Origin of the sequence: Corynebacterium sp. SA-MJD20WY100 (assembly GCF_039822565.1) — a bacterium.
Taxonomy (GTDB): Bacteria; Actinomycetota; Actinomycetes; order Mycobacteriales; family Mycobacteriaceae; genus Corynebacterium; species Corynebacterium phoceense_A.
Window position 1 is genome coordinate 115,344 of the sequence record NZ_JBCJKS010000005.1, and the last position, 44,352, is coordinate 159,695.

Annotated in this window: 41 protein-coding genes, 2 tRNA genes, 1 other RNA gene and 1 pseudogene (1 of these 45 cut by a window edge); 19 read left to right on the forward strand and 26 right to left on the reverse strand. The window is 64.6% G+C overall.

The annotated features are described in order from the left end of the window. The 5 genes from ABJ196_RS04370 to ABJ196_RS04390 form a co-directional block, all read right to left on the reverse strand. Window positions 1-1,320: the 5' portion of an RNB domain-containing ribonuclease gene (locus tag ABJ196_RS04370; RefSeq protein ID WP_347305390.1), read on the reverse strand. 90 nt of this gene lie to the left of the window's left edge; only the first 1,320 of its 1,410 coding nucleotides appear in the window; it begins with the start codon at window positions 1,318-1,320; its stop codon lies beyond the left edge, outside the window. A gap of 28 nt (window positions 1,321-1,348) precedes the next feature. Further along, an RNA gene (gene rnpB, locus ABJ196_RS04375) (RNase P RNA component class A) lies at window positions 1,349-1,784 on the reverse strand. A gap of 11 nt (window positions 1,785-1,795) precedes the next feature. Next, complete coding sequence (locus ABJ196_RS04380) at window positions 1,796-2,947, reverse strand: bifunctional RNase H/acid phosphatase (RefSeq protein WP_347305391.1); 1,152 nt, start codon at window positions 2,945-2,947, stop codon at window positions 1,796-1,798. 23 nt (window positions 2,948-2,970) lie between these two features. Then, window positions 2,971-3,678, reverse strand: a complete 708-nt coding sequence (locus ABJ196_RS04385; protein ID WP_257046004.1) for a C4-type zinc ribbon domain-containing protein — start codon at window positions 3,676-3,678, stop codon at window positions 2,971-2,973. 3 nt (window positions 3,679-3,681) lie between these two features. After that, window positions 3,682-4,815, reverse strand: coding sequence for a Nif3-like dinuclear metal center hexameric protein (locus tag ABJ196_RS04390; RefSeq protein WP_347305392.1), 1,134 nt, complete (start codon window positions 4,813-4,815; stop codon window positions 3,682-3,684). A 46-nt stretch (window positions 4,816-4,861) separates the two neighbouring features. Between ABJ196_RS04390 and ABJ196_RS04395 the strand changes: the two genes are divergently transcribed. Together ABJ196_RS04395 and ABJ196_RS04400 are read left to right on the forward strand one after the other, a co-directional pair. Next, the gene (locus ABJ196_RS04395) at window positions 4,862-5,362 is read left to right on the forward strand and encodes a low molecular weight protein-tyrosine-phosphatase (RefSeq protein ID WP_347305393.1); all 501 of its coding nucleotides are present in this window, start codon (window positions 4,862-4,864) and stop codon (window positions 5,360-5,362) included. An 11-nt stretch (window positions 5,363-5,373) separates the two neighbouring features. Continuing rightward, complete coding sequence (locus ABJ196_RS04400; RefSeq protein WP_347305394.1) at window positions 5,374-6,369, forward strand: SURF1 family protein; 996 nt, start codon at window positions 5,374-5,376, stop codon at window positions 6,367-6,369. Between the two features lie 138 nt (window positions 6,370-6,507). Here ABJ196_RS04400 and ABJ196_RS04405 read toward each other — a convergent pair. Both ABJ196_RS04405 and ABJ196_RS04410 read right to left on the reverse strand, forming a co-directional pair. Then, a tRNA-Val gene (locus ABJ196_RS04405) sits at window positions 6,508-6,583 on the reverse strand. A 79-nt stretch (window positions 6,584-6,662) separates the two neighbouring features. Next, window positions 6,663-7,073: a DUF3052 domain-containing protein gene (locus ABJ196_RS04410; RefSeq protein ID WP_347305395.1), complete on the reverse strand. Its 411-nt coding sequence runs from the start codon at window positions 7,071-7,073 to the stop codon at window positions 6,663-6,665. 276 nt (window positions 7,074-7,349) lie between these two features. On the opposite strand from ABJ196_RS04410, the gene aceE reads away from it, so the two are divergent. Beyond that, window positions 7,350-10,106: a pyruvate dehydrogenase (acetyl-transferring), homodimeric type gene (gene aceE, locus ABJ196_RS04415; protein WP_347305396.1), complete on the forward strand. Its 2,757-nt coding sequence runs from the start codon at window positions 7,350-7,352 to the stop codon at window positions 10,104-10,106. A 78-nt stretch (window positions 10,107-10,184) separates the two neighbouring features. On the opposite strand, the gene ABJ196_RS04420 is transcribed toward aceE, so the two are convergent. Further along, window positions 10,185-11,153 (reverse strand): alpha/beta hydrolase, encoded by a 969-nt coding sequence (locus tag ABJ196_RS04420; protein ID WP_347305397.1) that lies wholly within the window; start codon window positions 11,151-11,153, stop codon window positions 10,185-10,187. 38 nt (window positions 11,154-11,191) lie between these two features. Here ABJ196_RS04420 and ABJ196_RS04425 point away from each other — a divergent pair, with 38 nt between their 5' ends. After that, complete coding sequence (locus ABJ196_RS04425) at window positions 11,192-11,500, forward strand: acyl carrier protein (RefSeq protein WP_257035082.1); 309 nt, start codon at window positions 11,192-11,194, stop codon at window positions 11,498-11,500. On the opposite strand, the gene ABJ196_RS04430 is transcribed toward ABJ196_RS04425, so the two are convergent. Then, window positions 11,470-11,847: a hypothetical protein gene (locus ABJ196_RS04430; protein ID WP_347305398.1), complete on the reverse strand. Its 378-nt coding sequence runs from the start codon at window positions 11,845-11,847 to the stop codon at window positions 11,470-11,472. The genes ABJ196_RS04425 and ABJ196_RS04430 overlap by 31 nt on opposite strands. Before the next feature lie 303 nt (window positions 11,848-12,150). Here ABJ196_RS04430 and ABJ196_RS04435 point away from each other — a divergent pair, with 303 nt between their 5' ends. Beyond that, window positions 12,151-13,137 (forward strand): prolyl oligopeptidase family serine peptidase, encoded by a 987-nt coding sequence (locus ABJ196_RS04435; RefSeq protein WP_347305399.1) that lies wholly within the window; start codon window positions 12,151-12,153, stop codon window positions 13,135-13,137. Between the two features lie 73 nt (window positions 13,138-13,210). Here the strand turns inward: ABJ196_RS04435 and ABJ196_RS04440 are convergent, their stop codons facing one another. Beyond that, complete coding sequence (locus tag ABJ196_RS04440) at window positions 13,211-14,026, reverse strand: serine hydrolase domain-containing protein (protein ID WP_347305400.1); 816 nt, start codon at window positions 14,024-14,026, stop codon at window positions 13,211-13,213. A 446-nt stretch (window positions 14,027-14,472) separates the two neighbouring features. On the opposite strand from ABJ196_RS04440, the gene ABJ196_RS04445 reads away from it, so the two are divergent. Continuing rightward, a complete protein-coding gene (locus tag ABJ196_RS04445) occupies window positions 14,473-15,420 on the forward strand; it encodes a septum formation initiator (RefSeq protein ID WP_347305401.1) in 948 nt (315 codons plus the stop codon). A gap of 87 nt (window positions 15,421-15,507) precedes the next feature. Here ABJ196_RS04445 and ABJ196_RS04450 read toward each other — a convergent pair whose 3' ends face one another. Further along, window positions 15,508-16,383: an SDR family oxidoreductase gene (locus tag ABJ196_RS04450; protein WP_347305402.1), complete on the reverse strand. Its 876-nt coding sequence runs from the start codon at window positions 16,381-16,383 to the stop codon at window positions 15,508-15,510. A gap of 155 nt (window positions 16,384-16,538) precedes the next feature. Between ABJ196_RS04450 and ABJ196_RS04455 the strand changes: the two are divergent. Beyond that, window positions 16,539-16,718 (forward strand): annotated as a pseudogene (locus ABJ196_RS04455) (nucleoside transporter C-terminal domain-containing protein); the annotation flags it as partial. Window positions 16,719-16,779: 61 nt separating this feature from the next. Here ABJ196_RS04455 and ABJ196_RS04460 read toward each other — a convergent pair. The 3 genes from ABJ196_RS04460 to ABJ196_RS04470 all read right to left on the reverse strand — a co-directional run bounded on the left by ABJ196_RS04460 (window position 16,780) and on the right by ABJ196_RS04470 (window position 20,193). Then, window positions 16,780-17,904 carry a trimeric intracellular cation channel family protein gene (locus ABJ196_RS04460; protein ID WP_347305403.1) on the reverse strand — a complete coding sequence of 375 codons (1,125 nt, stop codon included), beginning with the start codon at window positions 17,902-17,904 and terminating at the stop codon, window positions 16,780-16,782. Between the two features lie 94 nt (window positions 17,905-17,998). Continuing rightward, window positions 17,999-19,660 carry a mechanosensitive ion channel domain-containing protein gene (locus tag ABJ196_RS04465; RefSeq protein WP_347305404.1) on the reverse strand — a complete coding sequence of 554 codons (1,662 nt, stop codon included), beginning with the start codon at window positions 19,658-19,660 and terminating at the stop codon, window positions 17,999-18,001. 459 nt (window positions 19,661-20,119) lie between these two features. After that, window positions 20,120-20,193 (reverse strand) — tRNA-Ile (locus ABJ196_RS04470). A 228-nt stretch (window positions 20,194-20,421) separates the two neighbouring features. Here ABJ196_RS04470 and ABJ196_RS04475 point away from each other — a divergent pair. Then, on the forward strand, window positions 20,422-21,387 hold the full coding sequence (locus ABJ196_RS04475; protein ID WP_347305405.1) for a DUF1906 domain-containing protein: 966 nt from the start codon (window positions 20,422-20,424) through the stop codon (window positions 21,385-21,387). On the opposite strand, the gene ABJ196_RS04480 is transcribed toward ABJ196_RS04475, so the two are convergent. From ABJ196_RS04480 to ABJ196_RS04505, 6 genes are all read right to left on the reverse strand, one after another. Then, entirely contained in the window at window positions 21,384-22,223 is an 840-nt protein-coding gene (locus ABJ196_RS04480) for a hypothetical protein (protein WP_347305428.1), read from the reverse strand. The genes ABJ196_RS04475 and ABJ196_RS04480 overlap by 4 nt on opposite strands. A 162-nt stretch (window positions 22,224-22,385) precedes the next feature. Continuing rightward, window positions 22,386-24,038 (reverse strand): cation acetate symporter, encoded by a 1,653-nt coding sequence (locus ABJ196_RS04485; RefSeq protein ID WP_347305406.1) that lies wholly within the window; start codon window positions 24,036-24,038, stop codon window positions 22,386-22,388. Between the two features lie 3 nt (window positions 24,039-24,041). Continuing rightward, window positions 24,042-24,374, reverse strand: coding sequence for a DUF485 domain-containing protein (locus ABJ196_RS04490; RefSeq protein ID WP_347305429.1), 333 nt, complete (start codon window positions 24,372-24,374; stop codon window positions 24,042-24,044). Window positions 24,375-24,763: 389 nt separating this feature from the next. Continuing rightward, complete coding sequence (locus tag ABJ196_RS04495; RefSeq protein WP_347305407.1) at window positions 24,764-25,627, reverse strand: aldo/keto reductase; 864 nt, start codon at window positions 25,625-25,627, stop codon at window positions 24,764-24,766. 194 nt (window positions 25,628-25,821) lie between these two features. Further along, window positions 25,822-26,181, reverse strand: a complete 360-nt coding sequence (fkpA, locus tag ABJ196_RS04500; RefSeq protein ID WP_066488386.1) for an FKBP-type peptidyl-prolyl cis-trans isomerase FkpA — start codon at window positions 26,179-26,181, stop codon at window positions 25,822-25,824. Between the two features lie 167 nt (window positions 26,182-26,348). Next, entirely contained in the window at window positions 26,349-27,644 is a 1,296-nt protein-coding gene (locus ABJ196_RS04505; protein WP_347305408.1) for a citrate synthase, read from the reverse strand. A gap of 245 nt (window positions 27,645-27,889) precedes the next feature. On the opposite strand from ABJ196_RS04505, the gene serC reads away from it, so the two are divergent. From serC to ABJ196_RS04520, 3 genes are all read left to right on the forward strand, one after another. Further along, window positions 27,890-29,026, forward strand: coding sequence for a phosphoserine transaminase (gene serC / locus ABJ196_RS04510; protein ID WP_347305409.1), 1,137 nt, complete (start codon window positions 27,890-27,892; stop codon window positions 29,024-29,026). 66 nt (window positions 29,027-29,092) lie between these two features. Then, window positions 29,093-30,229: a septation protein SepH gene (sepH, locus tag ABJ196_RS04515; protein ID WP_347305410.1), complete on the forward strand. Its 1,137-nt coding sequence runs from the start codon at window positions 29,093-29,095 to the stop codon at window positions 30,227-30,229. Between the two features lie 46 nt (window positions 30,230-30,275). Beyond that, window positions 30,276-31,142, forward strand: a complete 867-nt coding sequence (locus ABJ196_RS04520; RefSeq protein WP_347305411.1) for a hypothetical protein — start codon at window positions 30,276-30,278, stop codon at window positions 31,140-31,142. A 333-nt stretch (window positions 31,143-31,475) separates the two neighbouring features. Here ABJ196_RS04520 and ABJ196_RS04525 read toward each other — a convergent pair whose 3' ends face one another. The 3 genes from ABJ196_RS04525 to ABJ196_RS04535 all read right to left on the reverse strand — a co-directional run bounded on the left by ABJ196_RS04525 (window position 31,476) and on the right by ABJ196_RS04535 (window position 34,476). Continuing rightward, window positions 31,476-32,285, reverse strand: a complete 810-nt coding sequence (locus ABJ196_RS04525) for an RNA methyltransferase (protein ID WP_347305412.1) — start codon at window positions 32,283-32,285, stop codon at window positions 31,476-31,478. Window positions 32,286-32,319: 34 nt separating this feature from the next. Further along, window positions 32,320-33,723, reverse strand: coding sequence for an NCS2 family permease (locus tag ABJ196_RS04530; protein ID WP_347305413.1), 1,404 nt, complete (start codon window positions 33,721-33,723; stop codon window positions 32,320-32,322). Between the two features lie 93 nt (window positions 33,724-33,816). Next, window positions 33,817-34,476 carry a DUF3027 domain-containing protein gene (locus ABJ196_RS04535; RefSeq protein WP_257035103.1) on the reverse strand — a complete coding sequence of 220 codons (660 nt, stop codon included), beginning with the start codon at window positions 34,474-34,476 and terminating at the stop codon, window positions 33,817-33,819. A 44-nt stretch (window positions 34,477-34,520) separates the two neighbouring features. On the opposite strand from ABJ196_RS04535, the gene ABJ196_RS04540 reads away from it, so the two are divergent. Both ABJ196_RS04540 and ABJ196_RS04545 read left to right on the forward strand, forming a co-directional pair. Further along, window positions 34,521-35,387, forward strand: coding sequence for a glutaminyl-peptide cyclotransferase (locus tag ABJ196_RS04540; protein ID WP_347305414.1), 867 nt, complete (start codon window positions 34,521-34,523; stop codon window positions 35,385-35,387). A 25-nt stretch (window positions 35,388-35,412) separates the two neighbouring features. After that, window positions 35,413-35,985, forward strand: a complete 573-nt coding sequence (locus ABJ196_RS04545; RefSeq protein WP_347305415.1) for a DUF2771 domain-containing protein — start codon at window positions 35,413-35,415, stop codon at window positions 35,983-35,985. A gap of 60 nt (window positions 35,986-36,045) precedes the next feature. Here ABJ196_RS04545 and ABJ196_RS04550 read toward each other — a convergent pair whose 3' ends face one another. Beyond that, window positions 36,046-36,426, reverse strand: a complete 381-nt coding sequence (locus ABJ196_RS04550; RefSeq protein ID WP_066488595.1) for a cold-shock protein — start codon at window positions 36,424-36,426, stop codon at window positions 36,046-36,048. A 406-nt stretch (window positions 36,427-36,832) separates the two neighbouring features. On the opposite strand from ABJ196_RS04550, the gene ABJ196_RS04555 reads away from it, so the two are divergent. Continuing rightward, on the forward strand, window positions 36,833-37,480 hold the full coding sequence (locus ABJ196_RS04555) for a resuscitation-promoting factor Rpf1 domain-containing protein (RefSeq protein WP_347305416.1): 648 nt from the start codon (window positions 36,833-36,835) through the stop codon (window positions 37,478-37,480). A 205-nt stretch (window positions 37,481-37,685) separates the two neighbouring features. Here the strand turns inward: ABJ196_RS04555 and ABJ196_RS04560 are convergent, their stop codons facing one another. Then, the gene (locus tag ABJ196_RS04560; RefSeq protein WP_347305417.1) at window positions 37,686-37,874 is read right to left on the reverse strand and encodes a hypothetical protein; all 189 of its coding nucleotides are present in this window, start codon (window positions 37,872-37,874) and stop codon (window positions 37,686-37,688) included. Between the two features lie 65 nt (window positions 37,875-37,939). Between ABJ196_RS04560 and ABJ196_RS04565 the strand changes: the two genes are divergently transcribed. Genes ABJ196_RS04565 through ABJ196_RS04580 form a run of 4 tightly spaced genes read left to right on the forward strand, consistent with a single transcriptional unit; the run spans window position 37,940 to window position 43,407 of the window. Continuing rightward, window positions 37,940-40,006, forward strand: coding sequence for a helicase-associated domain-containing protein (locus ABJ196_RS04565; RefSeq protein WP_347305418.1), 2,067 nt, complete (start codon window positions 37,940-37,942; stop codon window positions 40,004-40,006). 1 nt (window position 40,007) lies between these two features. Further along, window positions 40,008-41,657 (forward strand): DNA repair helicase XPB, encoded by a 1,650-nt coding sequence (locus ABJ196_RS04570; protein WP_347305430.1) that lies wholly within the window; start codon window positions 40,008-40,010, stop codon window positions 41,655-41,657. Next, window positions 41,654-42,295, forward strand: a complete 642-nt coding sequence (locus ABJ196_RS04575) for a DUF3239 domain-containing protein (protein WP_257054709.1) — start codon at window positions 41,654-41,656, stop codon at window positions 42,293-42,295. The genes ABJ196_RS04570 and ABJ196_RS04575 overlap by 4 nt, the downstream gene beginning before the upstream one ends. Next, a complete protein-coding gene (locus ABJ196_RS04580) occupies window positions 42,295-43,407 on the forward strand; it encodes an aminotransferase class I/II-fold pyridoxal phosphate-dependent enzyme (protein ID WP_347305419.1) in 1,113 nt (370 codons plus the stop codon). Before ABJ196_RS04575 ends, ABJ196_RS04580 begins: the two co-directional genes overlap by 1 nt. Here the strand turns inward: ABJ196_RS04580 and ABJ196_RS04585 are convergent. Continuing rightward, complete coding sequence (locus tag ABJ196_RS04585) at window positions 43,388-43,744, reverse strand: DUF2200 domain-containing protein (protein ID WP_347305420.1); 357 nt, start codon at window positions 43,742-43,744, stop codon at window positions 43,388-43,390. The genes ABJ196_RS04580 and ABJ196_RS04585 overlap by 20 nt on opposite strands. A gap of 48 nt (window positions 43,745-43,792) precedes the next feature. On the opposite strand from ABJ196_RS04585, the gene ABJ196_RS04590 reads away from it, so the two are divergent. Next, window positions 43,793-43,987: a hypothetical protein gene (locus ABJ196_RS04590; RefSeq protein WP_347305421.1), complete on the forward strand. Its 195-nt coding sequence runs from the start codon at window positions 43,793-43,795 to the stop codon at window positions 43,985-43,987. The last annotated feature ends 365 nt before the right edge of the window (window positions 43,988-44,352 follow it).

Here is a 44,352-nt window from a genome sequence, read left to right on the forward strand (position 1 = left end):
ACCGATGACGTCGGCGACGATGGGCGGCGTGGTGACGAACGCGCGGGCCTTGGACTTTTCCGGAGTCGAGTCGAGAATGATCGAATCAAAGTTAGTGCCCACCCACGGGGCGAGGACGGTGGCCTCGGTGAGCTTGAGACAAGCGCGGTCGACTTGGGAGGCGACGGAGGTCGTGCGCTTCATTGTTTCCAGGAGTTCATCTGCGCGGGAGGAGATCCATTCGGGCGCAGGCTCGCCGGCAGACAGGGCGAGGCAGACCTCGGTGGCGAAGCGGTCCGCGAGACGGCGCAGCGGCGCGGTGACGTGGGCGTAGTAGCCGCCGATACCCGCGTGGACCTCAGGCTCCTCGTCAGGGGTGAGCCACTGGTAGCCGGCGCCGCGAAGGAGGTACTGTGCTTCGCGCATCGCAGCCATGCCACGCGGGGTATCGGGATCGACACTGAGCAGAAATTCCGAAATCGACTGGTCCGTGAGGTCGAAACCGAGTGCGGCGACTTCGGAGCGGAAGGAAGCCTCGGACTCAGGCGAAGCAGCCGGCAAGGTGCGCAAGAGCCCGACGCCGTGGGAGGCCATGAGCTGGCCCGCGCACATGCCGGTAAGAAGGGAGATCTCCGAGTTGAAGTCCATAACCTCGTAGCGCGGCTCGGCGACCAATTCGAAAACAGTCTCGCCGGACTCGGTGGCGGTCTCCTCCACGGATTGGGAGGGCACGCGCAGGTTGATAGCGGAGCGGCGCAAGCTCGAAGCCTGGCGCAGGGCGCCGACTTCGGGCAGGAGCGCGATGGAAGAATGCAGGTGGCCCGCCACGAGATCGGCGTGGACGCCCTCGTAGTCAAGGCGGGCGCGGGACTGGACAAGGGCGCGCTCGACGTCGAAAGAAGATACCTCGCCAGCGGAGTCGAGCTGGAAGGTCCAGAGGACGGCGGGGCGGGGTGCACGGGGAAGCAAGCTGGCGGCGTCCTCAGACAAGGCTGCGGGATGCAGGCGTGCGGGTTCGTCCGGCAGGTAGATGGTTTGGCCGCGCTTGAAGCCCTCGACTTCCAGCGGCGAGCCCGGCGCGATGAACGCCATAACATCAGCGATGGCGTAGTGGACGGTGTAGCCGGTGGCGGTGGCCTCGATGTGGACGGCCTGGTCCAAGTCCATGGAGCCCGCCGGGTCGATGGTCACCAGCGGGATGTGGCGCGCGTCGCGACGGATATCGGCGAAGCGGTCGCGCGCGTTGCGGGCTTCCTCCTCGACAGCGGGCGGGAAGGCACGCTCGATGCCGAATTCCTCGGCGACGGGGTGGAAATCAAACGGGGCGGCATACAGCTTCATAGAAAGCCAGCCTAGCCGTTAAAAAGGGCGAATGAGTCGACCTATAAGCCGGATTCTGTACGCCGCCCGTGTGGGTGGCGCGACGAACATCCATCTAGACCAACCGTTGCCAGTTGGTTCAAGCAGCTACCTTCAGGCTTGGGCGAGCAGCCCTCAAACACCTGAGCAGGCCCGCCAGTGGCGAGCCGTGATGCCTTGCTCCCAGTGGGGTTTACCCAGCTACCGCCATCGCTGACGGTACTGGTGCGCTCTTACCGCACCGTTTCACCCTTACCGGTTCCGCACAGCGTTCGTTTCCGAACGGAGTGAGGAAACGGCGGTTTACTTTCTGTTGCACTTGCCCGCGGGTCGCCCCGGGTTGCTGTTAGCAACCACCGTGCTCTGTGGAGTCCAGACTTTCCTCGGCGTCCGCTGGCCGCTGTGAAAGCGGTAGTTCGGCGCGTCGCGTTCGTCCGGTCGGCTCATTCGCGACTTTCTAGTCTAGCCCCAGGTGCGAGACATCGTTAATCGAGCGGACGAGCGAGCCTGAATCCCAGAACTCGACAACGGAGACGGAGGCCAAGTCGAGAAAGATGTGGTTCACGGTCGCGGCGCCGGTGCCAAGGGCCTGGCGCAGGAGATCCTTGATGGGGCCCACGTGGCTTACCACGAGGACGGTCTTTCCAGGGTACTCATCGACGAGGGCGCGGCGGGCTTTGAGCACGCGGCGGTGCAGCGCCTGCTGGGACTCGCCGCCCGGCGGGGCGATGGACGTGTCCTCGAGCCACTCGGAGTGTAGTTCGGGGTCGCGCTGGTGGGCTTCGTCGAAGGTGTGGCCTTCCCAGGCGCCAAAGTCCACCTCGCGCAGGTTGTCGGCGGTGAGCACAGGCAGGTTCACAGCGGAGCCGACAGCCTGCGCGGTGTCGCGGCAGCGTTGCAAAGGGCTCGAGACGATGGCATCTATGCTCCAGCGGGAGGCGGCGCGGGCGGCGGCCTCGGCTTGGGCGCGGCCCGCGGAGGACAGCTCAGCGTCGGTGCGCCCGGCGTACTGGTGGGCCTCGCTCATGGCGGTCGCGCCATGACGCAGGAGGACGAGACGCGTGACGGGGCCGCGCTCGCCGAGCCAGGACAGGTTGGAAGCAGGAACGGGGGTCTCCGAGTCAGAGGCCGGCGCGGGGGCGGGAGACGGAGCCTCGGTCGCGGGGGCATCGGCACGCTGGACAATGCCGACGGGGTGCCCGGCGGCACAGGCGTCCATGGCGTCGTTGGACAAGGCGTCGGCCACCTTGTTCTTCGCACGCGGGACCCAGGTAATGGAGAAGGACTGGAAGCCGGAGATGATTCGGCGGGCCTCGAGCGCGAGCTTTTGCATGTCCGGGTGCTTGATTTTCCAGCGCCCGGACATCTGCTCGACGACGAGCTTGGAGTCCATGTAGGTCTCCACCTCGGTGGCGCCGAGGTCGCGGGCGGCCTCGAGACCACGCAGGAGTCCGTGGTACTCGGCCACGTTATTGGTGGAACCCTTGCCCACGACGTAGGCGATTTCGCGCAGGACGGTGACCCCGTCCGCGGCGTAGACGACGGTGCCGGAGCCGGCAACGCCGGGGTTGCCGCGCGAGCCGCCGTCCGTGTACATGACGACCTTCATTGACCAGCCTTTAAAAAAACTAGTTAGCGAACGAGGAGCGCGCCGCAGTCCGGGCACTCGGGCAGTTCTTCCGGAGCGGCGCCGCGGATGGAGCCCACGGCGGCCGGCGGGAGCTCGATGTAGCAGGAGCCGCAGGCGCGATTCTTGAACTTCGCGGCGCCCACGCCGTTTTCGACGCGGATGCGGTCGTATTCCTCGAGCACGTCCGTGGGCAGCAGGTCGCGCAGCTCAGAGATGCGCACGGTGGGATCCGGCTGGGCCTCGCGGGCATCGCGGGCAGCCTGGGCCTCGCGGCGGGCGGCCTCGAGCTGGCGCTCGGCCTCGGAAATCTGGGCGCCGTGGACGTCCACGTTATTGCGCAGCGCGTGAATCTCGTTGTGGGCTTCCTGCAGCTCGCTCATGAGATCCGCAATGCGGGACTTCGCGGTGTAGCGGTCGTGCTCCAGGTCACGGCGCTTCTCCGGGTCGAGCTCCGCGGTGAGCTGCGCCTTGTCGTCACGCTCGCGGCGACGCAGCTTGCGCTCGTCAGACTGGATGCGCAGAATCTCCGCCTCCATATCGTCCACAGCCATCTGGGCCGAGCCCGCGGCGTTGCGCAGGCGGGTGAGCTTCTGTTCCTGCTTGGCGACTTCCTTCTCCTCAGGCAGCTGTTCATCCACAGCCACGCCCTGGGAGCGCTGGAGGTTCGCCAGCTCGAGCAGTACCTCGTGCAGTTCTACGCGCAGTTTCATAGTTCAGTTCTCCTTGTGTGCGCTGATCGTCCATGGGTCGGTGCGCAACTCGATAATCTCGGCGCTGACGCCGGTTGCCTCCACCACAATATCGCGCGCCTGCCCGGTCCACGGAAATTCGCTCGCCCAATGTGCGGTATCGATCACGGCGATATCGTGTGCGCGCAGCGTCTCATCCACCGGATGGTGGCGCAAATCCGAGGTCACGTACACGTCCGCGCCGAGCTTCGCCGCCGCCTCCAGGAAGCTATCGCCCGAGCCGGAGCTCACCGCGACGGTCTCCACCGTCCGGTCCGGGTCGCCGGCCGCGCGCACGCCCCACGCCGTCTCCGGCAGGGCATTGGCCACCTGCTGCGTCAATTCCCGCAGACTCATAGGCCGCTCAAGCTTGCCGATGCGGCCCAGCCCCAGCGCCGTGTCCAGATCCTTACGGCCGACTGTCTCGACGACCTCGAAGGCCGGCACCTCGTACGGGTGCGTTTCATAGATGGCCTGCTCGATGGCGCCGCGCTTCGAGGAGGGCGCGACGAATTCCACGCGCAGTTCGTCTACGCGCTCAAGCTTTCCGATGTCCCCCTCCGTCGGGTTGGCTCCCTCCACCGGCTTGAATTGGCCCTGGCCCGCAAATTCGAAGGAGCACTCGTGGTAATTGCCGATGGCGCCAGCGCCCGCGGCGAAGACGGCGGCCTTGACGGTCTCGGCGTCCTGAGCCGGGACGTGGAGTCCCCAGTGATCGATGACCTCGGGGTCGACGGGCACGATGGGACGGCCAGGCGTAATGCCCACGAGTTCGGCGAGGCGATCGTTAACACCCGGGCGGGCCTTGTCCGCATTGGTATGCGCAGCGAAAAGGGCGACCCCTCCGGCGAGGAGGGTGTGGACGACCTTGCCCTTAGGGGTATCGGCAGCAACGCTTGTCACGCCGCGCAGCAGCAGAGGATGATGGACGATGAGCATGTCCGCGCCGATCGCCACGGCGCGCTCGGCGACGGCCTGCGTGCAGTCGAGCGCGAAGGCTACTTTCTTCACCTCGGCCTTGGGGTCGCCGCAGATAAGCCCCACCGCATCCCACTTCTCCGCCAGGTACGGCGGGTAGGCCGCATCCAACACCGCGCGAATGTCGCCAACAGTAGTCATAATCTCGCTTTCTCGTTTCGGGCTCTGGCCCACTATCCTAGACGCCATGACCACACCTCATGTCGACTCCAGCGAGCCGGATAAGCGCCTGCACCTCGTCTTTGTTTGCACCGGCAATATCTGCCGCTCCCCCATGGCCGAGGTCATTGTCCGCGACGCCATGGAAAACGACATGCTCGATCTCGCCGCCCGCACCTCCTCGTGCGGCCTCGGCGGCTGGCACGTGGGCCAAGGCGCGGACGAGCGCGCCATCGCCGAACTGCGCCGCGCTGGCCACGACGGCGCCGCCCACCGCGCCGCCCAGCTAGGCGAAGAGCACATGGACGCCGACCTCTTTATCGCCATGGACTCCGGCCACCGCGACGAACTCATCAAGCGCGGCATCGATCCAGAGCGCGTCGTCCTCATGCGCTCCTTCGACCCGAACGCGTCTGGTCCCGACGTCGCGGACCCGTATTACGGGACGGCGGAAGACTTCACGACGACTCGCAAGAACATCGAAGCGGCGGTTCCCGGGCTACTCGATTGGATTCGCGAGAACGCGTAGACTTCCCAACTGTGTTGAAGACGTTTCTCAAGCCCCAGTGGGTTCTGCTCACGCTCTTCGTCGTGGTCTTTTCCTACTTCGCATTCACCACGCTCGCGCCGTGGCAGCTGGGTAAGGACCACGATATTGTCGAGCGCAATCACGAGATCGAGGCCGCCTACGAGTCCGATCCCGTCCCGCTCACTGATGCCGTGACGTCCACCGGCGAAATCGCCGACAAGGAATGGACCCGCGTCACGCTGCAGGGCCACTACCTCGCGGACAAGGAAGTCCTCCTGCGTCTGCGCCCCGTCGAGTCCGGCCCCACGTATCAATCGCTCGTGCCCTTCGAAACGAACGACGGACTCACCATGCTCGTCGACCGCGGCTGGGTCGCCGCCGGCGAGGGCAACGCTGTGCCGACCATCGAGCCGGCCCCCACCGGCGAAGTGACGCTCACCGCGATGCTGCGCACCGCCGAGCGCGTCCACACCTCCGCCCCCATCGAGGACCAGGGCTACACGCAGGTCTACTCCATCAACCCCGGCCAGGTGGGCAAGCTTGAGAACCTCACGCTGGGCACGGACTACGTCCAAATTTCCCACGACGACCAGCCCGGCGTGCTCAACCCCATTCCGGTCCCCCAACTCGACCGCGGCTCGCACCTGTCCTACGGCTTCCAGTGGATCGCCTTCGGCATCATGGCTCCGCTAGGCCTTATCTACTTCGTCTACGCCGAGCTGCGTGAACGCCGCCGCCTGCGCGAAGAAGAAGCCGCCATGGCCGCCGCCGCGACGACCGACGCCGAGGCCGCTGCCTCCGCGCCGGAGCCCTCGCCGGAACCGGCTGAGTCCTCTGAGTCTGCGGAATCTGTTCAAACAGCTGCAGCGTCGGCCGCGCCTGCCGAGACCGCAGCACACGCGACCACCCCCGCTGCGCCCGCGTCGCGCCGTTCCCGCACGCGCTACGGCGACGCGAAGCCGGACTACTACGAGAAGTTCAACAAGCGCGGGCGCGAGCGCTTCTAGCCAGACTCTGGGACGCCCTCGCCACGTCAGTTGATTGAACCTAAGGACGGCTTTCGCGACGGCGGACCGGATTAAGTTCAAGTAAGCGTGCGGCTCATGCACGAAACCCCGTTCTGGGAGCCAGAACGGGGTTTCTTGTGGTGCGGCATGAGGGGCTCGAACCCCCGACCTACTGGGTGTAAACCAGTTGCTCTCCCAGCTGAGCTAACGCCGCGTGAATGCCGGCCGCGCGGAGCGCGTCACAACACTCAAGAAAGTGTATAGGACGCGCGGCGCCGGACAAAATGAGGGGGTTATTTCTTGGTGTAGCCGCGGCCGACGAGGCAGGAGCCTTGCCAGTCGCCGAAGCGCTCCGCCTTAGTCTGGACGAGGCCGGCGAGCTGCGCGGACTCGGCAATCACGCCGGGGGCGACGGTGCCGGACAGGCCAGCACCCGGGGTCAAAAGCCAAATGGTGCCGTGGTCGGCGAGGGGGCGCAGTGCATCGACGAGGCCGTCGACCAAGTCGCCGTCCTCCTCGCGCCACCAGATGACAACGACGTCACACAATTCATCAGTTTCTTCATCGAGGAAATCGTCACCCAAGATATCTTCAATGGCTTCGGAGATGGCAGGGTCGCAGTCTTCGTCCCAACCCAGTTCCAGGGCAACCTGCCCCTCTTCGATGCCTAACTTGCGTGCGTAATCCTCCAATTGAGTGGTCATATCTGGGCACTTTAACGCATTATGAGGGAAAATTCTCGTTGTCCACGCCACTTTCGGTGGTTGCGGTGGGAAGGACACGGTGAGACGAGGGGGCATCGGAAAGCGGGGTCGCAAAGGTAAAGGCCGCAAAGTTAGCAATATTCACAGGACGACCGCGATTAAGCTGCAGGATTTAACACGAGGGATTCTTCACTTACCCCTAGCAAAGCTTCGAGGTCGTTTACGCGTATTCTGGAACGTACTGTTTTAAAGGCCCACCAATTGGAGGAATGCACCATGGCAGAATTGGAATCGCTCGGCAGCGACTCTAACTTCCCGCTCATCCGCGACGGCGTCGCGTCGTACATGCACGACACCGACCCGGAAGAAACTCGTGAGTGGATGGATTCCCTCGACGGTCTGCTGGAGGACAACACCCCGGAACGCGCGCGCTACCTCATGCTGCGCCTGCTGGAGCGTGCGTCTGCGAAGCGCGTGCCCATGCCGTCGCTGACCTCCACCGACTTCGTGAACACCATCCCCACCACCCTCGAGCCCGAGTTCCCGGGTGATGAGGAACTGGAGAAGCGCTACCGCCGTTGGATCCGCTGGAACGCGGCCATCATGGTGCACCGCGCGCAGCGCCCGGGCATTGGCGTGGGCGGCCACATCTCCACCTACGCGGGCGCGGCTCCGCTCTACGAGGTCGGCTTCAACCACTTCTTCAAGGGCAAGGACGATCCCTCCGGCGGCGATCAGGTCTTCTTCCAGGGCCACGCCTCCCCGGGCATGTACGCCCGCGCCTTCATGGAAGGCCGCCTGAGCGAGCACGACTTGGACGGCTTCCGCCAGGAGCACTCCCGCGGGGAGGGCGAGGGGCTGCCCTCCTACCCGCACCCGCGCGGCCTGCCGTGGTTCTGGGAGTTCCCCACGGTGTCCATGGGCCTGGGCCCGGTCAACGCGATTTACCAGGCGCGCTTCAACAAGTACCTGGAGCAGCGCGGCATCAAGGACACCTCGGATCAGCACGTGTGGGCGTTCCTGGGCGACGGCGAGATGGACGAGCCGGAATCCCGCGGCCTCATCCAGATGGCACCGCTCTACGGCCTGGACAACCTCACCTTCGTCATCAACTGCAACCTGCAGCGTCTCGACGGCCCGGTGCGTGGCAACACGCAGATCATCCAGGAGCTCGAGTCCTTCTTTACCGGCGCAGGCTGGGACGTCATCAAGATCATCTGGGGCCGTGAGTGGGACAAGCTCATCGAGGCCGACAAAGACGGCGCGCTTATCAACATCATGAACACCACGCCGGACGGTGACTACCAGACGTTTAAGGCGAACGATGGCGCCTACGTGCGTGAGCACTTCTTCGGCCGCGACGAGCGCACGCTCAAGCTGGTCGAGGACATGTCGGATGAGGAAATCTGGGCGCTGCGCCGCGGCGGCCACGACTACCGCAAGATTTACGCCGCCTACTCCAAGGCGCTGGAGAACCGCGGCACCGGCAAGCCGACCGTCATCCTGGCCCACACGATTAAGGGCTACGGCCTGGGCCACAACTTCGAGGGCCGCAACGCCACCCACCAGATGAAGAAGCTCACGCTGGAGGACCTCAAGCTCTTCCGCGACAAGCAGGGTATCCCGATTTCGGACGAGGTCCTCGAGGCTGATCCGTACAACCCGCCGTACTACCACCCGGGCAACGATGCTCCGGAGATCAAGTACATGCTCGAGCGTCGTAAAGAGCTGGGTGGCTTCCTGCCGGAGCGCCGCGCGGACTTCGAACGCCTGCACGTGCAGGACATCGACAAGCTGCGTTCCGTGCGCAAGGGCTCGGGCAAGCAGAAGGTCGCCACGACCATGGCGCTGGTGCGTACCTTCAAGGAGATTATGCGCGACAAGGAGATTGGCAAGCGCATTGTCCCGATGATGCCGGACGAGGCCCGTACCTTCGGCATGGATTCCTGGTTCCCGACGCTGAAAATCTGGAACCCGAAGGGCCAGAACTACGTGCCGGTCGACCACGACCTCATGCTGTCCTACCGCGAGTCCGAGACGGGCCAGATCCTCGCAGAGGGTCTGACCGAGGCCGGCGCCGCCGCGTCCTTTACCGCCGCAGCGACCTCGTACGCGACGCAGGGCGAGCCGATGATCCCGCTCTACATCTTCTACTCGATGTTCGGCTTCCAGCGCACCGGCGACGCCTTCTGGGCGGCGGCAGACCAGATGGCCCGTGGCTTCCTCATCGGCGCCACGGCTGGCCGCACCACGCTGACGGGCGAGGGTCTGCAGCACATGGACGGCCACTCCCCGGTGCTCGCGTCCACGAACCCGGCCGTTATTTCCTATGACCCGGCATTCGCGTACGAAATCGCGCACCTCGTCCACCGCGGTATTGACCGCATGTACGGTGACAACGACGAGGCCATCATGTACTACCTCACCGTGTACAACGAGCCGGTCCACCAGCCAGCCGAGCCGGAGAACCTCGACGTCGAGGGGCTCCATCGCGGTATCTACCACTACTCCACCCCGGAGAAGGGTTCGATCCCGGCCAACATCCTGGCCTCTGGCGTGGGCGTTCACCAGGCGCTGCGCGCACAGGAGATCCTGGCGGAGGACTACGACGTGAAGGCCTCGCTGTTCTCCGTGACCTCGTGGGTCGAGCTGGCCCGCGACGGCGCTGCCAAGAACAAGGAAGCCCTGCAGCACGGCAAGGCGCCGGAGAAGGCGTTCGCCACGCAGCAGCTCGAGGGCTTCGACGGCCCGTTCGTGGGTGTCTCTGACTTCACCACGGACCTGCAGGAAATGATCCGTCCCTACGTCCCGGGCACCTACATCGCGCTGGGTACCGACGGCTTCGGCTTCTCCGATACGCGTGAGGCGGCCCGCCGCTTCTTCAACTCGGACACCGAGTCCATCGTCGTGGCCGTGCTCTCGGGCCTGGCCCAGGACGGCAAGATCGACCGCTCCGTCGCTGAGAAGGCTGCGAAGGACCTCCACCTGGATGATCCGACGAAGACCTACTCCACGAGCACCGACGAGGAGTAATTCCACGCCGCGTTAAGGAAAGGCCCGTCAGCAGTTCTGGGAACTGCTGACGGGCTTTCGTCATACGCGGTGCGTATGTCAGCGTTGGGCGAGGACCGGCTCGATAAGCTCGGCGAGCGCTTGGGAGACGGCCTCGGGTTCTTCGAGGATGACCATATGGCCGGAGCCGTCGACGACGCGGAGCTCGGCCTCGGGCCAGTGGGAGCAGATGAGCTCGGACTGGGAGCGCGGGGTGACGATATCCATGGAGCCGACGAGGACGATGCCGGGCAGGCCGGCGAGGCGGTCTGCGGCGGCGAGCTCGGAGTGGTCGACGAGGTCGTCGAAGAAACCGACAAAGGAATCGAGCGGGGTGTCGAGCAGCATGTCGACGTGGAATTCGAGGCGTTCCATGCGGGGATAACCGGTCACGCCGGCGGCGAAGAGGGGCGCGATGATGCGCGCGATGCGCTGGCGGGCGCGGTTGACCTTGTGGGGTAAGCGCTGGGCGGCGTCGTAGAGGGCTTCCGCGGCGTGGGTCTGGAGAAGCGCCGCGACGCCAGTCTCTGCGAAGGGACGCATGGACGTGGAGATAAGAAGCACTCCGGCGATGCGCTCGTAGTCCTCAGCAGGGAGGCGGCGAATGAGGTTTTCGACGACCATGCCTCCGAGCGAATGGCCCACGATAATGAGCGGCCCGGTGGGTGCCTGGGCGGTAAGGATGGCAGCGACGTCATCCGCAGCGTCTTCGACGGTGCAGTCCTCGGCCGGGACGCGGTCCGAGCTGCCGTGCCCGCGAAGGTCGAGTAGCACCGCGCGCACGCGCGGATACGACGCGCGCAGGAAGTCAACCTGGTCGTAGAAGCTCTCCGCCGCGAGACCGTAACCGTGGACGAAGAGGACGGTGACGGGGGCATCGGAAGCCTCGGGGCCCGAGGTATACCAGGCGATGCCATCGGAGATGTCGTGGGAGTACGGCTGCGTGAGGCCGGGGTGGCGGTCGTGAGTGTGGCGGCGGCGCCATACCTGGGTGGCGGTGCGCATACGGCGGCGGGATGGGGTGGACATAACACGTCTAGTCTAGTCGCTGACTTACACTGGGACGCATGGCCGATGGACAAGACTTTGCCGCGCAGCTGCGCGCAGCGCTGGGCAGAGAAGAACACGAGGATAAGCCCGCCGCGACGGATACGTATGGGGAGCTCGCGCGGCTCATCACCCAAGTCGCGGGGGTGGAGGAACCGGCGCGTGAAGACCGGTTGGAAGATGTGGGGATTTCTTCGCTCAACTTGATTGAGCTGACGGTGCGCGCGGAAGAGCGCTTCAAGGTCCGCTTCGATGAGGGCACCGCCGCGGCCTTTGAGACCGTGGGCGAGGTCGCCGACTACATCGACACGCGGGCCGAGAAGCAGTAGCGCTGCGCGAGATCGCGCACCGCCGTCTCCAGCGCGTGCAGCTCCGCGCGAGTACCCGTGAGTACCTGGCGGCAGCCAATGCCCGGCGGCACGGCGTCAAAATCACTGCCCGTGCCTGCGGCAAGAGCCGCGAGATCCTGGCCCGGCCAGTCCTTGTACCAGCGGGTACACCACTGAGCCGTGAGGGGATCATCGCCCGGGATCTCCCACGTCGACGCGCTGGGCAGGCACGTGACCATGAGCTCTTCCACGCGCGGGCGCAGTCGAGCAGGCATGCTCTCAATGATGAGCACGCCGGAGGTTATCGGGCGCACTGGCGCCGAGGGTTCGGCGGCAGTGGTTTTCACGCATGTTTCCACAAGCCGAATACCTTTCATTTCCTGTTGCAAGACGAGCATCGTCTTCCCCAACGAACCGACTCGAACAGTTTTGTGAAATGACATCGGATGTAATTACCGTGCGTAACGCAACCCATTTTGTTCCCCTCCAGTCACACGAGCAACCCTAAACCCCTGCTTCAACCCCCATTTACTGAAGTTTCACTTGAGACTTAGAACTTCCCTGTGACCGCGCCCCGCGGATCTTTACAGCGCAACGACATCGTCACAAAAGTTAAGGTTTCGATACCTTCCCCGCTACCCTTAGTCCTCATGTTGAAGACTTTTGCTACTCGCGTGGCTGCCCTCGCCTCCGCCACGGTTCTGTGGACCTCCGTCGGCCTGCCCGTCGCGAACGCCCTCACGAGCTCGGACATGAGCTCCACCTCGAGCAAGGGCTCGAGCAACGGCTCCTCCCTCTCTGACGCGTTCACGCTGTCGTCAAAGTTGGGCCAGGCCCTGTCCATGGGAGCTGGAAATACGACCCATTCCACAAAGAAGGTTTCCGTCTCCGGCCAGGGCACGCGCTCCTACGAGCTCTACGTCCCCTCCGACTATGACTCATCCCGCGACTACCCCGTCGTCTTCGCTTACTCCGGCATGGACTTCGATGGCTCAGACATGCACGGCCACTCCCACTTTGAGCGCGCCACGGGCTCCGATGCCATCGTCGTCTACCCCAACCCGCGCGCGAGCGTCAACGGCGGCCTGGCGTGGGAAGGCCCCAACTACGCCACGACGAGCCGCGGCGAGGACGTCGCCTTCACCAAGGCCATCCTCAATGACGTAGCCAATAGCTACTCCGTCGACCGCAGCCGCGTCTACGCCACCGGCCTGTCCAACGGCGGCGGCATGGCGCTCGCCGCCGCGTGCCAGGCCCCGGAGACCTTCGCCGCCGTTGCCGGCGTCTCCACCGCCGCGTACACGCGTATCTTCGACGGCTGCACAGGCCAGGTGCCCACGCTGCTCATCCACGGCACCGACGACAAGATTGCGCCGTACTACAACGATGGTTCCAACGGCCACGGCGGTTCCTACTACGCCACCCGCGGCGCCTGGGAGCGCATCGGCAAGCGCAACGCCTGCGACACCTCCGGCGCGTCCATGCGCACCGGCTCCGGCAACGGCTACAACTCCTTCAGCTACTCCGGCTGCCTCGCTGAGACCACGCTCTACCGCGTGAACGGCGGCAGCCACACGTGGTTTGCCTCCAACCCCAACGCCACGCGCGAGGTGTGGAACTTCTTCCAGCGCCACTAGCTTCCTGCTAGCCTGTCCGTGCCCCGGTCCTGCCGGGGTATTTTTATGCCTCCAGCTTTTATGACTCCAGCTTTTATGACGGCAGCTCGCTTTGCGACTGCAGCTCGCTCCAGATCGCCGAGTTCGTCTCCGCCCATAGCGGCTTGGCCCAGTCCCCGAAGTCGTGATCGGTGAGCATGACCATAGCTTTCCCCTCCGCCAGCCAGAGGTAGGTTCCGGACATACCAAAGTGCCCCGCAGTCTCCGCGGGCAGCGAGCCCATCCAGTGGTCCTTGTCCCCGTGGAGCTCGAAGCCCAGGCCCCAGGAGCAGTCCTTAAAGGAGCCATAGCCCGGCACGAGACCGCGCAGGCCCGGGAACTGCGGTGTGAGCATCTCCTCGACTGTCGTGGGGTGCAACAGCTGCGGGTCGAGCACCTCGCGGGCGAAGCGGACCATGTCGTCCACCGTCGAGTCGAGACCATGCCCCGCCGAGCCGACCAAAGCCGAATCCTTCATTCCCAGCGGCTCAAAGACGCCCTCGCGCACGTACTCCGGAAACTCCATACCGGTCGCCTCCGCCACGATATCCGCGGCCCATTCATAGCCCGCCGAGGAATAGATGCGCCGCTCCCCCACGGGCTTCTGCGCTTCGCGCGTATCAAACCCCACACCAGACGCGTGCGCCAGCAGATGCCGAAGAGTGGAACCGGAAGGCCCTGCCGGCTGGTCGAGCTCCACCGCCCCCTCCTCGACGGCGAGCATGATGCCGTAGGCCACCACGGGCTTGGTCACCGAGGCAATCGAATACACGCGGGAGGTATCCCCCAACGTCCGAACATCACCGTCTACAAGCAACGCGGCGGAGACATGGTCAGCCGGGAAATCGGCCACAGAATCAAAGGCAGTCATAGGTACCCAGCCTAGCGAACCCGCCCGCGCACCGACGCGAAACAAATGAATAAAAGTACCGCTCGGTCTAGTCTTTTGAACGTGGCCTGTCGCACAATCAATAGCACCACGTTCCTCGCTCTCTCAAGGAGGCCCCGCGATGTCTGCGACCACCGCCCCCAGCTCGACCTACGTCCAGGACCCCACGATGGCTAGCTCCCATTCGGCGTTCGGCTGGGCCTCCACGCTTTTGGCACCGCCATCGGTGCGGGCATTCTCTTCCTCCCTCTGTCCGCCGGCGCCTACGGATTCTGGCCGCTGCTCATCGCCACCGTGCTCATCGGTCCGCTGACGTATCTCTCCCACTACGCCTACGCGCGCATCATCGCTCGCTCCCCGCAACCCGGCGCGGATCTCCTCGCGGCGCTGTCCAGCTACTTCGGCCAAATACCGGCACATGGCTCGCCGTGGCCTACCTCGTCATGCTCTTTCCCGTGCTCCTCGTGTATTCGGTGAGCATCACCACCACCGTCGATAGCTTCATCGTCAACCAGCTCGGCGGCCCGGAGATCCCGCGGTGGATTCTCGCACCGATCCTCATCGGCCTCCTCGTCGCAGCTCTGGCCTTCGGCGAACGCATCATGCTCGCCGCCGCCGAGCTCCTCGTTGTCCCGCTGCTCATCGCGCTCGGCGCCTTCTCGCTCTGCCTCATCCCGCAGTGGGACTTAGGCTCTTTCCTCACGGTCTCCTCCGAGCACTCCTTCTGGGAATCCATGGTGCTCATCCTTCCGGTGCTGGTCTTCTCGTTTACCTTCATCGGCTCGCTGTCCCAGTTCGCCGTCTCTGCCCAGCGCAGCCACGGCGAGTTCGCCGAGGCTCGCCTCTCCCGAGTCATTATGCTCACCACGGTCTTGCTCACCGCTTTCACGATGTTCTTCGTCTGGTCCTGCGCGCTCGCCCTAGGCGCAGACGGCATGGCCCAGGCCGCCGCGGATAACCTGCCGGTGCTCTCCTACTTCGCGAACACCACGGGCACCCCGTTCCTGGCGCTTGTCACCCCGATCGTCGCCGTCTGCGCCATCGCCTCCAGCTTTATCGGCGTAGCCCTGGGCGCGCGCGAAGGCTTGCAGTTCCTCGGCACGCGCTTGAATCCCTCCCAGCGTGAGCTTTCCGATGCCCCCGTCTACCTGTTGATCTTCGCCGTCGCCACCGTCGTGGCCATCGTCGAGCCCTCCGTCATGGACCTCATCACGGTCGCCGGCGGCCTCCTCATCACCATCTTCCAATTCGGCGTGCCCATGCTCGCCGTCTACACCGTCGCACGCCTGGCGCCGCTGCGCCGCAGCCCCGGCAACGCCGTCATCATCGCCTTCGGCGCGGTCGTTCTCGGCTCGACCATCTGGGGTTTCTTCTAAACCCACCTCGTTCTAGGCCCACCAGGACACACGAAAGCCCACGGCACGGTTGCACACCTGCGCCGTGGGCCTTTCTCGCGCCTTAAGCTACGGAGTTGGGAAACCACCCGTCGCGCCGATGGTCTCACCCGAGACGAAGCTCGCCTCCTCCGAGGCCAGGAAGACGTACGCGCCGGCCATCTCCACCGGCTGCCCGGCGCGGCCGAGGAAGAACTTCGTGTCGAATTCCATAACCCCCTCGGTTGTCTGGCCGCCCGCGGGCTGCAGCGGCGTCCACACGGGGCCGGGCGCCACGGCGTTGACGCGAATGCCGCGCGGCGCCAGCTGCGTGGACAGGCCCTTGGACATCGAGTTCATCGCCGCCTTCGTCATGGCGTAATCAACGAGGATGGCCGAGGGCTTATACGCCTGGACGGAGGAGCTAAAGATAATCGAGGCACCCGGCTTAAGGTGCTTGAGCGCCGCCTTCGTAACCTTGAACGAGCCATAGAGATTGACCTTCATGACGTCATCAAAGTCTTCGTCCGAGATATGCTCCAAGTCCTCGTGCCAGATCTGGCGCGACGCATTGTTGACCAGGATGTCGAGTCCGCCCAGCGCCTCGACGGATTTCTCCACGAGCTCAACGCAGTACTGCGGGTCGCGCAGGTCGCCCGGGAACGCGAAAGCCTTCTGGCCCGCGTCTTCAATGGCTTTGAGCACGCGGTCCGCATCCGGCTGCTCCTCAGGAAGGTACGCAATGGCCACATCCGCGCCTTCCTTGGCGTACGCCACGGCCACAGCCGCGCCGATGCCCGAATCGCCACCAGTAATGAGAGCCTTGCGGCCCTTCAAGCGCCCGCGGCCCTCATAGGTCTCAATGCCGATATCGGACTGCGGCTGCAGCTCGATATCCAGGCCCGGGTACTCCTGGTGCTGCTCCGGCGGATTGACCTTGGGGAATTTCGTGCGTGGGTCGGTCATGATTTTCTCCTTCATCGAAGATAGTGAAAGGCGCAGCCGCCCCGTCCGGGGTGCCGCGCCCCCACGCTACGCGTCACGTCGCGTCATTCGCCATGACTGCACGTCCGCCAGCCCTGGCCGGTACCTTTACCTGCATGACCGGTGGTGTCTCCCCCGTCGCCTGCCTGCTCGTCGCGTTCATCGCCATGATTGCGATGCTCTCGGCCATCCTCGGCGGCATCGGCAACATCTTTGGCCAAGACGGCTGGTCCCTCGAAGGCCTCTTCGGCGCTATCTTCGCCCCGTTCGCGTGGCTCATCGGCGTGCCGTGGTCGGACGCCATCGACGTCGGTACCACCATGCGCAACGCCGCCATCGTGGGCGTCGTCGTGGCCCCCGATGTAAAAGACGCAACCTCTAAGTGTCAGCCCCTGGCTGGCGCTTATCGTATTTTTCCACCAGCTTGTCAATGAGCTCGTCCGTGAGCTTGTCATCTGCAAGAATCGCGTCGAGCATGCGCTGATGGTCCGGTTTGTCCTGATAGGAGTCGCCGGCAAAGTCCATGCCGATGTCGTCGGCAAAAGTGCTCAGCACAGTCGCTCCCGTCTCCGCCGCGCTTTCCGAGGCCCCCTTCTCCCCTGCGTCGGCCGCTACCGCCGAGGCGTCGCTCAGCTGCGCGACCTCGGAGTTGAACTCCTCGAGGAACTCGTCGGCCGCCGCCTGGGCTTCGGCGGGGCGCTTGCCCTCGCGGATCTCGCGGGCGATACGCCGCTCGAGGGCGTTTTCCATCTGCTTGTGCCGCCACGAACGCAGGCGGCGCGGCTCGAGGCGGCGGCCCACGGCACGCGACTTATCCTCGGCCTTACGCGCGAGGACGGCAACCTGCGCTGCAGTCTCGTTGACCGGCGCCCACTCTTGGTCCGTGGACACGCGCCAGCCGGTCCAATACCCCAAGAGCGCGAGCGCAAAGCTCGCCACGGGTCCGAGGATCATGCCCCACGCCAGGAAACCGAGCCCATTGCCGGCGAGCACGATGACGGAGCAGACGGCTGCCGGGATGACGATGGGCTGATTGTCGCCAAAGACAGCGGGCTCTCGGCCCATGCACACGTCGCGAATCATGGAGCCGCCGGTCGCTGTGAACACGCCCATCATGATGCACGGAACGACGGGCAGGCCATAGGTGAGAGCCTTCACCGTGCCCGTCCCGGCCCACAGTGCGGAGACGAGGGCGTCGCCGTGGGCTTGTAGGTGTTCCCACGTCTTACCCTTGAAATAGACGAAGCGCGCGATGAGCGCACCGGCGAAAGCGAGGTAAAGGTACTCGGGCTGGCTCATCGCCGCGACGGTGCCGCGGTTGATGAGCACGTCGCGAATCATGCCGCCGCCCAGCGCCGAAAACATCGCAATGAAGAAGAACCCGATGATGTCATAGCCACGTTGGCGCGCAATTGTGCCGCCGATAATGCCCATGAGCAACACGCCGCTCACGTCCGACCAGCGATAGATCGATTCGATGAGCGGGTCAACCTCGGAAACCATGATCGTTATTGTAGCCAGCGCCTTGCCCCACCGCCCGCGTAGCTACGCGGCAGCTGCGCGCCGCGCGAGCAAAGGCTGCGCAGGGACTGCACAGTTACTGCGCGGCCGTGGCCTCCGCGCCACCCGTGAGCGCCGCTGCGCCGGTGGGCTGCTCCGCCGCACCCGTGGGCTCGACGGTCGGCTCCTCAGCAGGCGCAGTCGTGGCGGCCTGCGTCGTCGCCGCGGGCGTCTCCTCGTCCTCTCTATCGCGGCGTGCGGCGCGTTCCCGGCGCGCCGTTGTGGTTGCTAGCTCCGCGGTGGTGCCGTTGTCCTGCGCCGCGGTCGGTCCGTCAGTGGCCGTGGCCTCGGACGCATCTGTGGGCTGTTCGACGGTCCCCTGCGTCGGCTCGACGCTCTCCTCCGGCTGCGTTGCCGCCGTCGTCGCAGGCGCGGTTGTCGCCGCGCTTTCCGTCTCACTGGACTTCGACGTCCAGTAGGACGGCGAGAGCCAGCCAGCGTCCGCGTCCTCCGGGTTCGCCGAGAAGAGCAGCAACAGGCCGGTCACGGCGAGCCCCACAAGAAGGCCCGTCGTTGAGCCGCGCACGCGACCGCCGAGCGTCCACAGCTTGCCCCAGCGCGTCGTGGGATGGTCATCGCGCCAGATGGTGCGCGGTGCCTCGTCGACGGCGTTCATGACCTCGGTCTGTGAGACATCCGGGTGCTGCGCCGCCACATCCGGGTCCGACTCGGACGGCCGGCCCGGTCCTTGATCGCTCGGGTCGTGCGAATCGCGCGCGGCCGCATTAGCCACAGCGTCGCGCACCTCCGCCTTGTCGGTTCCTGCCGCAGCCGGCATGACTTCGGTCGGCGCGCCGGCTCTAGCCGACTCTGCGGGGGCGGGCGGCACGGCGGTGATGGGGGCATCGGCAAGCGGGGCGGCCGAGGACACGTTGTAATGATCCCAGAAGGCCGCGACGAGGGCGGAGCGAATGCCGCGCTCGACGGCCCACTGGCGGGAGGGATTGACAACAACCATGACGCGGTACTTGATCTGCCACGGCTGGCCGGCGACGGTGGGCTCGATAAGGCCAGTGACCGGCAGAATCTCGATCTCGCCCGCGATATCTTCGGCGATGGCTGCGTCCTGCGCCGCATGCGAGGAAATCTCCTCAACCTTGCGGGTGACCTCGGACAGCGTCTCGCCTGCACGCACCGGCACCTGCAAGTCAACGACGGCGCGCGACCAATCCTGTGAGTAGTTCGTCACCACGCCGCCCGAGCCGTTAGGCACCATGACGACCTCGCCCGTCGGCGTGCGGACCTTCGTCGTGCGCAGCGTCAACGCCACGACGGTGCCTTCCACCGCCGCAGACGTGCCGTCGAAACTCACGTAATCGCCCACACCGTACTGCTTCTCGCTCAAGATGAAGAAGCCCGCCAGGAAGTCGCCGATGATCTTCTGCGCACCGAAACCAAGCGCAGCCGAGACGACCGTCGCGGGAATCGCCGCACCCAGCGCAGGCACGCCCACGTTGGTCAGCGCCGCGATGGCAAGCAGGAAATACGCCACCGCCTGCGCGACGTAGACCAACGCGCCCGCCAGGGCGAGACGGGTCTTCGTGGATTCCTCATTGTCATCCAGACGCGAGTCAATAAGCCTGATGACCAGGCGCCCGACACGCGGCACCAAAATCGCCATGAGCAGCAACGCCGTCAACGGCAACGCGTGGTCGACGATAAGTTGCCAGAAGTGGAAGAAGAAATACCGGACGTTCATACTCTCCGATACTAAAACCACCGCCGACACGACGGGCATAGCGGCGGTGGATTGATAGCGTTTTCTACGATTGGGCGCGAGCGTTAGGACGCTGCGGGGAACAAAACATCTTCGCGGTAAAAGTACCGCGCGTGCGTATGCCGCAGGCTTTCCAGGCGCGGTGCGGCGATAGTGGCGATTTCGACACCCGGGTCGTCATTGCGTTCGTCGAGAACCGCGCGCGTCCGCGCCGCCTCGGTCAACGAGGAACACTCTTTCACACTCACAGCACCCGTGCTGCGGCGGTATTCATGAGAAACGCGGGGAAACCCTTCATTACCGTTCCTTCTCCCGCTGGAACTCTTGCACGCATTCTTCCAGTTCCTGGAACAACGCGCTATCAGGACGCGCTTAGGGGGACGCGTTGGAACTGCGCAGGACGCTACCACCAGGTATACGCGCAGTTTGACGGCTAAAAAGTGGGGCCACCGGGGCTCGAACCCGGGACCAACGGATTATGAGTCCGTAGCTCTAACCGACTGAGCTATAGCCCCTTGAAACGCACCGTGTGAGGTGCTGCGAAGTATCTTATCGTGTCCCGCGCCGCGGACTGCAATTGCTCCCCGCGGGGTGCATAAAGCGAGCCCGCCGGATGCTGGGCGCGTCACCCTCGACGGCATCGGAAGCCGGTGGTACGGTACAGATGTTAATTAGAGTGACTGTTGTGACGGCGATCTCGTAAACCAGGGCGTCGCAACAGTCCGACTTCTCTAGGAGCCTCTATGTCGTCCACCTCGCGTTCTTCCGTCCACTTCAGCCGCCGCAGCCTCCTGCGTGCGGGCACGATTGCCCTCGCCGCGGGTGCCGTGGGCACGGCCGCCCCGCAGGCGTTTGCGCTCGGCCCGGTGCTCGGCACCGTTGTCGACTTCTCGGCGGGTGTTCCCTCCTCGGCCGCGCTCAAGGCTGCGGGCCAGATGGGTGCGGTGCGCTACGTCTCCAAGCCGCGCGCAGGCTGGATGGCCGGCAAGCCGGTCACCCGCGCCCAGGCTGCTGCCGACGCCGCCGCCGGCCTCGCCGTTGCTTCCGTCTACCAATACAACGGCTCGGACAATCCGGACTGGGCGGGCGGGGCGGCATCGGCAGCCCAGCACGCGCCGCAGGCCATCGCCATTCACAAGGCGGCGGGCGGTCCCACGGGCCGACCGATTTATATCGCGATCGACAGCAACCCGTCCCGCGCCCAGTACGACGGCCAGATTAAGCCCTACCTCGTGGCGTTTTCCACCGCGCTCAAAGCGGCGGGCTACCAGGTGGGCGTGTACGGCAACTACGACGTTATCGATTGGTGCGTACGCGACGGGATTGGCAGCTACTTCTGGATGCACGACTGGGGCTCGGGCGGCCGCATCCACCCGCGCACGACCATCCACCAGCTGCCACAGAACCGCCAGCGCACCATCGGCGGCGTGGTCTGCGATATCAATGACGTTTACGCGAAGGACTGGGGACAGTGGACGCCGGGGCGCGTCGCAGCGCCGGCACCGGCCGCGCCCGCAGCCCCCGCTCACAACAACAACCCGCTCAACGCCGTGGGCCAGATGTCCTCGCAGGTCCAGAACGCCGTGCCGGGACTCAACCTGCCGCAGGTCTCCCCTCAGGGCGTAAGCTTCAACGGCTCGTCCGTCGACTCCCAGCAGATTCAGGCTGGCATCGACTTGGCGCAGACCGTCATCAAGGCAATGCGTTAGGACTTCTGCTCTTCAATAAATTTCGTCGTCGCCTCGTTCAGGGCCTTGACGGTGACCTCTTTCTTCACGAACTTCGTGAGGTCTTCCGCCGAGCCCGACACCGAGGCGGCGACGATGAAGTTTTTCCCGAAGCTCACAGAGGAGTGCAGCGTCTTATCGTCAGACCAGCCCCACTTCGAGCCGAGCACATTGCTAAGCTTCGCCGTGCCGTAGTCCTGGCGGTAGCCATCTTCCGCCGTGGTCGTGGCCTGCGCCATCGCGACGAGGATGGGATGCGTGGGTGATTCCTCGCGCAGCGCCTTGATGAAGTTGACCACGTCATAGACGGACGTCACCGACTTGCCCCACTCGCTTCCCGCGCGCGTGGATTCGAGCTCATAGTCTTCCGCCACCGTGTCGATGGACTCCGGGTAGCGCTTAAAGAGATCCGACGCGGAGACGTCCGATGAATCCGCAATCATGTCGAGCGCTTCGTACTGGTCTTCCAGCGTGCCGTGGTCAAGCACGTACTTGGCGAGATAGAGCTTGATAAGGCTCAGCGCCGGCATGGCGTTGCGTTCCCCGTCGGTGCCCATGCGCATGCCGTCCATGCGGTAATAGGACAACTCACGGGCCTTGGCGTTGGCGACAAACTTCACTTCGCCGTCGAGGTCCGCGGCAATATTCTTCTTCGACGGCGGGGCTTCCACCGTGAGCGTTGCCACGGGGCGCGTCGCCGACAGCCGCGCGGCGGTCGTCTCCCCCGTTTCCTGCGCCGCGTCCGCAGGCTTTTCATGCGGCGGCGTACACGCCACCAGCGTCCCCGCCAGCGCCGCGGCGAGGGCCAGACTCATCATCCGATTCACTCACCACATATTACTAATGCCACCGCCTTCTTCAGAAAGAAGGCGGTGGCATTGAGCGTATGCGACGGGGCGGGCTACCCCTGCGGGTGTGAGCGTTGAGAAGCTCACCGTTGTGTGTTCGACCTTTAGTGGTCAACCTTTAGCGGTCACCCCTTAGTGGTCAACCGGAGCCTCAACCCCCACGCCGGTGAGGGAACGAACTTCCATTTCGGCGGAAAGCTCTTCGAAGTTGTCCGGCTTGGTCATAAGCGAGACAGCCCAGCCGACGAAGAATGCGAGCGGGATGGTGACGATACCCGGCGAGGACAGCGGGAACAGTGCCCAGTCCGCGTTGGGGAACATCGAGGTCTCGGTGCCGGAGACTGCCGGGGAGAAGAAGATGAGGACCAGGCAGGAGATGACACCGGTGTACATGGAGGCCACAGCACCCGCGGTGTTGAAGCGCCTCCAGTACAGGGAGTACAGGATGGTGGGCAGGTTAGCCGAGGCCGCGATGGCGAAGGCCAGGGAGACCAGGAAGGCGACGTTCTGGGTCATGGCCAGGATGCCGAGGATGATGGCGACGACACCGAGGACAACGACGGTCATCTGGGAGACGCGGACCTGCTCAGCCTCCGTGGACTGACCGTTACGGATAACGGAGTGGTAGACGTCGTGGGCGATGGACGCCGAGGCGGTAATCGCCAGGCCAGCGACGACCGCGAGGACGGTTGCGAAGGCAACGGCGGAGATGACCGCCATGAACACGGAGCCACCCAGTTCGAGGGCCAGCAGCGGGGCGGCGGAGTTCGCGCCACCCGGCGCGGCGAGGATGCGGTCCGGACCAACCAGAGCGGCGGCGCCGAAGCCCAGGATGAGCGTCATGAGGTAGAAAGCACCGATGATGACGATGGCCCAGGTCACGGAGCGGCGAGCTTCCTTCGCAGTCGGAACCGTGTAGAAGCGCATGAGGACGTGCGGGAGTCCACCGACACCGAGGACGAGGGCGATACCGAGGGAGATGAAGTCAATCTTCGTAGTGAGGGACGCGCCGTACTTCAGGCCCGGCTCCATAATCTGGGAGGCCTCGTAGCCCTTCTGCGCCAGGTACTCAGAGCCAGCGTGCGCCTGCACCGCGCCATCGAAGAGGGCACCGAAGCCACCCTTGATGGAGATGAAGACCATGGCGCACATCGCAACAACACCGGTCACAAGCAGGACTGCTTTAATCATCTGAACGTAGGTCGTGCCCTTCATGCCGCCGACGAGGACGTAGACAATCATGAGGACGCCCACGATACCAACGACGACGGCCTGCCAGAAGAAGTCGTGGATGTTGAGCAGGACCGAGACCAGGGAGCCGGCGCCGGCCATCTGCGCGATGAGGTAGAACAGCGAGACGAAGAGCGTCGCAATAGCGGCGGCCACGCGGACCGGCTTCTGCTTGAGACGGAAGCTCAGCACATCAGCCATGGTGAAACGCCCCACGTTACGCAGCGGCTCGGCCACGAGCATGAGCGCCACGAGCCATGCGACGAAGAAGCCCACGGAGTACAGGAAGCCGTCGTAACCGGTGAGCGCGACGGCGCCGACGATACCAAGGAAGGACGCGGCGGACAGGTAGTCACCGGAGATAGCGAGGCCGTTTTGGCGGCCAGAGAAGGAGCCGCCACCGGTGTAGAAGTCAGAGGCTTCCTTCGTCGACTTGCCGGCACGCAGGACCACGTACATGGTCACCACAAGGAAGACGACGAAGACGGAAATATTGAGAATCGGGTTGCCCGCGGTGGCATCGGCGCTCGCGGCGGCGAGGTGGAATGTAGTCATTGTCTATCCCTCCAGTTCTTCACGAATCTTGGCCGCACGCGGCTCGATGTTCTTATTGGCGTACTTCACGTAGACCCACGTAATGATGAACGTGGTCACGAACTGTGCAATACCGAAGGCCAGGCCAACGTTCCAGCCGCCCGGCAGCTCGGTACCCATAAAGCCCGGCGCGAAGACCGCGGCCAGCACGTAGACGATGTACCACGAGAAGAACGCGACGGTCATGGGGAACGTAAAGTTGCGGTAGGCCCCGCGCAGCTTGCCAAATTCGGCACTCTCGCGCATGGCGATGAATTCCTCCGCAGTCGGCTCACGGCGTTGCGCCGGGGCCGTCATGTTGGAGTCAACAGAGGGTGCAGACATTGCATGTGCTCCTTCCAAAAGGGCAAGGGATAGGTCAAAAAGTTAAGCCCGACTCCGCCACACCGGCTCGCGCCACCTGAGGCAGAGGTCACATTTTTGCTTGATGTGTAAGTTACAGAGCATTCTGTGCAACGTTGTAGCTGTCGCTAAAAATTCACCCTTTGCAAGAATTAACTACCCCCACACCCGCCCTCAACATGGATATTTACAGCTTGCAAAATTACCCCCAACTTGCATACAAGCGCCTTTTGCCAACTTTGCAAACCCCAATGTGGCACACGTCTCACTAGGAAAACCACACACAAAAGGCCGCTGCCCCACCGGGGGCAGCGGCCTCAACGTTCGCGGCCGGCGGGTGCGGACTAGCCTTCCGCGCCCGGGAAGTCGCGCGGATCATTAAACATGCGCCCGAATCCCTCACGTCCGTCGAGGGAGTTCATGACGTCCATCTCCGCGCGCGTGAGCGTAAGCTCTGCCGCCGCGAAGTTCTCCGCCAGGCGCTCCTTGCGCGCGGACTTGGGGATAACCGAGATACCCAGCTGTAGCAGGTACGCGAGCACCACCTGGCCCGTGGTCACCTCATGCTTCGCGGCAATCGCCTTGATATCCGGATTAGTGAGCACCACACCGCGCGCAAGCGGCGACCACGCCTCGGTGACAATGCCGTGTTCGTCGTGGTACGCGCGCAGCTCCGGCTGCGTGAAGCCCGGGTGCAGCTCCACCTGGTTGAGCACCGGCACAATGCCGGATTCCTTGATAAGCGTATCGAGCGTCTCCTCGTAGAAGTTGGCCACGCCGATGGATGCAATCTGACCCATGCCCTGCAGGCGCGCAATCGCGTCGAACGTCTCCACGTACTTACCACCCTGCGGCCACGGCCAGTGGATGAGATAAAGGTCGATGTAGTCCAGCCCCAGCTTGTCCAGGGACTCATGGAAAGCCTGCGGCGCGAGATCCGCGCCGTGGTGATCGTGCCATACCTTCGTCGTCACAAAGATCTCATCGCGGGTGACGTCGCCGGCATCCATGGCCTGCTTCAGGGCCTTGCCCACGGCCTCCTCGTTCTTGTACAAGGTCGCGGTGTCGAACTTGCGGTAACCAATCTCGATGGCCTCGCGGATGGTGCGCACGCACTCGTCGTCGCGCAGCTTGTAGGTGCCCAAGCCCAGCTGGGGCATCTCACGGTCGTCATTAAAAGTAACGTTCTCTACAGTCATGTCCCCCATTGTGCCCTACCGCGGCCTGCCGCCGCCGGGTTTCTCATACTAGGCGGGGATATGCGCTCGAAACGTGAATGAGGCACGGGAAAATTTCAAGAAATCGACCAACTCATTCACGCTAGGAACCCCAGAGATCGCGAAAGCCCCCGAGCCCGCCGCAAAGACAGACCCGAGGGCGCCACGAAATGAGGCCGTGTGAATTAGGCCGCGCGAATGAGGTCGATGATAAAGACCAAGGTGCGACCGGAGAGCGGGTGTCCGCCACCCACGGGGCCGTAGGCCTTCTCCGGCGGGATGGTGAGCTGGCGGCGGCCGCCCACCTTCATGCCCGGAATACCTTCCTGCCAACCGGCGATGAGGCCGGTGAGCGGGAACTCGATGGATTGTCCGCGGTCCCAAGAAGAATCGAATTCCTGGTTCGTCTCATAATCGGCGCCCACGTAGTGGACCTCCACGACGCCGCCCGGCTGCGCCTCGGCGCCGTCGCCGACCACGATGTCCTCGATGACGAGTTCCGTCGGGGCCGGGCCGGTCTGGGCTTCGATCAGTGGCTTTTCCATGGGATGTACCTCTCCTTGGAGCGAATTGTTAAGCGAGATTTAGCGGTAGCGCTGCGGCCGCGAAGTGGACTGCAATAGCTATGAGAAAACCGCACTAGCAGCCCATTATACGGGACACCGTGCGGTTTCTTGCCATTTATGCAGCGAAGGCGCCACAAAAATAGGGCTTACTTACGCTCCGAGCGCGGGGTGAAGGCGCGGAGGGACTCACCGGTGTAGATCTGGCGCGGGCGGTTGATCTTCGTGTTGAGCTCCAGCTGCTCGCGGTACTGAGCGATCCAGCCCGGCAGACGGCCGATGGCGAAGAGCACGGTGAAGAAGTCCGTGGGGAAGCCCATGGCGCGGTAGATAAGGCCGGTGTAGAAGTCGACGTTCGGGTACAGCTTGCGGGAGACGAAGTAGTCGTCAGAGAGCGCAATCTGCTCGAGTTCCATGGCCAGGTCGAGCATCGGGTCGCCGCCGAGGTGCTCGAGGATCGCATGTGCGGTCTCCTTGACGATGGCCGCGCGCGGGTCGTAGTTCTTGTAGACGCGGTGGCCGAAGCCCATGAGGCGAACGCCCTTTTCCTTATTCTTCACGCGGTTCATGAAGTCGGTTGCGTCGCCGCCGTTGTTCTTCTGGATGTCCTCGAGCATCTCCAGAACGGCCTGGTTGGCGCCACCGTGCAGCGGGCCAGACAGGGCGTTGATGCCGCCAGCGATGGAGACGAACATGTTGGCCTGGGCAGAACCAATCATGCGGACCGTGGAGGTGGAGCAGTTCTGCTCGTGGTCTGCATGGAGGATAAGCAGCTTGTCCAGGGCCTTGGAGACGACCGGGTCAACCTCGTAGTCCTCGGTCGGGTAACCGAACATCATGCGCAGGAAGTTCTCGCGTGCGTTGAGGTTGTTATCCGGGTACATGTAAGGCTTACCCTCCGAGGCACGGTAAGCGTAAGCCGCGAGCATGGGCACCTTGGCGAGCAGGCGGACGGTCGCCTTGTCGAGCTGCTCCGGGTCCAGCGGGTCGAGCTGGTCCTGGTAGTAGGTGGAGAGAATGTTCACGGAGGAAGCCAGCACGGCCATCGGGTGCGCGTCGCGCGGGAAGATGGAGAACTGCGCCTTGAAGTCCTCGTCGAGGAGGGTGTGGTGGCGGATCTCGTTGTTGAACTTGCTCAGCTGCTCCTGGTTCGGCAGTTCGCCGTTGATGAGCAGGTAGGACACCTCGTTGAAGGTGGCATTCTGCGCCAGGTCAGCAATGTCGTAACCACGGTAGCGGAGGATGCCCTCTTCGCCGTTGATGAAGGTAATCTTCGACTCGGTGGAGCCGGTAGCGGCGTAGCCCGGGTCGAACGTGACGAGACCGGTCTCGTTACGCAGCTTGGAAATGTCAAAGCCGGAGTCGCCTTCGGTGGACTGCTTGATGTCCATCTCGTACTCGCCACCCGGGTAGTGGAGAACAACCTTGTTATTGTCGGTAGCCACGTTGGTTCCTTTCTTCGTTAAACCAGTCAATAAAGCATGTGCCATCGCTGGAGACGCGTCTTAAGGCTCTCGCAGTGCACGCCGTAAGGATTACTTTACTAGTAAACAGTACGCGCATTTCGGTTTTGCCAACTCCCCACCCTACCAAACAATGTGACCACTACTACAACCCGCGGTCGGGGTGAGATAGTCCCCTTTTTCTAGTAAGCAACCGAAAAGGCTTCGGCGGTGGCTATCATATTCGCATGAGCAACCCCAGCATTCAGATTCCTACAGAGTTTATCCCGTCCGATGGCCGCTTTGGCTGCGGTCCGTCCAAGGTTCGTCCGTCCCAGATCGAGGCCATCGCCAACCACGGCATTGACATCATCGGCACGTCCCACCGCAAGCCCGCTGTCAAGGACGTCGTCGGCCGCGTCCGTGACGGCCTGTCTGAATTCTTCTCCCTGCCCGACGGCTACGAGATCATCCTCTCCCTGGGCGGCGCCACCGCCTTCTGGGATGCCGCCACCTTCGGCCTTATCGAAAAGAAGTCCTCGCACCTTACATTCGGCGAGTTCTCCGGCAAGTTCGCCAAGGCCTCCCAGCAAGCTCCGTGGCTCGATGAGCCGAACATCACGGATGCCCCCGTCGGCACCGCCCCCTCCTCCGCCGACCTCAACCTCGAGGGCGCCGACGTCGTCGCGTGGGCACACAACGAGACCTCCACGGGTGCCATGACTCAGATCACCCGCCCCAACTCGGACGCCCTCGTTGCTATCGACGCAACCTCCGGCGCCGGCGGCCTGCCTGTCGACTTGAAGGAAGCTGACGTCTACTACTTCTCCCCGCAGAAGTGCTTCGCCTCGGACGGCGGCCTGTGGCTCGCCGCGATGAGCCCGGCGGCCTTGGAGCGCATCGAGAAGATCAACGCTTCGGACCGCTACATCCCGGCCTTCCTTAACCTGCAGACCGCCGTGGACAACTCGCGCAAGAACCAGACCTACAACACGCCGGCCGTGGCTACCCTGCTCATGCTCGCCGACCAGGTCGAGTGGATGAACGCCAACGGCAAGCTGGACGGCATGGTCAAGCGCACCACCGCCAACTCGGATGTCCTCTACAACTGGGCCGAGGCCCGCGAGGGTGCTACCCCGTTCGTCGCCGAGAAGGACGCGCGCTCCCTCGTCGTCGGCACCATCGACTTCGATGACTCCATCGACGCCGCCGCCCTTGCCGCCGCCCTACGCGCCAACGGCATCCTTGACACGGAGCCCTACCGCAAGCTCGGCCGCAACCAGCTGCGCATCGGCACGTTCCCCGCCATCGAGACCGATGACGTCGAAAAGCTCACCAAGGCTATCGATTACGTGCTCGATTCGGGCGCGGCAGCCGCCAAGTAGCTCCTTTCCTGCGATATGGTGGACACCACAGTCCGCCTTCGCGACAGGAATTAAAGGAGAGCGATCATGCGCGAATTATTCGTGGTCGACAACGAGTCGACCGAGACCTCTTTGGTGCTGCGCACCGAAGACGGAGAGGAGTTCTTCCTCGATCTCAGCGCCCTCGCGCCGGATATTCGCGCCACGCTTTCCGCCCAGCCTGACGATGGCCCCTCTACCGCACCGGAGCCAGAGGCTCCGGCCGAGCAGGCCACGCCGGAGGCACCGGCGGCATCGGAAGCACCTGCCCCTGCCCCGCGGCTGACGGCCGTCGGCTCCGCGCCGCGCCGTCCCACCACCGAGAAGCTGAGCATGCGCCCGCCGGAGATTCAGCACCGCATCCGCGCTGGCGCCACCGTCGCCGAACTTGCCGAGGAAATGGGCGTCGCCGAGTCCCGCGTCGAGCCCTTCGCACACCCCGTGCTCATGGAGCGCTCGCGCATCGCGGAGCTCGCCAAGCAGGCCCACCCGGTCCGCGAGGACGGCCCGGCCAAGCTCACCATCTATGAGGTCCTCGCCACCGCCTTTGCCGCCCGCGGCCACTCGCTTACTGACGCCACGTGGGACGCCTACCGCGAGAAGGGCCAGCCCTGGACCGTCCGCGTCACGTGGAAGACGGGCCTGAGCGAAAACGAGGCCGAGTGGACCCTGCGCGAGTCCTCCGGCTCCGCCTCCACCCTCGTCGCCCGCAACACCGTGGCCGCTGACCTTACCGACCCGGACTTCGTGCAGCCGGTGCGCTCGCTCACCTCCGTCGGCCGCGGTTCCCGCCGTGTCGAGGCGCTCGACGCCCGCGAGGACGAGGACTTCGATCCGTACTCCTACGGCGAGCAGGACGACCTGGACGCGCTGCGCCACTCCCGCCGCGCCGCCGCCTCCGAGGAGGACGAGACCGTCGTCGAGGTCACCGATGTCACGGACCTCACCGCTCCTACCATCGCGCCCGTGGGCACCCCGCACGACACCTCGAATGGCTCCGAGGATGCGGAGCCCTCTGCGGAAAAAGCCGACGCAGCGTCCACGTCCAACGACAAAGACGAGGAGTTCCTCCAGCACCCGTCGCCCGCGCCCAAGCCGTCCAAACGCCGTCGTCGCGCCTCGACGCCGAACTGGGAGGACGTCCTCCTCGGCGTGCGCGGCAACACGAAGCGTCCCCGCGACTAACCGCCCCGTCCAGCTCTAGACGTTCACTCAAGAAAGATTCCCTCTCATGAACATCTCACGCGCAGTCCTTACTCTCTGGTACGTCACCGTGGGCGACAGCTCCGAGCCAGCCGCTGACATCGCGAAGGTCCTCAACGCCGATCCCAAGGCGGACCGCGGCTTCGGGCGCAAGTACTTGAGCCAGCTCAATCCGGCGTTCCCCGTGACGCCCATTGGCCAGTTCCCGCTCGGCCGCTCCGCGCAGGCTGACGTGGGCGAGTTCTACATCGGCGGCTACCCCGGCGTCACCGTGGTCCAGACCGTCATCATGGACGACGCCCTCACGCTCTCCAAGCTCTCCCCGCTTCTGCTGCGCGCCATCAATGCCAAGCACATCTTCGCCTTCGCGTCCAACGAGGAGGAGGGCTACGCCGGCATGGCACACTGGGAGAACTACGAGCTCAAGCGCTCCCTGTGCTCGACGCGCACCGAGTTCATCGAGGACATCGGCCTGCCCGAGCCTTACGAAGGCCCCTACTGGGCCGGCGAGCACCGCCCCTCCACCTCCGGTGCCATCACGCTGCCCTTCGTTCCCCAGGAGCTCATGCAGGAAGCCGAGCGCACCTGGCTCGGCGTGGAAATCGGCGAGAACGGTCCCAACCTCGACGTCGTGGGCTACGCCATCGACGGCCGCCCCGAGCCCAAGATCGACCCGGCCCCCGCACCTAAGTCCACCTCCGAGCTCGTCGAGACCTCCGCCGCGAAGCTGGGCGTCGGCCCCGCCAACGGCGCTTACGACGACTACGCAGACCCCGAGGCCGAGCCCGAGTCCACCATCGCCGAGTCCGCCCAGCGCACCGCGCACGACCTCGCGGACCTCGGCCGCACCATTGCCTCGCGCGTCGTCACGTTCTTCAAGAACCGCCGCCGCTAGCCCCTCCGCGCGCGCTGAAAATTGACACAAAAATCCCTTCAGGACATATAAGCCCCTCCCCGAGCGCCCACACGGTGCCCTATATGTCCTGAACGTAGATCCAGCCGCGGCGAATTGCACTTCAGCCGTCCGCGCACGCCGACAATCGACGCAAAAATCCCTTCAGGACATATAAACCCCTTCCCGAGCGCCCACACGGTGCCCTATATGTCCTGAACGTAGATCCAGCCGCGGCCAATCACACTCCAAGCCGACTGTGCCCTCCGCATGCGCCGAAAACGGCTCGTTTCGGCGCGAAGCGTAACAATGCCGCCAGGGCTGGGGAGCGCGGGACTAGAGGTCGAGCAGCGAACGCTGGCGCTCGTAGAACGCAATCGCCGCGGACGTCGCCACGTTCAAGGAATCGGTCCCCGGGGCCATCGGAATGCGCGCGCGGACGTCCGTGGCCTTCATGGCGTGTTCGGTCAGGCCGGGGCCTTCGGCGCCCACGAGGAGCGCGACTTTCTCGGCGCCCTTGAGAGCTTGAGCCAGGTGCACCGCGTCCTCGCTGGGGGTTAAGGAGACGAGACGGAAGCCGGCATCGGAAAGCTTGGCCAGCTTATGTTGCCAATTGGTGTAGCCGCCCTCGAAGCGGGCCCACGGCAGGCGCAGGACGTGGCCCATGGACACGCGGACGCTGCGTCGGTAGAGCGGGTCCGCGGTGCCGGAGCCCAGCAGCACGCCGTCGACATCCATGCCCGCGGCGTTGCGGAAGATGCCGCCGATATTCTCGTGGTCGCCCACACCTTCCATGACGACGAGCGTCTGTGCACCCTCGATGACCTCGTCAACCGACCAGGCGTCCAGGCGGTCCGCGGACGCGAGCAGGCCGCGGTGCATGTCAAAGCCGGCGACCTCGGTGAGCATGTCGCGGGTGACCTCGTAGATGGGCACGTCGTCGGGCACCTCGTGCTGCGACAGGTAGGTGTCGATCTTCGCCTTGAAGCCCACGATGCAGCGGGTGGGGTACGCGGAGGCGAGCAGGCGCTCGACGATGATGGGGCCCTCGCCAATGACAAGACCCTCGCCGTGGGCGTCGGACTTTTTCAAGTTCCGAACGTCATCCAGGCGAGGGTCGTTGACGTCTTCAATTACGTAGCGCATGTACCCGACAGTACCGTGTCAGGAATGCAGCGAACTAACCGATAACGGAGGAAATCGGTCCCATGCCGAAATAGACCACGAACATCGCGGCCACGAGCCACATGATCCAGTGGACCTGCTTGGCCTTGCCTGCGAAGACAGCCATGGCAGCGAAGGCGATGAAGCCCACGCCAATGCCGTTGGCGATGGAGTAAGTAAACGGCATGACCACGATGGTGAGGAACGCCGGGATGGCGACCTCCATCTTGTGCCACTCGATCTCGGTGATCTGGGAGGCCATGAGCACGCCCACGATGACGAGGACCGGTGCGGCGGCCTCGATCGGGACGATCTCATAGAGCGGGGTCAAGAACATGGCGAGCAGGAAGAGCACACCCGTCGTGATGTTGGCCAGGCCGGTGCGGGCGCCATCGGCGATGCCCGCAGAAGAGTCTGCAAAGACGGTGTTGGAGGAGGCGGAGCCCAGGCCGCCGGCCACGGCGCCGAAGCCCTCGACGACCAGGGCCTTCTTCATGTCCGGCAGAACGCCGTCCTCGTCGACGAGGTCGCCCTGCTTGCCCAGGCCCGTCATGGTGCCCATGGCGTCGAAGAAGTTGGTGAGCAGCAGCGTGAAGATGAGTAGCACGGTGGCGACGACGCCCAGCTTGGTGAACGCGCCGAAGAGGCTCACCTCACCCACGATGGAGAGATCCGGCATGCCGCCGAGCGACGACGGGGCGCCCGGGGTGGCCATGCCCCAGTCCTCGTTGGGGAAGAGAGCCTGCAGGATGATCGCGATGACGGTCGTGATGACAATCGCCAGGAACAGGCCGCCCGGGACGTTGCGGATGACGCAGAAGGCGCAGATGAGCAGGCCGATAACGAAGACGAAGGCCGGCCAGGTCGCAATGGAGCCGTTGATACCCAGGCCAACCGGCACGGTGGTGTGCGCGGCGTCCGGCACGCGGGTGACAAACCCGCCATCCACGAAGCCGATGATGGCGATGAACATACCAATACCGACGCCCATCGCGGCCTTCATGGAGTGCGGGATGGCCTCAAAGACGGCGGTGCGGAAGCCGGAGACGGCCAGCAGCACGATGATGATGCCCTCGATGACCACGAGGCCCATGGCCTCCTGCCAGGACAGGCCCTTAGTGGCGACCATCGTGACCGCAACGAAGGTGTTCATGCCCAGGCCCGCCGCCATGGCGAACGGGTAGCGGGCGATGGCGCCGAAGGCGATGGTCATGATGCCCGCGATGAGCGCGGTGGCGGCGGCGACCTGCGGGATGCCGAGCGCGTGACCGTTGACGTCGGGCGAGGTTCCCAGGATGAGCGGGTTGAGCAGGATGATGTACGCCATCGCGAAGAACGAGACCGTTCCCGCGCGGACTTCGGTTCCCACAGAGGAACCGCGTTCAGAGATATGGAAATATCGATCGAGAGCAGTCTTCATCAGACCTTGAGCCCCTTTACCTAGTGCCAGGAGGATTGAGTTTTACCTGCAAAGATTCCCCCACCACAGGCAAAAATGCAAAACCGGACTAGATCAGAAGATGGGCTTTTCGTCGTCGAAGGCGCGGCGGGGCTCGTTGTCAGTCTCTGTGACCGTGGTTTTTGAGTGCGCGCCGCAGCCATACGTGGCGTGGACCACGCGGCCATCGGCGGAATATATGTTTGCACACACTCCGAAGTTGGGCATGAACGGAACCATGAAGGCGCACGTCTTGCACTGCAGCGGGGCCGCGGCCGCCATGGCGGAATTCGGGCCGAACTCGCCGGTGCGCCAGCGCGTGCGGGCGTCCTGGACGGCGGCCTCGGTGAGGTTGCCAAAATCGTCGAGACGGTCATCATCAGGCACCGGCATGAGGTCGCCCGGGCCGAGGTCGCCGGGGCGCACGCGCTCGGCATAGGGCACCCACTCGGGCGCCTGAAGGGCGTCGCCGCCGGGCACGAGCGCGACCTCGTTGACGGTCACGTCCTCCGAGCCCGCCGCGCACGCGAGCACCGCCTGCCACTCCCATCCAGGATAACCAGGCATGTCGGCCTCAAAGCGGTGCGTCGCGACGTTACGCGTGAGCCCGGCGACGCCAATGTGCTTGCCGATGCCCCCTTCGCCCAGCTCGGCAACGGCCTCCCGCGCCACCTCCACGGCGCGCGCGCCAAGGAGCGGGTTGCGGTGGGTGGACTCTCTCTTTTTGCTTGACACGCTTCCTATTATGGGCCATCCGCGCCGTGGTAGCGTCCTTAGGTATGCTTCGCCCTCTCACAGCCCGGTTTTCCTCTTACCCTGCGACCACTCCGTGGTCGCAGGTCGCCGCCGGGGCCGCCGCGCTCATCGTGCCCGCCACGCTCCTCGCCGCGTGTGGCACCGACGGTTCCTCCTCCCCCACCTCCGCCGCCCCGGCCGAGGTGGAAAAACTCACCGCGGTCGTCCACGAGACGCTGCCTTTTGATGCGACGTCGTTTACGCAGGGCCTCGAGGCCACCGAGGACGGCGAGCTGTGGGTGGGCACCGGCCAGTACGGCGAGTCCCGTCTCTACCGCTTTGATCCGGTCACGGGCGACGAGCGCGCGTCGGTCGACCTGGACCCGCAGCTCTTCGGCGAGGGCATTACCCAGTTTGAGGATTCCATCTGGCAACTCACGTGGAAGGCCGGCGAGGCCATCCGCTACAACGCGGCGACGCTAAAAGAAACCGGCCGTGCCCACTACGAGGGCGAGGGCTGGGGCCTGTGCGCGCTCGACAACGAACTCATCATGTCGGACGGGACGGCGGAACTGCGCCACCTCGACCCGGATACCTTCGAGGAGCGCTCGCGCGTCACGGTCACGCATAACGGCGCACCGGTCAACGAGATTAACGAGCTCGAGTGCGTCGACGGCCACGTCTATGCCAACGTGTGGTTTAGCACGGACATCCTGCGCATCGACCCGGCCACCGGCGAGGTCACCGGCGTCATCAACGCATCGGGCGTGAAGAATAACGCGGCGGACGATCCCAATAACGTGCTCAACGGCATCGCGCACATCAAGGGCACGGACCAGTTCTACGTCACAGGCAAGCGCTGGCCGGATCTGTACCGAGTAAGCTTCGAGCCCGCTGCGTCCGGCACGTAGTGTCCGTCGAGTAGTATTTTGCACCATGGCAACGCGCAAAGAGGCTAAGAAGAAATCCCTCCTCCAGTTACTGGCGGTCATCATCGCCGTCGTCGTGATCGTCGTGGCGGTCGTGCTCTTTCAGAACTGGCGCAGCACTAAGCCAGGGGCGCAGCCGCAGGATATTAAGATCACCGCATCCGTCGGCGATGAGTCCATGGAGGTCGCCCCGTACATGGTGTGCGAGCCCGGCGCGGACTGCCCCGAGGGCGAGGTGCCCAACCTCGTCGTCGGCGAGAATGACACCTTGAAGATCGAGGTGCCGGACGATATCGCGTCCAACCAGTGGCAGCTGCTCACCATCTACGACGACCCGGCGGCCAACGATGAGCAGCTCCACGGCGCCGGCGAGACGACGGTGGTGGAAGTTCCGGGCTCGGTGGAGGGGGCATCGGAAGGCAAGAAGGCGCACCTGGCCGTCGTGGAGATTTCTGCGGTGCTGCTGGGCACCGATGAGGGCGGCGAGGAAACGCCGTATACGGCCGTGTGGTCCCTGTCTACTCTTCCCCCGGATGAGCTCGCGGCGGCGACGGCGACGTCTTCTGCCCCGGCTGAATAATCTTCTCCCCAATAACAAACGCGCGTCACTGTGGTCTCACGGTGACGCGCGGTGCGTTTTCTATGAATCAAGCTCCTTGGCGATGGCGCGCAGGATGGCGGCGACATCGCGTCCGGTCTTGCGGTCCGGGTAGTGCCCTGCGGTGAGCGAAGGCTGCACCTGGGACTCGAGGACCGTCATGACGTCTGCAATCATGGAGCCCAATTCCTCGGGCTTGCGGGACGGGGTGCGGCGACGCGGCTTGTCGAGCACGTTCACGCGCAGCGCCTGCGGGCCGCGACGGCCGGCCGCGAAGTCGAATTCGATGCGCTGGCCTTGCACCAGCTCCTCGACGCCCTCCGGGAGGACGGAACGTCCAACGAAGACGTCCTCGCTGCCAGGATTGGAGACAAAGCCAAAGCCCTTCTCCGCGTCGTACCACTTCACTTTGCCGATAGGCACGAGGCTCACCACTTTCTTGTGTCTTAGGGATAAAAGAGTATTCAGGGGAAGATGTCATTTTACTACGCGCCCGGCGGTTGCGAAATCACAGCACAATCGCGGCGCGGCGACCCGTGTGGCGCGTCTCACAGAACCGGATGTAACGTTTCTCAAAATCCGTTCACCTGGGATTTTTCATTAGGTGCCTGCCTCCGACAGGCAGACATTGTCACGAAAAGGTCAAAGAACGTGACACTTTCGTTATAAACCGGTACCGTGTCCCCCAAGCGCTTAAGTCGGAGCACCACGGCTCACGGCCGGCAACCACCCGCTTATCAATCCAAACGGTTGCAGCCTGACCCAGCCCGACACTTTAGACCGACGCGCATTCAGTACTTATAGCGGGAAGAGAGAGGAACACTCAATCATGGGACGTCATTCCGCTAAGAAGCACACGGCCGCTAAGTTCGCCGCCACCACCGTCGCCTTCGGCGCCGCTGCCACCCTCATGGCCCCGACCGCCTCCGCGGCCCCGGATTCTGACTGGGACCGCCTCGCACAGTGCGAGTCCGGCGGCAACTGGGCCATCAACACCGGCAACGGCTACCACGGCGGCCTGCAGTTCTCCGCCTCCACCTGGCAGGCCTACGGCGGCGGCGAGTTCGCCCCGACCGCTAACCAGGCCACCCGCGAGCAGCAGATTGCTGTCGCCGAGCGCACCCTCGCCGCACAGGGCTGGGGCGCATGGCCGGCCTGCTCCGCGTCCCTGGGCCTGAACTCCGCCCCGACGCCGCGCAACCTCGACGCCACCCCGGCACCGGCACCGGCTCCGGCCCCTGCCGCCCAGCCTGAGACTGCTGCCCCGGCCGCTCCGGCACAGGCCTCCTCCGAGTCCGAGGACCTCGCCGTGGACAACCTCTACGCGCTTATCACGGACACCGCCGCCAAGTACGGCTACCAGCTGCCCGCCAACTTCAAAGCGCAGTACAAGGCCAACCGCGAGTCCCTCAACAACCTCTACGCGGCCAACCGCAACTCGGTCGACCCGATTGCCGCTGTCATCGCTTCCCTGTAAGCACCGTTAGCGTCTAGCCCACGCCGCTCCTCTTTCGGAGCGACGTGGGCTTTCGTGGTTGTGGGTCGCGTAGCCACCAACAAAAGTCGCTACCGTCTGCGCCCAGTGGGACTCCACAGCCACGAAGTAAGGCAGATTGTGCTGGCCTCCTCCACCCGAAAACAACGAAAGGCACCCCGAAGGGTGCCATGCGTGCGCCGAAACCTTAGCGGTTGATGCGCGTGTACGGGTGAACGTAGTTCAGCTTCTCAGCCGGGAGAGGCAGAACAGTGTCGTCACCGTACGGGCTCGAAGCGCCGGCAAACGGAGCGTAAATTTCGGTAATTGCGTGCTCGCGGGCGTCGTTCTTCGGCCAAGCCGGGGACACGTGGCCCTTCTTCTCTACATTCGACATGCCCTATATTCTGCCAAACCCGCGCGGAAAACGTAACTTAATCGGGGTTAGACTTGTCACCCGATATGGTTTCTTCTCACACGCCGGCCACCCCAGCCACCGATTTCCGCTCCTGGCTGGGCAAACGCAGCGACGATGAACTCGCGCGCATCCTCACTCACCGCCCCGATGCCACGCATCCGCTACCCCCAGGCATTGCCCCGCTCGCCACGCGCCTGCTCCTGCGCACCTCCCTCGCCCGCGCGCTCGCCACGTGCACCGCGGCAGAACTGGCCACACTGGAACGACTCGTGGCGGCCGGCGCAGAATTCGAACCCGTGGAGTTCGAGCCTTCAGGCACCGCCGCGGTCATCGACGCATTGAAAGACAAAGCCCTTGTCTTCGACACCGACGACTCCCGGGTCATGGTCCCCCGCGAGGTCATGGCGGCACTTCCCGCAGACTGGTCGCTGCTCGAACAGCACGCCGTGGACCCGGCGGATATCGAGAAACTCGACAAGGAACAACGCCGCGTGTTGGAGACCCTCGCGCCCACGGGTCTGGGAACCACGCGCGACGCTGCCCCAGACGCGGACCCGGCGCGCCCCATCCCCCGTCTCATTGCGGCGGGGCTCCTCCAGCGCGTCGACGCGCGAACCGTCCGCCTGCCGCGAGCCACGCGCCTCGCGCTCCGCGGCCAGGGGCCGCTCAACATTCCGCTGGAGCCATCCGGCCGCCAAGGTCAGCCGGTACAGGACCAGAAGACTGACGAAGCCGGCGCCGCCGCGGGCCTCGACGTCGTGCGTCTCATAGGCCGTCTCATCGACATCCTGGGCCAGGAGCCGGTCGAGCTGCTCAAGGACAAGACGGTGGGCGTCCGCCCCCTCGCACACCTAGCCAAGGAACTCGACACGGACTACGTCAAGGAACTCATCGCGCTCGGCTTCCACGCGCGCCTCCTCGGCCGCGGAGAACCGAAAGGCGGTCCGGAGGGCAACTTCCTGGCTCCCACGCAGGCGGCACAAGAATGGGCCGACGCCCCGCTCCCCGACCGCCTCCAGGTTCTCCTCGACGCGTGGGAGACCTCTCCGTGGGCCGCGTGGGAGTCGCAGCGCGGCCTCGACCAGGAGACCGCTCACGACTATCTGCCGCGCCACCGGGCGAGAATCCTCGACGTCTACAAGAACAGCAGCCAACCGCTCAACCTCGAAGAGTTCTGGGAAGACCTCTGCTTTGCCCGTCCCCTCTTCGCCGCGCACACGCAACCGGCCACCATCGAACACCTCCACGCCGAGGCCCAGTGGCTGGGCGTTACCGCCCGCGGCGCCCTCGTCCAAGAGCGCCCCGTGCCCGAGGCCGTTGAGCGCTTCATCATGCAGGCTGACATGACGGTGCTCACCCCGGGCCCGCTCGTCACGGAGCTACTGCGCACGCTGGAAAATCTCGCGGATCTCGAGTCACCGGGCCTGGCCAGCGTCTACCGCATCTCCACCGAGTCGCTGCGCCGCGGCATGGACTCCGGCATGACGGCCCAGGAGATCAAGGACTTCCTCCACGCCCATGCCCTCGGCGAGGTCCCTCAGGCCGTGGAATTCCTCATCGACGACGTCGCCCGCCGGCACGGCACGCTGCGCTCCGGCACGGCGCTCGCTTACGTCCGCTGCGAGGACGAGGCCCTGCTCGCCCAAGCCGTCGCCGCCGTGGACTCCCTCAGGCTGCTTGCGCCCACCGTCGCCATCTCCCAGCAACGCTTAGGGCTCGTCCTCGAAGAGCTACGAAGCAACGGCTTCGCCCCCGCCGCCGAAGACGAGCATGGCGCCTCCATCGCCGTCCAACCCGAGCCAGCGCTCCTGCCCATGCCTCGCGCGCACGCGCCCCGCCGCGAGGAGCCCGATGTCGCGCGTGCCGTCGCCGCCATCCGCACCGCCGAGCCCAATCAAACCCCAGAAGGACCGGACATCGGAATCATCGAGGCCGCCGCCCGCGGCTCCCGGCTCATCGTCGTGGGCTACGCGGACCGCAACGGCCGCCCGCGCGAGGTCACCGTCACCCCGCTCACCGTCGCCGGCGGCCAGGTCGACGCCCTCGACCGCGACGGCCACCCCGTCCGCTTCCCCCTCCACCGGATTATGAGCGCGCGGCTTAAGGACTAAACTGGGCCGAATGAATGGCCCGCTTATCGTCCAGTCGGATAAGACCGTCCTCCTTGAGGTCGACCACGAGCTTGCCGGTGCCGCCCGCGCAGCCCTGGCCCCCTTCGCCGAGCTCGAGCGCGCCCCGGAGCATATCCATACCTACCGCATCACCCCGCTCGCGCTGTGGAACGCCCGCGCCGCCGGCTTCGACGCGGAGCAAGTCGTCGACGTCCTCGAGACGTATTCGCGCTTCCCCGTCCCGCAGGCGTTGCTCATCGACGTCGCGGAGACAATGTCGCGCTACGGCCGCGTGCGCCTCCAGGCCCACCCGGCCCACGGACTCATCCTCGAATCCGATGAGCCTGCCATCCTCGTCGAGCTCGAACGTCACAAGAAGGTCGGCGGCATGCTCGGCGCGCGCATCGACGGCAACACCATCGCCGTCCCGCCCTCAGAGCGCGGCCGCCTCAAGCAGGAGCTGCTCAAGGTCGGTTGGCCCGCAGAGGACCTCGCCGGCTACGTCGACGGTGAGTCCCACCCCATCGCGCTCACCGAGGATGACTGGCACCTGCGCGACTACCAGCAGTACGCCGCGGAGTCCTTCTGGGCTGGCGGCTCCGGCGTCGTCGTGCTGCCCTGCGGCGCCGGCAAGACCGTCGTGGGCGCGGCCGCCATGTCTAAGGCCCAGGCCACCACGCTCATCCTCGTCACCAACACCGTCGCCGGCCGGCAATGGCGCGATGAGCTGCTCCGCCGCACCACGCTTACCGAGAATGAAATCGGCGAATACTCCGGCGAGAAGAAGGAAATAAAACCCGTCACCATCGCCACCTACCAGGTCGTCACCCGCAAGACGAAGGGCGAATACCGCGCGCTCGAGCTCTTCGACTCCCGCGACTGGGGCCTTATCATCTACGACGAGGTCCATCTCCTGCCCGCACCCGTGTTCCGCATGACCTCGGATCTCCAGTCCCGCCGTCGCCTCGGGCTTACCGCCACCCTCGTCCGCGAGGACGGCGCCGAGGGCGACGTCTTCTCCCTCATCGGCCCCAAACGCTACGACGCGCCCTGGAAGGAGCTCGAGCAGCAGGGCTACATCGCCACCGCCGACTGCGTGGAGGTCCGCGTCGACCTCGGCCCCGAGGAACGCATGCTCTACGCCACCGCCCAGTCGCGCGACCGCTACCGCATCGCCGCCTGCGCCGAGGCCAAGGACCATGTCGTCGAAACCCTGCTCAAACGACACGAGGGCCAGCAAGCTCTCATCATCGGCGGCTACCTCGAGCAGCTCGAGGGCATCGGAAAGCGCATAGGCGCACCCGTCATTGATGGAAAGACCTCCAACGCCAAGCGCGAGAAACTCTTCCAGCAATTCCGCGACGGCGAGATTCACACCCTCGTTGTCTCCAAGGTCGCCAATTTCTCCATCGACCTTCCCGAGGCCGCCCTGGCCATCCAGGTCTCCGGCACCTTCGGCTCCCGCCAGGAAGAAGCCCAACGCTTAGGCCGCCTGCTGCGGCCTAAGGCGGACGGGCGCGAGGCGCACTTCTACACGCTGGTCACCCGCGATACCCTCGACGCCGACTACGCCGTCCACCGCCAACGCTTCCTCGCGGAGCAGGGTTACGCGTACCGGCTCGTGGACGCACTAGACTTGGAGGAACTATGAAGATCTTCAAATTCGACGTCGACGAGGCGTTCGCCAAGAAAAACAACGAACTTCTCCGCGACTCCGTACGTCTACGCAATTCAGGTCTCGTCATGGGCCTCGTGCTCATCCTCGCCGGCATCGCCGTCTACGTCCTCGTAGACGCCATCTGGTCCATCACTATCGGCATAGGCCTGGCGCTCTTCGGCATCATGATGGCCATCGTCGGCGTCGTCGCCTCCCGCAAGGTCGGCACCGCCCAGGAGCTCTACAACGCGTATCCGCTCGCCCCCGCCGTCATCGCCGAGGTCAACGAGCGCGACATGGTGCTTATGGCCCTCGTCAACACCAACGTCGATCCGAAGCTCCCGCCACGCTGGGGCGCAGCACTGCGCACCGTCACCAATATCCCGGGCCTGGCGAACCGCACCGTCGGCACGAAGATCCCCGTCGCCGCCGTCTCCGGCCACCGCGCCAGCAGCGACCAGGACCACTGGCAGCAGATCACCCCCATGCCCATCGCCTGGGGCACGCCTGACCAGGAGATCGTCAAGATCGCGCGCACCTCCATCCCTGAGGAAGAGTGGCACCGCCTCGACCGCGCCCGCAAGCGCCTCACGGACGTCAAGGCCACCAAGTACGATTTGTTGGTGCTCTAATGACAGTCCAGCGCCTCCAACAGTTTGGCGAGACCATCTTCGCCACCATGACTGCCCTCGCCACCGAGCACAACGCCGTGAACCTTGGCCAGGGCTTCCCCGACACGGACGGCCCCGCCCGCATGCTCGAGATCGCCCAGGAGCAGATCGCCACCGGCCACAACCAGTACGCGCCTCTGCGCGGTATGCCCCAGCTTCTCCATGCCCTCTCTGCCCACTACGGCGTCCCCACCGACCACCTCGTGGTCACCGCCGGCGCGACGGAGGCCATCACCGCCACCGTCCTCGGCCTCGTCGAGCCCGGCCAAGAGGTCATCGTCCTCGAGCCCTACTACGACGCCTACGCCGCGGCCATCGCGCTTGCCGATGCCACCCGCGTCCCCGTCCCCTTAAAGCCTGCCGGCCGCACGTGGGACCTCGACGTGGACGCCGTGCGCGCCGCCGTGACGGACAAGACGGCGATGATCATCATCAACTCTCCGCATAACCCGACGGGCTCCGTCTTCTCCCGCCCCGCACTCGACGCCCTTGCCGAGCTCTGCGTCGAGCACGACCTCCTTGTCCTTGCTGATGAGGTCTACGAGGACCTCGTCTTCCACGGCTCCTTTACCTCCGTGCGCGACCTGCCGGGCATGGCCGAGCGCACCATCAAGATCTCGTCTGCCGCCAAGTCCTTCAACGCGACCGGTTGGAAGACCGGCTGGGCCATTGCCACGCCCGAGCTCCTCGACGGCGTCATCAAGGCCAAGCAGTTCATGTCCTTCGTCTCCACGACGCCCTTCCAGCCCGCCGTCGCCCACGCCCTCACCCGTGAGCAGCAGTGGCAGACCAACATGGTCACCGGCCTCGAAGAGTGCCGCGACATCCTCGCTGAAGGCCTGGCCTCGCTGGGATACGAAGTCTTCGCTACCCCGGGCACCTATTACCTGGTGGCTAACGTCCACGAGGACGCCATCGAGTTCTGCACCCGCCTACCTGCCGAGCGCGGCGTCGCCGCCATCCCCCTGTCCGCATTTACGGACAACCCCGAGCCGTGGAAGAACCTCGTGCGCTTCGCCTTCTGCAAGCGCCCCGAGGTCATCCGCGAGGCCGTTAAGCGTTTGACCGCTTAATCTTTTCCATTGCTTTGCCCTTCGCCAGCTCGTCAATGACCTTGTCGAGCTGCCGAATCAGTTTCATCAGCGGGTCCTCCAAATCCTGAATCTTCACGCCGCAGATGCTGCCCGTCACCAGTTCCCTGGCCGGGTTGAGCGCCGGCGCCTTCTCAAAGAACTCCCGCATGGTCGTGCCATCAGCACGCACCTCGTCAAGGCCGTCATCATCGTAGCCCGTCATCCACTGGATGAGCTCACGCGCCTCCGACTCCGTGCGCTCCTTCCGCTCGGCCTTCGCCACATATGCGTCGTAGATATCACCAAACGCAAACGAGTAAATCTTATGCTCTGCCATAGAGAATGAGCCTACACGCGACCATCTCTCCCAACAGAAAGTCTTCCGATGCGCACAGTCACACGCAACACCCTCGTCGCCGTCGCGGCAACCCTCGTGGTGACTGCCGCGGCCCTCCTCATCACCGTGCACGCCTTTAACCGTTTCGAGGTCTACTCCCTCACCTCCCAAGCGCACAGCCAGGACTACGAGCTCATCATTCACAACCCGGTGCTCTATGCCTATAGCTTCCTGCCCGAGTAGCCTCTGCCGACCGCGACTTCACCGCTGCAGACCTTGTGTCACCGCCCCTATGTTTTGCCACTGTGTCGGTAAAAGGCCATTTAGTTCTGCGGCTTACGGCCCAGTTGCGAAAAAGCTTCGACGGTTGACAGTGGTTTTTCTTGTCCGCACAGTGTGGCCGCTTCCGACTGTCTGATTCGTCGGGCCAAGAAAAGACGTGCCGAAGCGCGCCCTCGTCGTCATGGGCGTTAGAACTTCAACGAAGGCCGCCATCCTCAGGAGCCAGGCCGGTGCGACTTACCCGCTACCTGCGTTGAAGTGTGAATGAGTCGTCCAAGAATCAGGGGAATTTGTGTGACTCGTTTATTTTTCGGAGGCTGTAGCCC

Coding starts and splice junctions, on each gene's coding strand:
- ABJ196_RS04525 (WP_347305412.1), bottom strand. CDS start 32,285: ATGCGCTACGTAATTGAAGACGTCAACGACCCTCGCCTGGATGACGTT.
- aceE (WP_347305396.1), top strand. CDS start 7,350: ATGGCAGAATTGGAATCGCTCGGCAGCGACTCTAACTTCCCGCTCATC.
- ABJ196_RS04475 (WP_347305405.1), top strand. CDS start 20,422: ATGTCGTCCACCTCGCGTTCTTCCGTCCACTTCAGCCGCCGCAGCCTC.
- ABJ196_RS04565 (WP_347305418.1), top strand. CDS start 37,940: ATGGTTTCTTCTCACACGCCGGCCACCCCAGCCACCGATTTCCGCTCC.
- ABJ196_RS04490 (WP_347305429.1), bottom strand. CDS start 24,374: ATGACGGCCCCGGCGCAACGCCGTGAGCCGACTGCGGAGGAATTCATC.
- ABJ196_RS04425 (WP_257035082.1), top strand. CDS start 11,192: ATGGCCGATGGACAAGACTTTGCCGCGCAGCTGCGCGCAGCGCTGGGC.
- ABJ196_RS04420 (WP_347305397.1), bottom strand. CDS start 11,153: ATGTCCACCCCATCCCGCCGCCGTATGCGCACCGCCACCCAGGTATGG.
- ABJ196_RS04575 (WP_257054709.1), top strand. CDS start 41,654: ATGAAGATCTTCAAATTCGACGTCGACGAGGCGTTCGCCAAGAAAAAC.
- ABJ196_RS04560 (WP_347305417.1), bottom strand. CDS start 37,874: ATGTCGAATGTAGAGAAGAAGGGCCACGTGTCCCCGGCTTGGCCGAAG.
- ABJ196_RS04580 (WP_347305419.1), top strand. CDS start 42,295: ATGACAGTCCAGCGCCTCCAACAGTTTGGCGAGACCATCTTCGCCACC.
- ABJ196_RS04380 (WP_347305391.1), bottom strand. CDS start 2,947: ATGAAGGTCGTCATGTACACGGACGGCGGCTCGCGCGGCAACCCCGGC.
- ABJ196_RS04555 (WP_347305416.1), top strand. CDS start 36,833: ATGGGACGTCATTCCGCTAAGAAGCACACGGCCGCTAAGTTCGCCGCC.
- ABJ196_RS04585 (WP_347305420.1), bottom strand. CDS start 43,744: ATGGCAGAGCATAAGATTTACTCGTTTGCGTTTGGTGATATCTACGAC.
- ABJ196_RS04410 (WP_347305395.1), bottom strand. CDS start 7,073: ATGACCACTCAATTGGAGGATTACGCACGCAAGTTAGGCATCGAAGAG.
- ABJ196_RS04590 (WP_347305421.1), top strand. CDS start 43,793: ATGCGCACAGTCACACGCAACACCCTCGTCGCCGTCGCGGCAACCCTC.
- ABJ196_RS04385 (WP_257046004.1), bottom strand. CDS start 3,678: ATGAAACTGCGCGTAGAACTGCACGAGGTACTGCTCGAGCTGGCGAAC.
- ABJ196_RS04545 (WP_347305415.1), top strand. CDS start 35,413: ATGGCAACGCGCAAAGAGGCTAAGAAGAAATCCCTCCTCCAGTTACTG.
- ABJ196_RS04485 (WP_347305406.1), bottom strand. CDS start 24,038: ATGACTACATTCCACCTCGCCGCCGCGAGCGCCGATGCCACCGCGGGC.
- ABJ196_RS04495 (WP_347305407.1), bottom strand. CDS start 25,627: ATGGGGGACATGACTGTAGAGAACGTTACTTTTAATGACGACCGTGAG.
- ABJ196_RS04540 (WP_347305414.1), top strand. CDS start 34,521: ATGCTTCGCCCTCTCACAGCCCGGTTTTCCTCTTACCCTGCGACCACT.
- ABJ196_RS04465 (WP_347305404.1), bottom strand. CDS start 19,660: ATGAACGTCCGGTATTTCTTCTTCCACTTCTGGCAACTTATCGTCGAC.
- fkpA (WP_066488386.1), bottom strand. CDS start 26,181: ATGGAAAAGCCACTGATCGAAGCCCAGACCGGCCCGGCCCCGACGGAA.
- ABJ196_RS04440 (WP_347305400.1), bottom strand. CDS start 14,026: ATGACTGCCTTTGATTCTGTGGCCGATTTCCCGGCTGACCATGTCTCC.
- ABJ196_RS04395 (WP_347305393.1), top strand. CDS start 4,862: ATGACCACACCTCATGTCGACTCCAGCGAGCCGGATAAGCGCCTGCAC.
- ABJ196_RS04530 (WP_347305413.1), bottom strand. CDS start 33,723: ATGAAGACTGCTCTCGATCGATATTTCCATATCTCTGAACGCGGTTCC.
- ABJ196_RS04460 (WP_347305403.1), bottom strand. CDS start 17,904: ATGGTTTCCGAGGTTGACCCGCTCATCGAATCGATCTATCGCTGGTCG.
- ABJ196_RS04390 (WP_347305392.1), bottom strand. CDS start 4,815: ATGACTACTGTTGGCGACATTCGCGCGGTGTTGGATGCGGCCTACCCG.
- ABJ196_RS04435 (WP_347305399.1), top strand. CDS start 12,151: ATGTTGAAGACTTTTGCTACTCGCGTGGCTGCCCTCGCCTCCGCCACG.
- ABJ196_RS04450 (WP_347305402.1), bottom strand. CDS start 16,383: ATGACCGACCCACGCACGAAATTCCCCAAGGTCAATCCGCCGGAGCAG.
- ABJ196_RS04480 (WP_347305428.1), bottom strand. CDS start 22,223: ATGATGAGTCTGGCCCTCGCCGCGGCGCTGGCGGGGACGCTGGTGGCG.
- sepH (WP_347305410.1), top strand. CDS start 29,093: ATGCGCGAATTATTCGTGGTCGACAACGAGTCGACCGAGACCTCTTTG.
- ABJ196_RS04520 (WP_347305411.1), top strand. CDS start 30,276: ATGAACATCTCACGCGCAGTCCTTACTCTCTGGTACGTCACCGTGGGC.
- serC (WP_347305409.1), top strand. CDS start 27,890: ATGAGCAACCCCAGCATTCAGATTCCTACAGAGTTTATCCCGTCCGAT.